The organism is Porphyromonas canoris, assembly GCF_000765975.1.
In the GTDB taxonomy this organism is placed as follows: domain Bacteria; phylum Bacteroidota; class Bacteroidia; order Bacteroidales; family Porphyromonadaceae; genus Porphyromonas_A; species Porphyromonas_A canoris.
This window is the reverse complement of the sequence record NZ_JQZX01000008.1, coordinates 403,700-457,003: the sequence shown is the minus strand read 5'-3', so window position 1 is coordinate 457,003 and position 53,304 is coordinate 403,700. Positions and strand designations below refer to the sequence as shown.

Annotated in this window: 40 protein-coding genes, 1 tRNA gene, 1 rRNA gene and 1 other RNA gene (1 of these 43 running past the window's edge); 18 read left to right on the top strand and 25 right to left on the bottom strand. The window is 45.8% G+C overall.

Going from position 1 to position 53,304, the window contains the following annotated elements; genetic code table 11:
- From HQ29_RS04850 to HQ29_RS04815, 8 genes are all read right to left on the bottom strand, one after another.
- Positions 1-187 (bottom strand): 16S ribosomal RNA (locus HQ29_RS04850); the annotation flags it as partial.
- A 408-nt stretch (positions 188-595) separates the two neighbouring features.
- Entirely contained in the window at positions 596-2,194 is a 1,599-nt protein-coding gene (locus tag HQ29_RS04845; protein ID WP_152566491.1) for a FimB/Mfa2 family fimbrial subunit, read from the bottom strand.
- Between the two features lie 20 nt (positions 2,195-2,214).
- Entirely contained in the window at positions 2,215-4,152 is a 1,938-nt protein-coding gene (fimD, locus tag HQ29_RS04840) for a fimbrial tip adhesin FimD (protein ID WP_152566490.1), read from the bottom strand.
- Positions 4,153-4,165: 13 nt separating this feature from the next.
- Positions 4,166-5,518: a fimbrial protein gene (locus tag HQ29_RS04835; RefSeq protein ID WP_036867840.1), complete on the bottom strand. Its 1,353-nt coding sequence runs from the start codon at positions 5,516-5,518 to the stop codon at positions 4,166-4,168.
- A 13-nt stretch (positions 5,519-5,531) separates the two neighbouring features.
- Entirely contained in the window at positions 5,532-6,434 is a 903-nt protein-coding gene (locus HQ29_RS04830; RefSeq protein WP_036863929.1) for a FimB/Mfa2 family fimbrial subunit, read from the bottom strand.
- Positions 6,435-6,533: 99 nt separating this feature from the next.
- Positions 6,534-7,655: a fimbrial protein gene (locus tag HQ29_RS04825; RefSeq protein WP_036867838.1), complete on the bottom strand. Its 1,122-nt coding sequence runs from the start codon at positions 7,653-7,655 to the stop codon at positions 6,534-6,536.
- 214 nt (positions 7,656-7,869) lie between these two features.
- Positions 7,870-8,457: a DUF3575 domain-containing protein gene (locus HQ29_RS04820; protein WP_036791731.1), complete on the bottom strand. Its 588-nt coding sequence runs from the start codon at positions 8,455-8,457 to the stop codon at positions 7,870-7,872.
- Positions 8,458-8,800: 343 nt separating this feature from the next.
- Positions 8,801-10,288, bottom strand: coding sequence for a bifunctional metallophosphatase/5'-nucleotidase (locus tag HQ29_RS04815; protein WP_161781559.1), 1,488 nt, complete (start codon positions 10,286-10,288; stop codon positions 8,801-8,803).
- Positions 10,289-10,359: 71 nt separating this feature from the next.
- Here HQ29_RS04815 and HQ29_RS10270 point away from each other — a divergent pair, with 71 nt between their 5' ends.
- The gene (locus tag HQ29_RS10270; protein ID WP_152566489.1) at positions 10,360-10,551 is read left to right on the top strand and encodes a hypothetical protein; all 192 of its coding nucleotides are present in this window, start codon (positions 10,360-10,362) and stop codon (positions 10,549-10,551) included.
- Between the two features lie 930 nt (positions 10,552-11,481).
- Positions 11,482-11,555 (top strand) — tRNA-Asn (locus HQ29_RS04810).
- Positions 11,556-11,723: 168 nt separating this feature from the next.
- Here the strand turns inward: HQ29_RS04810 and HQ29_RS04800 are convergent.
- The 7 genes from HQ29_RS04800 to HQ29_RS04770 form a co-directional block, all read right to left on the bottom strand.
- On the bottom strand, positions 11,724-12,659 hold the full coding sequence (locus HQ29_RS04800) for a hypothetical protein (RefSeq protein WP_036867832.1): 936 nt from the start codon (positions 12,657-12,659) through the stop codon (positions 11,724-11,726).
- A 107-nt stretch (positions 12,660-12,766) separates the two neighbouring features.
- A complete protein-coding gene (locus HQ29_RS04795) occupies positions 12,767-13,780 on the bottom strand; it encodes an NAD-dependent epimerase/dehydratase family protein (RefSeq protein ID WP_036867829.1) in 1,014 nt (337 codons plus the stop codon).
- Positions 13,781-13,874: 94 nt separating this feature from the next.
- Entirely contained in the window at positions 13,875-14,708 is an 834-nt protein-coding gene (locus HQ29_RS04790; RefSeq protein ID WP_036791713.1) for an enoyl-ACP reductase FabI, read from the bottom strand.
- 145 nt (positions 14,709-14,853) lie between these two features.
- On the bottom strand, positions 14,854-17,004 hold the full coding sequence (scpA, locus tag HQ29_RS04785) for a methylmalonyl-CoA mutase (protein WP_036791710.1): 2,151 nt from the start codon (positions 17,002-17,004) through the stop codon (positions 14,854-14,856).
- Between the two features lie 33 nt (positions 17,005-17,037).
- Positions 17,038-18,909, bottom strand: a complete 1,872-nt coding sequence (mutA, locus tag HQ29_RS04780; RefSeq protein ID WP_036867822.1) for a methylmalonyl-CoA mutase small subunit — start codon at positions 18,907-18,909, stop codon at positions 17,038-17,040.
- A 40-nt stretch (positions 18,910-18,949) separates the two neighbouring features.
- Positions 18,950-19,192, bottom strand: a complete 243-nt coding sequence (locus tag HQ29_RS04775) for a hypothetical protein (RefSeq protein WP_036867819.1) — start codon at positions 19,190-19,192, stop codon at positions 18,950-18,952.
- A 132-nt stretch (positions 19,193-19,324) separates the two neighbouring features.
- Positions 19,325-19,537, bottom strand: coding sequence for a hypothetical protein (locus HQ29_RS04770; RefSeq protein ID WP_036791705.1), 213 nt, complete (start codon positions 19,535-19,537; stop codon positions 19,325-19,327).
- An 88-nt stretch (positions 19,538-19,625) separates the two neighbouring features.
- Between HQ29_RS04770 and HQ29_RS04765 the strand changes: the two genes are divergently transcribed.
- Positions 19,626-19,946: a hypothetical protein gene (locus HQ29_RS04765; protein ID WP_036867816.1), complete on the top strand. Its 321-nt coding sequence runs from the start codon at positions 19,626-19,628 to the stop codon at positions 19,944-19,946.
- A 321-nt stretch (positions 19,947-20,267) separates the two neighbouring features.
- On the opposite strand, the gene HQ29_RS04760 is transcribed toward HQ29_RS04765, so the two are convergent.
- Together HQ29_RS04760 and ssrA are read right to left on the bottom strand one after the other, a co-directional pair.
- The gene (locus HQ29_RS04760; protein WP_052089826.1) at positions 20,268-21,155 is read right to left on the bottom strand and encodes a DUF1266 domain-containing protein; all 888 of its coding nucleotides are present in this window, start codon (positions 21,153-21,155) and stop codon (positions 20,268-20,270) included.
- Between the two features lie 367 nt (positions 21,156-21,522).
- Positions 21,523-21,924, bottom strand: a transfer-messenger RNA (tmRNA) gene (gene ssrA / locus HQ29_RS10120).
- A 140-nt stretch (positions 21,925-22,064) separates the two neighbouring features.
- Here ssrA and HQ29_RS04755 point away from each other — a divergent pair.
- From HQ29_RS04755 to HQ29_RS04705, 11 genes are all read left to right on the top strand, one after another.
- Positions 22,065-24,890, top strand: a complete 2,826-nt coding sequence (locus HQ29_RS04755) for a DUF5686 and carboxypeptidase-like regulatory domain-containing protein (RefSeq protein ID WP_036867813.1) — start codon at positions 22,065-22,067, stop codon at positions 24,888-24,890.
- Positions 24,891-25,627: 737 nt separating this feature from the next.
- Positions 25,628-27,418, top strand: coding sequence for a translation elongation factor 4 (gene lepA / locus HQ29_RS04750; protein WP_036791694.1), 1,791 nt, complete (start codon positions 25,628-25,630; stop codon positions 27,416-27,418).
- Between the two features lie 120 nt (positions 27,419-27,538).
- Positions 27,539-28,966, top strand: a complete 1,428-nt coding sequence (dnaB, locus tag HQ29_RS04745) for a replicative DNA helicase (RefSeq protein ID WP_161781560.1) — start codon at positions 27,539-27,541, stop codon at positions 28,964-28,966.
- 13 nt (positions 28,967-28,979) lie between these two features.
- Complete coding sequence (locus HQ29_RS04740) at positions 28,980-29,705, top strand: lysophospholipid acyltransferase family protein (RefSeq protein ID WP_036867811.1); 726 nt, start codon at positions 28,980-28,982, stop codon at positions 29,703-29,705.
- 5 nt (positions 29,706-29,710) lie between these two features.
- A complete protein-coding gene (locus HQ29_RS04735; protein WP_052079422.1) occupies positions 29,711-30,766 on the top strand; it encodes a diacylglycerol/lipid kinase family protein in 1,056 nt (351 codons plus the stop codon).
- Entirely contained in the window at positions 30,763-32,370 is a 1,608-nt protein-coding gene (locus HQ29_RS04730) for a RecQ family ATP-dependent DNA helicase (RefSeq protein ID WP_082226837.1), read from the top strand. Before HQ29_RS04735 ends, HQ29_RS04730 begins: the two co-directional genes overlap by 4 nt.
- A complete protein-coding gene (locus tag HQ29_RS04725; RefSeq protein WP_036867808.1) occupies positions 32,367-32,858 on the top strand; it encodes a metallophosphoesterase family protein in 492 nt (163 codons plus the stop codon). The genes HQ29_RS04730 and HQ29_RS04725 overlap by 4 nt, the downstream gene beginning before the upstream one ends.
- The gene (locus HQ29_RS04720; RefSeq protein WP_036867804.1) at positions 32,855-36,019 is read left to right on the top strand and encodes a PD-(D/E)XK nuclease family protein; all 3,165 of its coding nucleotides are present in this window, start codon (positions 32,855-32,857) and stop codon (positions 36,017-36,019) included. Before HQ29_RS04725 ends, HQ29_RS04720 begins: the two co-directional genes overlap by 4 nt.
- Positions 36,020-36,052: 33 nt before the next feature.
- The gene (gene lipB, locus HQ29_RS04715) at positions 36,053-36,769 is read left to right on the top strand and encodes a lipoyl(octanoyl) transferase LipB (protein ID WP_052089822.1); all 717 of its coding nucleotides are present in this window, start codon (positions 36,053-36,055) and stop codon (positions 36,767-36,769) included.
- The gene (locus tag HQ29_RS04710) at positions 36,756-37,244 is read left to right on the top strand and encodes a DUF4268 domain-containing protein (RefSeq protein ID WP_161781558.1); all 489 of its coding nucleotides are present in this window, start codon (positions 36,756-36,758) and stop codon (positions 37,242-37,244) included. Before lipB ends, HQ29_RS04710 begins: the two co-directional genes overlap by 14 nt.
- Positions 37,245-38,003: 759 nt before the next feature.
- Complete coding sequence (locus HQ29_RS04705) at positions 38,004-39,095, top strand: endonuclease/exonuclease/phosphatase family protein (protein WP_036867801.1); 1,092 nt, start codon at positions 38,004-38,006, stop codon at positions 39,093-39,095.
- A 10-nt stretch (positions 39,096-39,105) separates the two neighbouring features.
- Here the strand turns inward: HQ29_RS04705 and HQ29_RS04700 are convergent, their stop codons facing one another.
- The 4 genes from HQ29_RS04700 to rpsA form a co-directional block, all read right to left on the bottom strand.
- On the bottom strand, positions 39,106-40,308 hold the full coding sequence (locus HQ29_RS04700; protein WP_052089820.1) for a hypothetical protein: 1,203 nt from the start codon (positions 40,306-40,308) through the stop codon (positions 39,106-39,108).
- A gap of 40 nt (positions 40,309-40,348) precedes the next feature.
- Positions 40,349-42,193, bottom strand: a complete 1,845-nt coding sequence (cbiD, locus tag HQ29_RS04695) for a cobalt-precorrin-5B (C(1))-methyltransferase CbiD (RefSeq protein WP_036867799.1) — start codon at positions 42,191-42,193, stop codon at positions 40,349-40,351.
- Positions 42,186-42,905, bottom strand: a complete 720-nt coding sequence (gene cobI / locus HQ29_RS04690; protein WP_036867797.1) for a precorrin-2 C(20)-methyltransferase — start codon at positions 42,903-42,905, stop codon at positions 42,186-42,188. Before cobI ends, cbiD begins: the two co-directional genes overlap by 8 nt.
- A 448-nt stretch (positions 42,906-43,353) precedes the next feature.
- Positions 43,354-45,156, bottom strand: a complete 1,803-nt coding sequence (rpsA, locus tag HQ29_RS04685; RefSeq protein WP_036791675.1) for a 30S ribosomal protein S1 — start codon at positions 45,154-45,156, stop codon at positions 43,354-43,356.
- 225 nt (positions 45,157-45,381) lie between these two features.
- On the opposite strand from rpsA, the gene ftsA reads away from it, so the two are divergent.
- From ftsA to HQ29_RS04670, 3 genes are read left to right on the top strand one after another with little or no spacing between them, the layout of a single operon-like run.
- Positions 45,382-46,830: a cell division protein FtsA gene (gene ftsA / locus HQ29_RS04680; RefSeq protein WP_036867796.1), complete on the top strand. Its 1,449-nt coding sequence runs from the start codon at positions 45,382-45,384 to the stop codon at positions 46,828-46,830.
- 21 nt (positions 46,831-46,851) lie between these two features.
- Positions 46,852-48,231 (top strand): cell division protein FtsZ, encoded by a 1,380-nt coding sequence (gene ftsZ / locus HQ29_RS04675; RefSeq protein ID WP_052089819.1) that lies wholly within the window; start codon positions 46,852-46,854, stop codon positions 48,229-48,231.
- Between the two features lie 59 nt (positions 48,232-48,290).
- Positions 48,291-48,740, top strand: coding sequence for a GatB/YqeY domain-containing protein (locus HQ29_RS04670; protein ID WP_036867794.1), 450 nt, complete (start codon positions 48,291-48,293; stop codon positions 48,738-48,740).
- A gap of 751 nt (positions 48,741-49,491) precedes the next feature.
- Here HQ29_RS04670 and HQ29_RS04665 read toward each other — a convergent pair.
- The 4 genes from HQ29_RS04665 to HQ29_RS09885 all read right to left on the bottom strand — a co-directional run bounded on the left by HQ29_RS04665 (position 49,492) and on the right by HQ29_RS09885 (position 52,201).
- A complete protein-coding gene (locus tag HQ29_RS04665; RefSeq protein ID WP_235318021.1) occupies positions 49,492-50,331 on the bottom strand; it encodes a DNA alkylation repair protein in 840 nt (279 codons plus the stop codon).
- A 57-nt stretch (positions 50,332-50,388) separates the two neighbouring features.
- Positions 50,389-50,880: a GNAT family N-acetyltransferase gene (locus HQ29_RS04660; RefSeq protein ID WP_036791668.1), complete on the bottom strand. Its 492-nt coding sequence runs from the start codon at positions 50,878-50,880 to the stop codon at positions 50,389-50,391.
- A 245-nt stretch (positions 50,881-51,125) separates the two neighbouring features.
- The gene (locus HQ29_RS04655; protein WP_036867793.1) at positions 51,126-51,800 is read right to left on the bottom strand and encodes an OmpA family protein; all 675 of its coding nucleotides are present in this window, start codon (positions 51,798-51,800) and stop codon (positions 51,126-51,128) included.
- A gap of 71 nt (positions 51,801-51,871) precedes the next feature.
- Entirely contained in the window at positions 51,872-52,201 is a 330-nt protein-coding gene (locus tag HQ29_RS09885; protein WP_052079426.1) for a hypothetical protein, read from the bottom strand.
- A gap of 344 nt (positions 52,202-52,545) precedes the next feature.
- Between HQ29_RS09885 and purH the strand changes: the two genes are divergently transcribed.
- On the top strand, positions 52,546-53,304 hold the 5' portion of the coding sequence (gene purH / locus HQ29_RS04645) for a bifunctional phosphoribosylaminoimidazolecarboxamide formyltransferase/IMP cyclohydrolase (protein ID WP_036867791.1). Its footprint extends 753 nt past the window's final position; only the first 759 of its 1,512 coding nucleotides appear in the window; the start codon lies at positions 52,546-52,548; the stop codon falls past the right edge of the window.

The following is a 53,304-nucleotide window of genomic DNA, read 5'->3' as shown; positions in this document are numbered from 1 at the left end:
GTGTATGCGGTATTAGTCCGAATTTCTCCGGGTTATCCCCCTCTGACAGGTAAGTTGCATACGCGTTACGCACCCATCCGCCGGTCGCCACCATATTCAGCAAGCTGAATACGTGCTGCCCCTCGACTTGCATGTGTTAAGCCTATCGCTAGCGTTCATCCTGAGCCAGGATCAAACTCTTCTTTGTCATTTTGTTTTTTTTACTTTATTCCTATGCTCAGTATCCTTACTCTATTTCCCAGGTAATAGTTGACGGGTAAACACTAGAAAGTTGTAAGATGCCAAAACATCTATCTACTTCTGTTTCCCTTGTACTACTTTGTTGATTTTTGTCTCAATATGTCTATGACCTCTTTTGTTGTCCAAAGAGCATTACTCTTCTCCTGCAAAAGTGGCACAAAGTTAAGTAGAATATTCTATACCACCAAACTTCTGCAATCTTTTTCTAAACTTATGAGTATTCTCGTCGGAAGTAAAATCACAAAATAGAGATGGCCACTCCTAAAAGCAGCCATCTCGAAAATGGATCTAAATCTTCCATGAAAATCATATATCCAATATGTCTTTCTCTACTTGTATTTTTCTTAGAAAAGACTTAACTCCTGGTATATGAAACACTTCCTTTTGCAAAATACTCTGCAGATACCTCAACAGTCTCCACGTCTGATACAGAGTTGGTCTTGAAATGTACCTCCTTTGTACCCGGAGAAGTTACCCTAAAGATATGATACATATTACTTCCCCTGGTAACAACTTGCACACCTTGTTGTACGGGATAGAGTGTATTGGCTTTTATCTCTACATATAGAGGAAAAAGGTCTGCAGGAAAATCTGATGGGATATTGAAATAGACCTTAGCTACTTTTTCCTGACCAGATGGTACGGTATTGGAAGTATTGATCTTAACAGTTCCAAAACTATACGGCATTCTCAGTACAACCCGAATAACTCTTGCAAGAAAATCCCCTTTGGAAACTATAATACGAGCTTCTCTTGGTGAAGAAGGCAACTGGTTTATGGCAACTCCCCTAATCTCGCCATTATTCGTGTTAAACTGAAGAGAGCCGGCAGCTAAAACTTCCTTACCGGTCTCCTGTTCTATCCGGCATGTTACTCCCTCATTATTGAAAGTAGGGTTGTTAAGATTGGGATAGTACTTCGCCCAAGTGATCAGATCTTCAGATGCTTTGGTCAAGATAATCAAGGTACGCTCAACCTCAAGTTTGCTCACTCCATCACTTATAACAGGATACTTCTCTACTGTCGGGTCGAGAGCCGTATTATTATGAGAGGCAACCTGCAAAGCTGCGGCGAAGGTAGGAGAACCTCCTTTGTGTACATTCTTGATGATAATCTTATAATGATAGTTCCTTTCTATATCATACCTTTTCCTATCAGCATCTATGAGGTCTATCTTATAATATGTAGAAGGACCTCCCTGATACTTACCTTTTATAATAGCAGTGGTAATATCTTTAGCACTTCCGTTTTTGCGCTCAAAGAGGAAACGCTCTCCCATACCCAGATTACTTTCAACTGCAGTATTAAGAACTATATCAAGTGGTTCATTCAAAGATCCCTCTTGGAAGTTAAAAGTTGTCGTATTGTACGGGGCGACTGTTCCCTTCGTAAGCGTATTGTGAAGAGTAAAACCCTCGAAAACAAAATTTGCCGCCTGACTTTCAACAGTTACTTTCGCCTGATTTCGCAATAGAGATACACTTCCTTCAAGGTTGCCGGCATCAATACCATTCGGCAACTCCTTTCTCGACCAAAAGACTCCTCTATCTGTTGTCATAAGAGCTACAACAGAGGCTTCATCATGTCCTAAGATATGAGAGTCGTCCACTGTTGCCCAATCATGATTGGCGATAAAGTGAATAGTCCTAATGTCATCAGATTTAGGCAAGAGAGCTGAGAAGCGATACCCTTCTCCGGACAGACCTTGTAATGAAGCTACTCGACGTGCGATAAGAATACCATACTGATTAAAAACCAACAGATTCAGATTCTCAACGCCACCATTATCTCTTAGCTCCACAGCCTTGAATCCGGGGATAACAGCACCAAACTCAACCAAGACATCGCCCGTATCTCCCTGTTTTTTCTCATCTGCAATGTCTGTTCCCAATCTTGAACAGCCTGCAAGAGACAACATCAAGCATCCAATAAGTGTATAAATTATCTTTTTCATAAGTGTACTCCTTATTAGTGTTATTTAATATCACGGATACAACGCACGTGAGCATTTATTGGAGAAGAACCCGAGGTATTATTGTTCACAAACTCGTAAGCATTATTACCGCTGTATGAATCCCAGTACCACCGTCCCGTCATCAAAAGACCTTGAAGATTTGCAGGCAGATATTGGAGTTGTTCGATATACTTCAACTCTGCTTCAGTCGGCAATCTCCATCCTTTCTTTTTCACTCCTGCTTCACTTTCTTCCCAATATCGAGCACAATGTCTCTTGGCTTGATTATAGCTTTGTGCCACCGTTGCTCCAAATTGGGAAGCCATCTCAAAATTAGGAGAAACCATCTTGGCTACATCTGCGTTGTTAAGAGTATTGCCATCCGAATCCACAGGAGGGAATCCCAGTATCAGCTCTTCATTACTGCTCGGATATTTTGCTCCCGATGCAGATGTCGTTACTCTATAAGTATAGGCATTACGAAGTCCATTCCCCGAATTTACCATATGACTATAAGAATCGAACTGAGAAGATTTCACACTCTTTTCATTGGTAAAATAGACCCCCGGCGTCTGCTTTATATTAACCACTTCCGTAAGTGCCCCATTTGTAACCTTGAACTCAATATCTTTAGGCACCAAGTTCACAGGTATCGGACTTGTGATGGTAATATTTCCGGTTCCCACTCCCGAAGCTACAACTACTGTCGGCATCTGTGCAGGAGTAACAGAAGTAGTAACAGGAGAGCTACCATCAGCAGGCACATAGGTATATGTAGCCTTCAAGGATCCGGGCACAAGCCTGACATCGGGTTGGGAGGAATTGAAGGTTAAAACATAATCGGTGATATTTGGCATATCCACACTATTCTCGGAAACAACGAGATAGTCGGATGCTTTAACCTCAGCAAGAATAGTTCTTGTGCTCCAATCCTTAATGGTATAAACCCCGGTCAATGTTACAGGTTCTTCCTTGAGAGCACCAAGAATATTGACCGTAACCCCTACATCATAAAGCAAATTACGCTTAAAGCAAGAGTTATATACCGCTTCTTCTCCCACAAGATTTTTGGGAACCAAAGGCAAGATATATCTATATGTACGTATAGTTCCGGTCTCTTGTTTCTTTAGAGGAAGCAACAGTTCGGCATACGCTCTGCTTTCAATATTGTTTTTCCAATCTTGTTCATAAGCATAAAATGGAGCCGATGTAGTGTAGACTCCTCCCGTTAGAGCCAAATCACGTGCAGACGTCTCTTCAAACTCGGTAGGAGTATAAGTACCTCCTTCCAAAAGAGCGGACTTAGCGACAAAGTGCTTAAACTGCACCGTTCCTGTATTAGGCGTATATTCATATCCCGGAACGGAAACAGAGTTTATCTTGATCCTGATCTTGGAAGCTGCTCTCTTAAGTTTAACCAAACCCAGATCACAATCCTGATAAGTGAGCACCTTAGAGACAAAACCTTCCATCACGAAATCCGATTGAGCCACATGCCCCCCGTTTGTCTTGAAGTCGGCAGCCTGAATCACCTGATTCCGAAGATCTGCAGGACCATTATTAGGCACCCCGGGTGAAATATTGCTAAGGTCCACAGAGCTATTGGCCACGATATACAGATCGTAAGAGTTTGTATTTTTGAAAAACAGATAACCGTGATTGGACGGTATCGGAATCACTACACTATTCCCCGTGATCTGCATATCCGACGGCTTGATGTGCCACTTAAGCACTCCGGCGTGATAAAGAAAAATATCCAGTCTGTTTATTGTATTTTCATTCAAAGCATCTTCTCCATCCTCTATTGTTCGAGGAGAGATATCACTGGCAGCCAACCGCAACACTAAGGAGTTCTCCCGATCCGGTTCCATCCCCTCATCTCTTTTACAAGAAGAGAGAGATATTGCCCCTGATAGTGCAACAACACAAGCCACCATCGTCAATAAAATCTTTTTCATAAGAGTATCTCCTTTATTTACTGAACGGCATAAGAGCCTTCTTCTGCTTAATAACTATTCTGTTACCAGGTCCTATCGAGGTATTTCCCTTGAGAAGAGGAATCTCAACGTCATCCACTATGATGAACAGTTCGGTAATCCGTTCTTCAGATCCTTGAGGATTACGAGGTCTTATCCTGATAGTGTATTCCTGACCCGCATCTCCCGACGATACAGCACCGCCTTCCTCTACAAATTCAAAATCGATCGGATTGGGTAATATCGCTCTCCAAGTAGCTTCAATAGGATTCTTCAACTCAAATGTAAACTGAAGCACATCGGCAGGAGATTTGACTTCGATAGTCTTCTCATTAAATGTGAGATGAGGAACTATCCTGAATACTCTCTTGAAGACAAGATCCTCTTTAATAACATTCCATGGAAGGACATCTGTACGTAGAGTCAGATTATTTGTTTCTCCAAGATTCTTTAGCTCAGCCGTCAAGTTGTATTGATGATTTCGCTTTATGGAGTAATGATGATCCGTAGCATTGGAACTTTCATCATTGACATACCCCACATATTGAGTTGGGATATTATTATAATGAGCATAAATTGCCAGGTATGTCGCCCTTGAAACAGTATCCGCAACGGAGCCAAGATTCTCAAAGACATAGGCAGCATTCTTGCTACCGCCCCAGACATCTACACCCTCGTTCGTTACGGGTATAAAACTATTATATCCGGAAATAACATCCCAAAACTGTACACTTCCTCCCGGCACACCTTCTATCAAAGGTGTGGAGCCGGTATTCCGATAGAGTTTTACTTGAAGAAGCTCTATCTCCGCTCCGGCACTTGCATTCTTCACCTTAAGGGTTACTTTCGCCACGCACCTCTTCAAGTCCACTGTCATCAGTAGCGGAGTGGATTGAGAAGGAATATTTACTGTTGCCTTGCCTACCATTGTCAAAGGGACAGGTAGGAAGGTCGTTGTTGTCAATCTAATATTATCCAGCTGATCTATCGTTTTGATAGCATCCAACTGAGCAGATATACCTGCCGGTTCATTTGCTACTACTAAGATTGTCTTCTCTCCCGTAGTACTTTTGATTCTAAAAGGATTGGAAAATGTCAGCTCTCCTGCAGAGAAAACATCAATAGACTCAACGTGAGAACCATTAAAAACATAGACTCTGACCTTATTTATGACATCGTCTCCGGAAAACAGGTTTCCGGCTCTCATTTCCGATCCCCCAAGCATGAGAGAAATTACGGCATTCTTCTCAGAGGGAATGTCGGATAACAACGCATCTTTGCAACCCGTAAGAAAGAAAGAACCAATCAGTACGAAAAGCAAACAAACCTTTTCTGTTATAACTTTCATTTCTCTTATGTTTTTAATATTCAACTTCCTGATACACCACTCCCCAAGGAGTTACCACCACCTTAACGGAAAGATCTGCATCCACGTCTATAATAATATTGAGGAGTCTTCCGAGCTGTGGAACCAAAGGAGTGCCATCGGTACCATGAGTAAATGCTTTCTTAAGTTGTCCATCCCAATACATTTCAAGAGTATATGTCTTTCCTCCTGCATTGGGGAATGTATTGAATATTGGTGTAACCCACTGACCTGCGCCATCAAAAGCAAACGTAGGTTTGTATGAGACTACACCTCCTGTAAGTTCTCCATCTGAATTGTATGTATCCGGCGACTCTTTCAATACGAAAGATACCGATGATACTACTTCGGGCGATAGCTTACGTGCCACAATGCGCACAGAAGCCACCTTATGCTTTATCACTACGGTATGAGATTTTCCGGGTTCCAAACCACCGAACTCTACCGGTACATCCAACGATCCGGAAAACAATTCTCCGGGATAACCGGCGATTCCTTGTTTACTTTTCAGTTTCACATAAAGATCCTGTTTTTGCTTCACGGTTGCCATAGCCGGAAACTCCACAGACTCATCCAGATTGCCCCACGCGGTACAAGTAAGTATCTTGGAGCCCGGAAATGGGATCTTTACATGCATAGGCTGCTTCTTTTTGACCTGCTCTTCGGTAAGCTTAAAGGCCTCCATTACCAATCCTTTCTCGTCAAACACAAACATGACGACATCCTTAACAGCACCTGATGCAGTAATATCATTACCATCCGCATCAAGAGCTTGCACCGTTAGCTGGAAGGGTCGAGGACAGTCTGAGAGATCTTCTTTAATACATGCTGAAAACAAGGTCATCATCAGCACAAATAGGAACCAGCGTTCTACTCGATATGTGTTTGCACGATTCATACTCTTGCTTTTTTAGTTTAACAGAGAATGTGGGCAGGCAGATTGCCTGCCCACATTAGTTTTAGGTTTTACGGAAGATCTTTCCGTCTGCTGTTCGGCTTAATATGTAACGTTTTGATTAACTACAGTCCATGGAGTTACTACAACCTTAACATCAAGAGTTGCAGGATCCGATGGTATAACGATAGGATTATCCTTACCTGGACGCTTGATAGTTACGTGAAGCTTATACTCTGTGTTACGTTTAACCTTTCCGTTGCCACCACTGGCATCTCCTTCATAGGAATAACCCTGCTTTGTTACATTTACCAAAATAGAGTAGTAGGTAGTTCCTTCTGCATCTGTATAAGGAGAATTTTTAACAAGCTCACCGTCAGCATCTTTAAGTAGACCCTTGATGGTCAGAACCACAGGATGAGCTGCATCCTCATTTTCATAAGTGTAGAAGTAAGCAGGAAGCTCTGGAAGCTCTTCGAATGAAGAAATCTCATCTTGCAAAGAGTTGTGCTTTTCAGAAGCAGCCGGTCCTAGATCTCCTGAGAAAGAACCCAAATCTACCCCGCTATAGAAAGGAGCATCCGCCATGTAAAGATTATCTCCAAACAGTTTGGATTTACCACGAACGTTGAAAACAAAAACTTGTTGCGGTTCAAGAGTCCAGCCTTCGAAAGTTCCGGAAAACTCGGTCTTTGCTTCTTGCAATACTACGCGAGCAGGTACTCTGACAAGAGCAAGAGGATCTGCGGAGATTTCGTTTTCATCACCGGTCTTAGTGTATCCATAAAGATTCTTTCCTGCCTTTATGGATATCTCTTTCATTTCCGAAGTCATCAGAAGACCTCCTGCATCTTCTATAACACCTTCTTTTACTGCTTCTTTCAGCTCATCAAGCGTAAATGCTTTACCAAGACCTTCTCCTCCGGCATTTGCCACAACAGCCAATGTAGCATTTCCTGCAGAGACTTCAATTTCTTTTGCTTCCATAGCGCCTTCGACTCTCTTGTATCCTTCCAAGACTTGTCCTTTGAAAACATAGACTTCAAAGTTCTTTACAGGATCAGAATCATCGGGAGCACCGAGAGCACGTAACGTACCGGAACTGATTTTAACAGATAGCGTTGCTTGCGCTTCTTCTTGAGGTACATTGATGTCCTCATTCTTGTTACAAGCCATAAAACCTAAAGCAATGGCTGCAACTACGAAAATTTTACTCGTTTTCATAACCAATTAGAATTAAAAATGTGGATAAATATTGTATAACAAGTTGTCAGTTCGAGAGTATATAAATACTATCGTAAATGGATATATTACATCACAAAGTTGTTAGTCCATGCCACTAAACAATGGCAGAGAGAGGGTGGGGATGTAAAAAACATCCCCGTTAAACCATTCTAAAAGTGTAATCTTACTTACTTAATGAGCTTCTTACTATTTACTATAAGAAGAAGACATAGGATAGCGACAAGCCGGTAAGCCCGAAATAGTGGTACACACCCTTTTCCATGAGAGTTCCGCACTTTACACACTTAAACTTCTCATAGTCGAAAAGGACATACCCTAAGTCCAAACCGAGCTCCACTCCACTCCGAGCACCAAATCTCCAGAGATAGTTATACCCGACTCCAAGTCCGTAGCCCATCCCTTCGTAGCGGTGATCTCTAAGATTTTTATAGAGACCGAACGGAGGTTTTACCCCACCGAAGTTGTACTGTGCTACCATTCCTTGAAGGGCAAACGAGTGTCCCGTGAAACTTCCTTGAGGCCAATATCGGACCTCAGGCTTCACCATCCAATGCTTCATTCGTTGGTTCTCTTTGCTCCAAAACCAATTGTAGCTACCTTTTATGCCAACAGAGTAACGAAGAGCAACCGCCTTCTCGACCGTAAGATTAGGAGATGCACCCAAAGCCCAGTTCGCAAGATTGGTCTTGAAAGCCCAAGATTGCGCTAAACCTCTTCCTGAAAAAGTGAGAGAAAGAGCAAGAAGCAGAAAAAACATCAAGCACTTAATTTTCATTTTCATTCAAGTTTAAAAGCGTTCTCTCCTCCCTTAGGAGATATACATTCGTTTTTTATATAAGTTACAAGTTCTATAATCTCATCCGGACGGCACCACTATCCCATGGTACAATATTCCTTATCACAATCCGGAAGTACAACAATCCAATAATAAACCGGGATGAGGTGTTTGTTAAAGGTAACAAGCCAAAAGTCAACGTTCAAAATCTTTACCCCAAGGGTCACTTCCAATAGCAAACCTCCCGTGTCTCAAATGTAAGCATCTTTTTTGAAACAAACAAAGAATTGCACAAAAAAGATGCTTTTTTCACCTAAAACAAAATAAAAATAAGTTTTAGGGGAATATATTAGAGCTTTGCACCGCTGATTCTGCTCTCTTTGCGGTAGCTCGGCACTGTCTTAATTTCACGAAGATAATCTATAAGTCCCTCAGCAGTAGTCCTAAAGAGAGATTTTCCTGCATCCGAGCGTTCGTACTTATAGGTTACGTTCATGTAGCTGCTCATAACCACCTTATAGACTCTATCCATATCGAAATCGGATCCATCAGGATTAAAAATCCGTACATCCTTAACATTTCTTTCGGCATCAAGTGTATATTGCAGTTTAAGTCCGGAAGGAACCATCGGGCGTTTCTCGTCCATTTCAAAGCCCGAAAGCATCATAGCGCGCATCTCATGCCCGGTAAGATTTACCAGCACCATTTCATTTCCGAACGGGTCAAGTGTGTAGACATCCATAAGAGAGATATCCCCCTTGCTCAGATTATCCATTCGGATACTGCCAGGATTGACCAAAGCGATCTCCGCACCCGCACTCTTTCTGAAAGCGTCCGCCATAAGGTAGCCGAGCTGCTCGGATGACGTAAAGTGGTCTCCGGCTTGTGCCACAACCTCTTCCAAAGGAGAAGCAGCCAGATAGCGTGCCACCATTTCCTGAATCTCCGGTCTCACATTGCCACTCTTTCCTACCGGCAAGAGCTTCATACTCTTTTGCACCTTGCCATCGGGATGCAGAGCCATGGTGATAAGCGTAGCATATTTGAGCTTGCTTGCCGCCTGCGTGATAAGGATGTCGTTATGAACCTGCTCGGTATCTATCTTTGTATGAGAGTGCCCTCCTATGATAAGATCCACCTTTCCGGCAGGAAGATTTTTTGCCAACTCTACATCGTTTTCAAACCCATAGTGATTGAGATAGATGAGAATATCGCAGCTATCTTTCAAGAAGGTCATATCTTTCCCGACCTGCAGCGGATCTTTGAACGAAAACTCCCTTACTCTGTCCGGGTGTGTATCCGGAATGTTTCCGCTGTTGATATCCAAAACAGAGGTAAAACCGACCCTCACGCCACTCGGCATACGGAGTATCTTGTAAGCCTTGAAAGGGAAGTCGGCATGAGGCAGTACTACATTGGCGCACAAATAGTCGAAGTTGGCTCTTCGGATGAGTACCTCCAGCGGGTTATCCTTACCGTTTGTGTCGAACTCATGATTACCAACGGCAGAGAGGTCAAACTTCAAAGCATTCATCAGCTCTACCATTGGAAGCCCTTTCGGAACATACTGGTCGTTCAGAGGATTACCGGTCTGATTATCGCCACCTGAGACCAAAAGAAGCCCCGGATAGATTCCTCGCAGGCTGTCTACCATGTATGCAAAACGAGGAAAATTGGGCAGAGTGGCATGTATATCATTAACGGCAAGAATATTTACCACTTGTGATTTGGTCTCCGTCCTTGCTATCTTTTTGGAAGTACCACAACCTACCAACGAAGCTGCAAGAAGCAAAAAGGACATCGGTAGAAATAAATAGTTTCTCTTGATTGTTTTCATAGCTTGTCTCCTATTTTGTGATCCCTGCTCAAACGTTGCCATGCCTTGTGGTCTCTACTTTTCTCAAAGGCATGAAGCAACCGAAGCAAATGTCTCTCCCCAACTCTTTCCCATGCGAAAGACTCTATCGCACAAAACGATACACACCGTTTACAGATGTGAAAGCACTACACCTTTTCACCGGAGAGGTCGCAAAGAGATTTTTCACCGAAGCAGGAGCTTCTGTTATACCTGTATTTTCAAAATATACACCACAAAGGTAAATATTTTTTAAGCACGATTCACATTAAAAAGAACAAATAAAAGTTATCACAAAACCACCTCCGGAAAATTTCATTTTTATATATTCCATACCGGCGGAAGATGAAAAACATCGCCGGCAAGTCTGTTCTCTATTTTGTCTCTTGCTGTTGTTTTTAGAGCGCGGGAAGGTTGTTAAATCAAGCCCATTTTATTAACACTATTTTCGATACCTGTTAAGCAAAAACAGTAAACGAGCATATTCTTCCGGCTTAACGTGTTTAATTTTTCAATGAACACGTTTACCGATTTCATTAAACACGTTTACCGGATTCGGTTAACGTGTTTAGATTTTTTACTCATAATGCTAACCATCAACAACTTAGCCATTTTCGCCCTCAAAAAGCTGTTTTTACAACGATTTTTGTATTAAGATCCATTCACAATCAAACCTCCATATTTTGAAGTTTATTAACGCAAAAAGAGCCTCTGAAAGCGACCAACGGAAGGAGAGAACGCAAATTCGAGATTTTTCATATACCACTAAGAACAAACGATTTACAGATTCATTCATTGCTTTTTTCTCCAATCCGAAGATCTGAAAAACCTATTCGGGAGAAAAATCCGTAACACTCAGGAGGATGATTTTTATATAAAAGCTCCCTTTCTAAAAGCCATTTCCCCACTCTCCAAATAGGGAAAATCAAGGATAAGATTCACAATATTTAAGAAATCGGACAGCTTAATAACAAGAAATTTAATAGCATTTTAAGAACGGATTGAGCCGAAAGAGAAGCAAGAACTTCTGCTTCGGACTGTTTTGTCAAGATTGTAGAAGAAATGAGACACAGAGAAGAGACCGGAAGAAGAAAAGGAGAAGATTTTTTGCTTCGGCTATTGCAGGATAAAAAAAAATGCCTAAATTTGCATCGTCTAAGAGATAAGACAAACACTCTTCCTTAGCTCAGTCGGTTAGAGCATCTGACTGTTAATCAGAGGGTCCTTGGTTCAAGTCCAAGAGGAAGAGCAGAAAGCACACAGCGGAAACCTCTCTATTTGGAAACAAGTAGAGAGGTTTTTCTTTTTCACGAGGCTAAAAGCTCCACGAGAAAAGCGTAAGCCAAAAAAAAGCACGAGGATCTCTCTGCATAGAGACATCCTCGTGCTTTTTCTTTTTCCGTTCGGCTCTTCCGCCCTACTTGGCTGCGTTTTTCCTTGAACACTCTATGTAGCTGAACGGAATGGAGCCGGGATCTCCCGTTTCGGGATCGGGACCATAGAAGTTTATGATAAGCACCTCGCTCTCTTCACCATTGCCAAGATCGCAGGTTATGACAGACCATTTCCGTCTAAGCTCCCAGTAGTAACCCTCACAAATGTCCAAGGGGAACAAATCGAACTCCACTCTCAGCTTGTTCCCTATCACTTTCCCGGAAAAAGAAGCATCCCATCCCTCGCCATCGGCAGGGACAACCTTGAAGAGACCTTTCACTGTACCATCGGAGGCAATATCCATCTCGATATTGGTGATATCCTTGCCTTCATCACTGTTTGTAAAGCAGCGTTTGCCGGGGTGCAGAAGCATTGGTACAGGCTCTGACGGAATCCTCTTACAGCTCATCTCATCTATGACAAAGCCCTCTCCCTGCTCCACAAGACGCACCGTGGATTGTATTGCACCTCTCCACTCATACTCAAGGATTACGTTATAACGAAGCTCTCCAAGTGGTACCACCTTGACGTCTTCCACAATTTCCAGATCATCATATCCGGCTCCGAAAAATCCCATTGCATCCTCTTTGATGGGATAGATGCCTTCCCACTTCTTTTTGTACAGCTCTTTTGCCTCTTCCAACTCTGCATCGCTCATGTCATTGGAGCGTGTGTCGTAGAGCATATAGGACTCTTCAAAAAACTGAAGCAGACGAGGGGTGAAAACAGCCTCATCGTAAGGCAGAAAAAATCCCTCTCTCTCTGAAGATTGGAAGAGTGACATGAGCCAACGACCTCCCTTGTCCAATGTTTCTGAAGCCGAAGATTGGGTAGTGGTATCCTCGGTAGAGGAGTTGCCGGAACTGCTACAAGCCGATAATGCAAGGCAGATCGCGACCAAAAGTAGTAGGTGTTTCATATTATTTGATGTGTTTTATATAGATGACAGATCTGTTTTTTCAATTTCATGCTCCCGTTTTTATCATCCCCAAAAGGGATTGGACGAAGGAGGTAGCATATATTATATTAGTTCAGCAGCCCGTTCTCTCTTGCCCATGCCACGGTTGCGGTGAGCCCTTCTTCGAGATCGTATTCCGGCGAGAAGCCTAAACGGAAGATAGGAGAAGCATCACACCGCCAGTTGCGCTGCGCAAAGATCGTATATTTATCTCTATTGAGAGGTGTGAGAGAGCCGGTCAGACCGCCCCAAAGTTGCCCTATAACGCAACCGACATACACCAACGGCAGGGGAAGTGCGAGCTTTAACAGACGCTTCTTTCCGAGTACTTTCCGGAGAAGTTCCCCAAAATCTTTGTCCGTGTAGCTCTTTCCGTCCGAAACGATGTACTTGTTCCCCTCTGCTTCGGAAGCCTCTGCGGCAATGAATGTAGCACGGGCAAGGTCGGAAGCAAAGATAAACGTGAGATGTTGAAGAGCTAATCCGGAACGGACATAAATCCCTTTGGATACACTTTTTATAGCCATGAGATAGTCTTGGTCATACGGCCCGTAAACGCCGGTAGGCTGTATAATGGTGTAAGGTAACCCGCTCTCCTGCACATACTGCTCGGCAAGCAGCTTGCTCTTTCCATACTCCGTGCCGGGATGGCAAGGGTCAGAGGAACGAAGAGGTTCGGTATCATTCGGAGGCGGACCGTAGCTGCCCATGCTGCTCATAAGGACAAAACGTTCGGGCGGACACTTTGCCTGCCGGAGCTGATCCGCGAAAAGAGCCGTCTGTTCGCTATTGATGCGATAAAACTCTTCTGTTTGCTTCACCTTCGTTACCCCTGCATTGTGGATCACCAAATGCCATGCCGGTTCGCCTTGAGGGGCTAAGCTGTCTGCAAGATGAGCGATCTGCGTTGGGGAGGCATAGTCCAACTCCACAAAGTGAATCTTACGACTGTTCAGGCGAGAGCGGTTACTGCTCTTTCGGACAGCCGCCCACACTTCGTATCCAAGCCGGAGCGCCTCTTCCACCAAATAGCCTCCGATGAATCCGGTTGCGCCTGTTATGAGTACTCTTTTTCCGTTCATATCACAAAAAAGTCCGCAGTACTTTGAGGAAATCTCTGTACTTGCGGACTCGTATCATACCGCTCAAGAGGTAAAAACTACTTGAGCAAACGGGTTAGTCTATATTGTCAAGCTCTCCTTTAACGTACTGTTCCATAGCGGCAACACTCATTCCCATGGAAGAGAATCCGCCATCGTGAAAGAGGTTTTGCATGGTAACCTTCTTGCTCAGATCGGAGAACATCAGCACGCAATAGTCTGCACACTCATCGGCATTGGCGTTACCGAGAGGAGAGAGCTTCTCTGCGAAGTGACGAAGATTGTACATACCGTCCACTCCGCTGCCTGCCGTGGTTACGGTTGGAGACTGCGAAATAGTATTTACACGCACTCCCTTGTCTCTACCATAGATATGACCGAAACTTCTGGTGATGCTCTCCAACAAGCTCTTAGCATCTGCCATGTCGTTGTATCCGCAGAAAGTGCGTTGAGCAGCTACGTAAGTAAGAGCAAGGATACTGCCTCCCTCTGCCACTGCATCCATCTTTTTTGCCACCTGCATCATCTTATGGAAAGAGATAGCCGAGATGTCCAAAGTCTTTTCAAGGAATCCGTAGTCAAGGTCATCGTACTCGCGTTTCTTGCGAACGTTCGGACTCATTCCTATGGAGTGAAGAACGAAATCTATCTTACCGCCCAACGCTTCCATACTTTCTTGAAAAACTTTTTCCAAATCTTCAAGAGAAGTAGCATCGGCAGGGATAACTTTTGCTCCGGTCTCTTCTGCCAAAGCATTCAACTCGCCCAAGCGAAGTGCCATAGGGGTATTAGTAAGTGTGATGGTAGCACCTTCTTGTACAACTCTCTGCGCTACTTTCCAAGCTATAGATTGTTCGTTGAGAGCACCGAATATGATTCCTCTCTTACCTTTTAATAGTCCGTATGCCATGATAATTCTGTTTTTTTTGATGTTAAAGCTGAACAAAGATACTAATATCCCCTTAATATTACACACAATAAGAGGATAAGTGCAATTTTACACCTATCCTCTCACTGCCGTTATCCCCCTAAGGGAACTGTATTATAATGTATGCTTATTCGTTATCGAGCAAGATCTCCAACAACTGAACGGCTGCCTTAGCCACGGAAGTACCGGGACCGAAAATAGCGGCAACGCCTGCCTTGTAAAGGAAATCGTAGTCTTGAGCAGGGATAACACCTCCAGCAATCACGATGATATCTTCACGACCGAGCTTTTTCAACTCTTCGATAACCTGAGGAACAAGAGTCTTATGACCTGCTGCCAAGGAAGAGACACCCATGATATGCACATCGTTCTCCACGGCTTGGCGTGCAGCTTCTGCCGGAGTCTGGAACAATGGTCCCATATCCACGTCAAAACCGCAGTCTGCATACCCTGTCGCCACAACTTTAGCCCCACGGTCATGACCGTCTTGACCCATTTTGGCTATCATGATACGAGGTTGACGTCCCTCTTTCTTCGCAAATTCTTCGGCAAGCTGACAAGCTTTAACGAAATCTGCATCCTTATTTGTTTCTGCTGAGTACACCCCTGAAATAGTTCTAATGATTGCTTTGTATCTTCCCACTTCACACTCACAGGCATCGGAGATTTCCCCTAATGTTGCACGGACAGAAGCTGCTTTCACTGCAAGATCAAGGAGATTACCCTCTTTGGTTTTCACGCAATGAGTGATGGCTGCAAGAGCTTTTTGTACCTCCTCTTCGTTACGTTTCTCTTTGAGTTGAGAGATACGTTCGATCTGTTGAGTACGAACAGCGGTATTGTCCACCTCCAGAATTTCGATAGGATCTTCCTTTTCAAGTCTGTACTTATTCACCCCAACGATAACCTGATTATTGCTATCAATGCGAGCCTGAGTACGTGCCGCAGCTTCTTCGATACGTAGTTTGGGCAAACCGGTCTCTATCGCTTTTGCCATACCACCCATCTGTTCGATCTCCTGGATATGCGCCCACGCTTTATGAACAAGCTCGTTGGTCAAGCTCTCTACATAGTAGGAGCCGGCCCAAGGGTCTATCTCCTTACAGATCATTGTTTCCTCTTGGATGTAGATCTGAGTGTTACGAGCGATACGTGCGGAGAAGTCTGTCGGAAGAGCGATAGCTTCATCGAGCGCATTGGTATGCAGAGATTGGGTATGCCCCAAAGCCGCAGCCATCGCCTCTATACAAGTACGTCCGACATTATTGAACGGATCCTGCTCTGTAAGAGACCACCCTGAAGTTTGAGAGTGAGTACGCAAAGCAAGAGACTTAGGATTTTTAGCTCCGAAGTCGTTCAGGATCTTAGCCCAAAGCATACGACCTGCTCTCATCTTGGCAATCTCCATAAAGTGATTCATACCTATCGCCCAGAAGAAAGATAGACGGGGAGCAAACTTATCCACATCAATACCTGCGTTGATACCGGCACGCAGATACTCCATACCGTCAGAGAGTGTATATGCCAACTCTATATCTGCCGTTGCACCGGCTTCCTGCATATGGTATCCGGAGATAGAGATAGAGTTGAACTTCGGCATATTTTGAGACGTATATTCAAATATGTCCGCAATGATACGCATTGAGAATTCAGGCGGATAGATATAAGTATTACGCACCATGAACTCTTTCAATATATCATTCTGGATAGTACCTGCCATCTCTTCCAATAAAGCTCCCTGCTCAAGACCGGCATTGATATAGAATGCCATTACCGGAAGCACTGCTCCGTTCATTGTCATGGAGACAGACATCTTGTTCAACGGAATACCATCGAAGAGCACCTTCATATCTTCAAGCGAGCAGATGGATACGCCGGCTTTACCAACGTCGCCCACGACACGCTCGTGAGTGGCATCGTAACCACGGTGAGTAGCCAAGTCGAACGCTACGGAAAGACCTTTCTGACCAGATGCAAGGTTACGGCGATAGAAAGCATTGGACTCTTCCGCTGTGGAAAACCCGGCATACTGACGGATGGTCCATGGTCTCATGGCGTACATACCGCTATAAGGTCCGCGAAGATATGGAGGAAGTCCGGAAGCATAAGAGAGATGCTCCATGCCCTCAAGGTCTTCTTTTGTATATACAGACTTTACATGGATATGTTCCGGAGTCTCCCAGTCTGCTGTGATATTATTTCTCTTGACATAGTCGGCAATGGAAGAGGTACCCCATTGACCTTCATTTATATTGATACTTCTATAATTTGGTTTCATATCTAATATTCTAAAAGTGAGTTTTGGGGTCTGTTATTTCTTCTCTTGAATACCGAGCAGCTTATGGAATCCTTGCAGTGTTTCCAACACATTAACCTTAACGTGGATAAAGTGTTCGATGCCTTTTTCCTTCAACTCTTCCATACAAGCCGGAGCTCCTGCCACCACAAAAGGCACTCTGCCTGCGATAGCCTCATACGCCTGAGGAGCATACTCTGCATACTCATCATCGCTGGAGCAGAGCACTATCACGTCTGCCTTGGCTGCCATGGCTGCATCCACGCCCTCTTGAACGGTGTTGAAGCCCAGGTTGTCCTTCACTTCGTATCCTGCCACGGCAAAGAAGTTGCTGGAGAACTGGCTTCGAGCAAGTCTCATGGCAAGGTTACCTATCGTAAGCATGAAGACCAACGGACGCTTCGGAGCCTCTTCCGTAGCCAAACGAAGCAGTTCAAAGTCCGAACCTCCGCGACGATAATCCAGTGCGGTAATGGTTGCATGCTTTTCGCAACCGCAAGCCACGGCATCCGGTTTGGTGATTTTATCTTTTGCCTTCTCGGAGAAGTTGGGGAAGATATTTGTTCCCAACAGACTTTCTCTGCGAGTAGCCACATCTTTATGACGCTTTTGGTTGCTTTCGTTCACGGCTGCCTGTATCGCTCCTTCGTTTGCAGCTTTTGCAAAACCGCCGAGATCTTCTTCGACATGCAGGAACAACTTCCACGCTTGCTCTGCAATAGCAGATGTAAGATGCTCTATATAGTACGATCCCGCACCCGGATCCACCACTCTGTCGAAGTGGCACTCCTCCTTGAGAAGAAGCTGTTGGTTGCGAGCGATACGTTCGCTAAACTCATCGCTTTCCTTATAGACGGCATCGAATGGCAATACGGTAAGAGAGTGCACACCTGCAAGTGTAGCAGACATCGCTTCCGTTTGCGTGCGAAGCATATTCACGTATGCGTCGTAGATGGACATATTCCAAGACGATGTCTCGGCGTGTACCACTGCTTTGGCTGCATCGCCTTTGCAATCTTCGCCATGCGTTCCGACTATCTCAGCCCAAAGCCAACGAAGAGCGCGGAACTTTGCAAGCTCCATGAAGTAGTTTGTTCCCACTCCCATATCGAAGCGGATGCGAGGAGCTATTTCGGCGGCAGACCCACAACCTTCTGCCACAAAAGTATCCAGGATGGTAGTGGCTGCACTGAGAGCGAAGCCGAGTTCCTGATACACGAAAGCACCTGCGTTTGCCAAAGAGATACCGGCAACATCAAGTACGGTAAACTTCTTAAGCTCGTAAGCAGAGCACAAAAGCTCTTTACCGATCATGATCCACTCATCGGTTACGACGCCTTTGCTCAGCTGTTTCTTGAATACATCAAAATGGAAAGAGCCGGGGCACGCTGCAAGATCGACACCTTTCTCACGATAGATCTCTACAATGATCTTAGCCACAGCCACTATCCTGGTACGACAGCTCAGATAGTTAAGCTCCACTTTTTCCACATCTATACCATCCAAAAGAGTAGTCAGATGCTGTTTGCTTGCCATCTCCTTGCTCACCTTGAGTCCGAAAGAGGTGATGCCTTTACCCAAAAGCTCTTTCATCTTGGCATTGGCTTCCTCTGCGTTGGTCACGTTGATATCCTGACGGACATACCAGGAGTTGCACACCTTTGTACCTCTAACGTAAGGGAATTCACCGGGTAGCGCATCCGTTGTTTTGAGATGGGCTATATCTTCTGCCCTGTAAAAGGGATTTACATTGAAGCCCTCGTTGGTTCTCCATACGAGCTTCTTATCAAAAGGAGCCCCTTTAAGATCGGCTTCAATCTTCTGCATCCACTCCTGAGTAGAGATCTCAGGGAATTGTGAAAACAGCTTTTCTTTAGTCTGATTCATAATCGTTACTTATTTGTTCTACTTCTGTTTTTATCCGTTATTATTGAATACATAAAATAATCGCTATTCCGCTTGCAAAGTAAGCAAAATAACTTGAAAAAGAAGCCTTTTCTCCCTTTACTCGACACCGAACAGCGCATATTTTATGACGTGTTTCTCCTTCCATGCTACCCTCTACAAGAAGAATATTGGCGGCAATACACGATGAGTCTTCGGCATTCTGCCCTCCTTTAGACGGAACCACAACATGGTCTACAAATATACGAAAAAGAGATCGTTGCATGATAACATTTTGCTCTCAATATCCTCTTTTATCATCTGCCGCCGGACAGACTTTCCGATGAAGCAAAGAAGAAAAAGAGCTTAACGCTTCTACAAAATCTCCTAAAGCCGTATAAAAACCGCGCTAAAGCCATTAACTTTTCCAAGTCGGGGCTTGAATCTTAAAAATCAGGGCTTGACTTCCAAAAATCGAACCTTGATTTCCAAAAAGCGAGCCTTGACTTCCGGTTCTTAACCCGTTTGGAACAACCTGTAAACCCGATAAAAGAAACCTCCAAACCTGTTCAAGAAAAGACTGCCAAGGCACAAAAAAGAAGAGAGAAAGAGCAATCCGGATCTGCCACATACGATGTCTGCTTTTTTCACTAACTTTGTATACAAGCGGATATTCAGCATCCGAACCGAGCCAAAAACAACCGATACAAAGCACAGCCATGGAAGATAAAAAAGCCAAAATCGCATTCTTTACCCTCTTTGGGGTTATCCTGCCATTGGGAGCAGTATGGGCTCCTTTTCTGGTCAAGACAACGGAGCACAGCGACAGAAAATTTCGCATGAGACTGGTAAGTGTAGAGATTATTGTGGCGATAGTCGCACTTTCTCTCAGCACTGCTGAATGGATCAAGCAGATAGAACGCATCATGAATGGAGCCGGTGAGATCGACACCCAAAAGCTCTCCGTGATGCTCTTATACCCGCTGCTTGTGCTCTGCATCGGTTTGGGCGTAGGCTTTTACCGGCTGTACAAAAAGTAGGCTTCGGACTCATCCTCATCTTTTTGCGTTACAGCAACCGGTCTTCGGGTGATATATGCACTGGAAGTATTGTTCCTCTTTTTTTACAAGAGGAACACCTTTCTTGCCGTTCAGCGAGATATCAAACGAAATACACCTGAAGATCAGTTTCTTCGGACACATTCTGACGCTCCGTACCCGGACAAAAAAGAAAGGGGCGACAGCTTATCGCTATCACCCCAAACGGTTGGGCGGACTGCCCCGACCCTACCGACTTATCATTATGAAAGAGTTACTTTTTTTTCGGATCAATACCTCATTTCGTGGTTTTCGGGATAGAGATCAGAACGCAATCTTGTTCCAAGGACTATCGGGCTTGGTGCAAAGCTCTGTCGCATACAGGCGGATCAAAGAGCTATCGGCATTTATTCCGCCCCATAAGTATCGACCTACGACATAGCTTTCGGCTAAAGCCTTCCAAGAGTCAAGTTTCTCATGAGCAAGTCGGTCTGCATCTTGCAGATATTTCCAAGCTGTCTCTTCATCTATATACCCGGCATCATAACAGGCACGAGCTATAAACGAGAGCCGTCCGACGTCCCAACCGCCTACGCCTATTCGTTCCAAATCTTCGATACCCGTAATGGTTCCCTCTTTTTTCATGGCCTCTACGGATCCGGACAGATTATTCAAGAAATGCACAGCGCGCTCTATCTCTTCCTCTTCCTCGAAATGAGCAAGAATAACATCCCCTTTAGCCTGATCATCGGGTTGCTTCATGGCTTCCAAGACATAAGGGAAGAAGTAACGATGCCCTTTGTCTCGTAAACCGTCAAGTGTTTCCAAAGCATCTTCGGTGCATCGAATATCCCACCATTCGTCGAGGATCATGCTGCGTTGCTTGCTGTCGATATGCAGTTTAAGAGAGTCGAGCCGTGCATTCTGCTGCGAGGAAAAGATAGCTCCAAGCAGTATATGACGTTGCTTTTCGGTGCTTAGAGGATTATTGGAAGTAACATCGAATTTTCCCGAGATGGCACGGAAAATATTGGCAAACATTCGTCGTCTGCTTACAAAGAAATAACCCACGAATACGATTCCGATCAAGATCAGAACATACGTTGTGTAGTTGGGAGATGCCGGGCTTTCCACAGGAAGGGTTTCACCTATTCCGGACGGAATGGTATCGCTCTGAGCGAGCGCTTGAAGAGATAATAATAAAGGTTTCATCTGACAATGCTCTAAAATTAGTTTTATACTGTACGTTGTTAACTATTCATGTCCATAGTTCCGGACAGTGAAACTATCCGACCCAAATTTAAGAAAAAGATTTCTTTTTTGGAATAAGAAAAAGGCGATAACTATTCGCCACCGCCTCTCCGAGGGTTGAGCGGATTGCCCCGAACAACCAAAATCGTCCCCAAAAAGAGTTTTATTTATGGTGTAAATGTAAGGATTTTTTCAAATGGCAGGCATAAGTTCCGAATAAAAACAATCCTCATAAACACAAGAACGCTCCGAAACATCTGTCTCGGAGCGTTCTTGTGTGTTCAACATCGTGTTCAAAACTTTTTTAATACCGACAAGCAGTATCATTCTGTGGAGATGGAGGGATTTGAACCCTCGTCCAAACACGGAACTAATTTGCTTTCTACACGTTTAGCTTCACTTCTATTGTCGGCGTCGGAAGTATGGACGAAGCTACCTCTTCCGTGCTTAGCCTCTAAAATGTCTCCCTTACAGCAAGGCGATGTAAAGGATAACCCCGATATACCGGCACTACCATGATCGGACCACTTCGGGATAAGAGTATCCGGGTAGTGTCTCGTCCCCGCAGCTTGCAGGGATAAAGCGTTAACTTACTGTACTTCGGTTACGCAGCAAGAGCGTAATTATTTGCGCCATTTAAAAGGTCTGAAGTCTGAGATTAAAGTGCCAGGCTACAATGCACTACGTGCTTACAAACCACCTCTACGCGCTGTCAAAACCAGTCATCCCCGTATTGGTCTATCTGTATAGTGGCACAAAGTTAGTCATTTCGCCCCAAATGGCAATTTCTATTGCCCACTCTCTCGCATTGCCAATAGAGATAAAAGAAATACTTTTGCAAAAGCAATACTTACTTATGATAGTAAAACCATGAGCCAATCACTATTCGGGAAAATCTGTGGTACGCTTTTCATCGTTCTTTTTGCCACGATCTTCTCTCATTCAGAAGCACAGACAGAGCCGGCTGCTTCTGCTGTTTCCATCTCCGGAGTCATTAAAGACAAAAGGAGCAACAAGGGTATTCCCCACGCGACACTCTATATCAAAGAGCTTCAAAGCGGTGTCATCGCAAACGAGAGCGGACTCTTCAAACTGCATCTCAAGCCCGGCACATACGCTTTAATCGTCAAGTCATTAAGCTATAAACCGCTTCACACCTCTCTTTCCATCCATGAGGGAGAGAACAAGAGTGCAGAGTTTGCGCTTGAACCGGCAACATACAACATTGCCGACGTGGTCGTAAAGCGCGACAAACGAGCCGAAGACCCTGCCTATGCCATCATGCGCAAAGTAATGAGCCGTACTCCGATATATGAGAAGATAGTCAAAAGCTCTGTCTCACACACCTATACCAAAGGAAGTATGAAGCTTGAAGATCTTCCTTTCTTCCTTAAAAATGTCAAGGATGAAGGCGTGGCGATGAAAGAGTACATCGGCAAAAGATTTGTCGTAGAGGGAGAACTCGAAACCGCTTACACCTCTCCGAACAGCTACAAATACCATACGTTGGCGATGCGATCCTCCATTCCGGAGAAGCTGACCAAGTCCAGCGCAGCTGCCGTACCTACCATAAACTCCATGATGAGCAATATCTATGGTGCGTACATAGGCTTGGGGAACAACGGTTCGATACCAAGTCCGATCCGCCTGAACGGGTTGCGCCTCTACTCTTACAAGCTGAAGAGTGCCACCACAGAGGGTCAAGAAACCATCTATCACATATCTTATGGCAGCAGAGAAGATGGAACCACGAAGGGAGAGCTATCCATATCGGACAAGACATGGGCGCCCACACATCTCACTGCCCACGTATCCCTTGCAGGGACAATGCGACAGACGCTCAACGTAACACTCAATCCCATTCAGGATGGTCTGCTTCTGCCCACCTCTTATGCCTTGAATATGTATCTGAATATGCTGGGCATCAAGATGGATTTCTCCCTTTTCTCCGCCACTTCATACAAGGAAGTGGTGCTGGACGGCTCCATAGACAAGATCAAGGAAGCCAGACTCTCCGAAGAGGAGAAGAGTATGCCGGATGATGCAATCTTCTTACCTCAAAAGCGCGGACAGAAAAGAAAAATAGAGAAAAGCATTGCCGCACTGGAGCATAAGATGGACACACTTGGTCTGAATGTCAAAGACCCATACCTCATCCCCGAAATCAAGAGAACAATAAAGGTATCGTCCGACTCTCTTGCACTCCAAAGAGACTCTCTCTACTGGCAGGAGATCTCCACGCAACCCCTGTCCGCAGAAGAGAAAGAGAGCTATGCAAAACGAGACTCACTGGCCAAAGTCTTTGAGAAAAAGCGTGCATTGGCTCCCAAGAAAGAGGGTGAGCGCACCGGCGCAGACCCTTTGGATATTCTGTTTTGGGGATATGACCATATCTCCAAGAACAAAAAATGGGTAGTGGGAATCAACGGACTTTTAGGAATGACCCTGAACAACTACCGGTACACAGACGGCTTCTGGCTCGGCCCGACACTCTTCTTGCGCTACAACAACCGCAGCAAGGAAAACCCTTTACGGCTCGACATCAAGCCAAGCCTGTACTACACCACTCATCGAAAAGAGTTGTACTGGCGTGTGGAATCTTATCTGGAGTATGCCGGAATGCGTAGAGGACTCCTCACACTAAAGGCTGGACATCACAGTGATGATATTAGCGGACAGCAGCTCGGCCTACTCACCAATCTCAACAACGCCTTCTTCACCCTCTATGATGGCCGTTACACCAACATGCTGTACGATAGAAGCTACATACGTGTACAGAATAAGATAGACCTCTTCAATGGTGTAAAGCTCTCTTTGGGGGCAGAACACCGAAGAAGCCAACAGCTTCCGGACAAGCGGATATGGGGGTTTGTAAAACCGGGGCAAGAGAGTTTCGTCAACTTCATGAATGCGGAAACGCACTACCCTTATCCCAACTATTACAGCATGGAGAAGCACCGCTCCAACACGATAGACGTCGCCCTCTCTTTCAACACATCGCCCTATTACAGAGTGATAAACGGAAGAAAAGAGGTGGTGAACGAGATCAACATGGATAAGATCCTCTCCGACAACTTCTCCATACAGCAAAGTGAAGACAGCACAAAGCGTGTGGTTACACTCTCTACCGGGAGTAGCAGTGCGCCCGTTTCAGCAAGTTGGACTGCAAGAAATCCGCTCTTCTTCTCCTTGAGATACAAGCAGGCAATCCCCTCTCCGGGTAGCAACGACAGCGACTTCAGCTTTGTCTCCGGCTATGTAAAGGGACTCTATCACATCACACGCAGCTATCCCATACTTTATGAGGCAGAGGTGGGCTACTATCCGCATCTGAAGCGTATGTATGCAGATGATAGAAACTATCTCAAGTACGAAAATACCTCTTTCGTATCTCCTCAAGACTTCCTCTTCCATACGATGCCGCCTTACACCTATGCCGGCAAGCTGTACGGCAAAGCCCAAGTATCCGCCCCTCTGCCACGCATACTCGGCAATCTGTTTGGGAAGCGAAAATATCTGACACAGGAGAGGCTGCTGTTGAAGTCTTATTGGGACAAAGCTCTGCCGGAAAAACCATTTTTTGAAGCCGGTTACAACCTTTCTCTGTTAGGCGGATTCAATATCGGCGTGTACTATGGAGGGTACAACTTCCGGGAAAATCCGGGAGTCGCCGTAAGGTTCATTTGGAGCCTCTAAACGAAGGCGGTTTTGAGGGTGCACTTTTATATAAAAATAGATTTGGAGTGCGCCCTCAAAACAGACCTTCTCATCCTGTCGGTTTTTCAGTCTCTGTTTGAATAAAATCCATAACACACTATCAATCAAACGGATATAAATATCTCGAATTTGCGTCCGACTCTCCTCTTGGTCGGTTTTATCGCCCGATTTTGCGTTAATAAATATAAAATCTAAGCCGTTCCATTGTGAATAATTATTAATAGAGAAATAGTACCAAAAAGCACCTTTTTGGCTCAAAAATCCATAAAGCACTCTATACCAACGCAGTAACCAAAAATTCTAAACACGTTAATTGAATTCGGTAAACGTATTAAATGAAATCGGTAAATACGTTTATTGATTTCGTTGAATACTTTAAGCCGACAGAATATACTGCTTTAGCGTTTTGAGTAAACCTGTATCGAAAATGGTGTTAATAAAACAGCCCGGATTTAACAATTCGGTCATGCTCCGGAAACGACCTTTCCGATCAAAATAGAGAGACCGAAAAAAGTGAGCATTTTTCGGGATGGAATATATAAAAATGACGCTCTGAAAATCGCCTCAAAAACCGAAAAACGGATACGACAAACAGGGTCAAAGGGGAGCTTCTCTGTTCAGAGGTCTCAATATAATTTGTATCTTTGTATGCTACGAGATACAGCTCTCTTGTCGCGAAGAAAGATTGAACAAATAAAAGATATATAGATCAGAGGATGAAGCATATCCGCAACTTTTGCATCATAGCCCATATTGACCACGGGAAAAGTACACTGGCAGACCGTCTGTTGGAGTTTACCAATACACTCGACAAGAGTAGTATCACTTCGCAGGTGTTGGATAACATGGACTTGGAAAAAGAGCGTGGGATAACCATTAAAAGCCATGCCATACAGATGAACTACGTTCACAACGGCACGGAATACACCCTCAACCTGATAGATACTCCGGGACACGTGGACTTCTCATACGAGGTCTCCCGTTCCATTGCTGCCTGTGAAGGTGCTCTGCTTATCGTGGATGCCGCTCAAGGTATTCAGGCTCAAACCATATCCAATCTGTATATGGCACTGGAGCACGATCTGGTCATCATCCCGGTTTTGAACAAGATAGACTTGCCAAGTGCGCTTCCGGAAGAGGTGTCGGACGATATTGTGGCTCTTCTCGGCTGCGATCGTTCCGAAATCCTGAGAGCAAGCGGAAAAACCGGAGAAGGCATCGAAGATCTCCTCAATGCCATTGTGGAGCGTGTGCCTGCACCTACGGGCAGTCCGGATGGTCCGCTTCAGTGTCTCATCTTCGACAGTGTGTTCAATCCGTTCAGAGGCATCATCGCCTACTTTAAGGTCTGCAACGGTGTCATCCGAAAAGGCGACCTCGTGAAGTTTGTCGCCACCGGGAAGGAGTACGATGCCGATGAGGTGGGTATCTTGAAGCTGGATATGGTGCCACGTCAGGAGATTCGCACCGGCGATGTAGGCTATATCATCTCCGGGATCAAAAGCTCCAAAGAGGTCAAGGTGGGAGATACCATCACTCACGTGAAAGGCGGCGCACAGGAAGCTATTGCCGGTTTCGAGGAAGTGAAACCAATGGTCTTTGCCGGAGTTTACCCGATAGAGGCGGAGGATTTTGAGAATTTGCGCGCCTCTTTGGAGAAGCTTCAGCTCAACGACGCATCACTCACATTCCAACCGGAAAGCTCGGCTGCGCTGGGCTTTGGATTCCGTTGCGGATTTTTGGGACTGCTTCACATGGAGATCATACAAGAGCGTCTCGACAGGGAGTATAACATGAGCGTCATCACCACAGTGCCTAACGTGTCGTACATTGTACACGATAAGAAAGGAAAGGTAACGGAGGTACACAACCCTTCGGGGCTGCCCGACCCGGCATTTATAGACTATATCGAAGAGCCTTATATCAGAGCATCCGTCATCACGGATGTGGCTTACATCGGACCTATAATGACTCTCTGCCTTGGCAAAAGAGGTATATTGGTACGGCAAGACTATATCTGGGGCAATCGGATAGAGATCATCTTCGACATGCCTCTGGGTGAGATCGTGATAGACTTCTATGACAAGCTCAAGAGTGTGTCTAAAGGATACGCTTCCTTCGACTATCATATCCACGATTACCGGGAATCGAAGCTGGTAAAACTGGATATACGACTCAACGGAGAGCCGGTGGATGCCCTCTCTACACTGACTCACGCAAGCAACAGTGAGGCATTCGGTCGTCGTATGTGCGAGAAGCTGAAAGAGCTTATCCCAAGACATCAATTCGACATTGCCGTTCAGGCAGCAATCGGAGCAAAGATCATTGCTCGCGAAACCATCAAAGCCGTCCGCAAAGACGTAACGGCGAAGTGTTACGGAGGGGATATCTCGCGTAAGAGAAAGCTACTGGAAAAACAGAAGGAAGGTAAGAAGCGCATGAAGCAGATAGGTTCGGTGGAAGTGCCACAAAAGGCATTCCTTGCCGTTTTGAAGCTGGACAGCTAACCTCCCATCCTTTCAAACAACAGAACCATCAACAGATAAGATATGGACTCTTCCACAACACAAACACAAGCATCCGGGCATAGAGGCAGAAAGTCTCCTAATGTCCTCTTGCCGGCAACGATGAAACCGCCACAAAATCTACAAGCGGAGCAGGTCGTATTAGGGGCTCTTCTTCTGGAGAAAGATGCTTACACAGAGGTGGGAGAGCTGCTTCGTCCCGAAAGTTTCTACGATCCGCAGCATCGGGTCATCTTTGAAGCGATAAGGGATCTCATACTTGAGCAGAAGCCTGCCGATGTTATCACCGTCATCCGAAAGCTGAGAGAGAAAAAACAGCTGGAGGCTGCCGGTGGAGACCACTATGTAACGCTTCTGAGTACACAGGTAACGAGTACGGCGCACTTGGAGACTCACGCCCGGATCATGCACGAACATGCAATCCAGCGAGAACTGATCGGATTTTCCAACGAAGTGATCAAGTATGCCTATGATGACAGTATAGACGTCAAGGATACCATGCAGATGGCGGAGAGCCGACTGTTTGAGATCACCCAGCAAAACGATAAAAACGAAGTGGTACCCGTAAGCTCCGTCTTGCAGGATGCCATGAGACAGATAGAGGCTGCATATATCAGGAAAGACGGTATAAGCGGTCTCAACTCCGGATTTACCGATATAGACGCCCTAACATCAGGTTGGCAAAACTCCGACCTTGTGATCATCGCAGCCCGTCCGGCTATGGGTAAGACAGCCTTTGTGCTTTCCATGGCTAAGTCTATGGCTATGGACTTCAATCTTCCGGTAGCCATATTCTCCCTCGAAATGAGTAAAGTGCAGCTGCTGAACCGTCTTATCGTGAATCATTGTGAGATAGAAAACGAAAAGATCAAGCGTGGAGACCTTTCGGCTGACGAGTGGCGCATATTGACGGAGCGCGTCAGCGACCTCTATCAGGCACCTCTCTATCTGGACGACACCGCAGGTCTTTCTGTCTTCGACCTCCGTTCCAAAGCAAGAAGACTTGTGCGGGAGCATGATGTGAAGATGATCATCATAGACTATCTTCAGCTCATGACCGCAAGCGGAATGAAGAGCAACGCAAACCGGGAACAGGAAGTGAGTATGATCTCTCGCTCTTTGAAGCACCTTGCAAAGGAGTTGAATATCCCCATTATTGCTCTTTCTCAGCTCAACCGGGGGGTAGAAAGCAGAACGGGAGAGGCTAAAAGACCTCAACTTTCAGACCTTCGGGAGTCGGGAGCAATAGAACAGGATGCGGATATGGTCTGCTTCATCCATCGTCCGGAGTACTACAAGATCTTCGAAAGTGAGGATGGAAAGATAGATTACAGAGGCATGGCGGAGTTCATCATAGCAAAACACCGTAACGGTCCTACGGATATTGTGCTGCTACGTTTCAGAGGCGAACTTCTGAAATTCTGTAACGGGCACGACCTCGATATTCACCGCAACAGTTCGATGAGAACGGTACAAAGCGGTATGAACAATCACAACAGAAGGGAAGAAGAAGATCTTCCTCCACATTAAAAGATGTCCGGCAATGAAGAGATTCTTTTACCTTGTTTATCTTATCATAATAGCCCTTCCTCTATTTGCTGTTACAACGATCTTATGTGCCATCTTTGCAGGAGTAGGATCTGCATTCATCAATGAGCGGATATTCAGCTACTATCCGGGGCGTATCTGGTCGCGTATAGCTTTGGCTCTATTCCTCTGTCCTATAGAGGTGCATGGAAAAGAAAATATCCCAAAGGACAGAGCAACAATAGTGATATCGAACCATCAGAGTTCTTTGGATATCTATATGCTCTATGGTTACATGGGAATCCCTTTCAAGTGGGTACTGAAAGGTGCTCTAAGGAAAGTGCCGTTTGTGGGATGGGCTTGCGAAAAAAGCGGATTCATCTTTGTGGATAACAGTAGTGCAAGAGCCGCAGCTCTTACAATAAAACAGGCAGAGGAGGCAATAGAGAAAGGCTATTCGATATTTATTTTCCCGGAAGGCTCCCGTACCAATAATGGAGAGCTGCAACGCTTCAAAAGAGGTGCTTTCAAGATAGCTCTCGACACGCAGGCTACGATTCTGCCGGTGGCAATAAAGGGTGCTTATGAGGCTCTTCCCAAGAATGCGCTGTTTGTAAAACCTCGTCGACTTGTCTTGGAGATAGGTCGCCCGTTTGAATCCTCTGCTTTTGAGCAGTCGCCGAGAGGACTGATAGAGCTGACCCAAAAGGGAGAGAATGAAGTACGAACACTCATAGGGTAAAAGGTATGAGATCCAAAAAGAGATTCTATTATATCATTTGTAATCCGGCTTCCGGCAAAAAGAGGGACAAGGATGATGTACTCGCTTCTCTTGAAAAAGCGATTAAAGAGAAGAAGGGCAGATACGAATCTCATAAAACAAACCATAGAGGACATGGTGCCGAACTATCTAAAGATGCCGTAGAAAAGAGAGCAGACATCGTGGTGGTTATTGGTGGAGACGGGACTGTAAACGAAGTGGCAAAGTCGCTTGTAGGAACAAACACTATTTTAGGTATCATTCCGATGGGTAGCGGAAACGGTCTGGCAAGAGAGTTGGGCATTTCACAAAATCCGGAAGAAGCAATCGCCACCCTTTTGGAACACAAATGCCTCCGCATGGATGCGTGTACGGTGAATGACGAATACTTTTTCTGTACATGCGGTGTTGGCTTTGACGCCGAAGTCTCTGCCCGCTTCAGTGAACGCACTCAACGAGGTCCGGCAGGATATGTACAAGAGGTAATAGATACGTTCTTCAAGCATGAACCTCTTCGATGCGAGATAGATGTAGACGGGAAAAAGAGTACAAACTCTCTTTTCCTACTAACCTGCGCCAATGCTTCCCAATACGGCAACAATGCGTATATCGCTCCTCAGGCAGACATAACGGATGGAATTATTGATGTAACCATGATCGAGGAGTTTTCCTTAGTACACTCGGGACAGATTGCATACCAGCTTTTCTCCAAAGGCTTGGACAAAAATCCATACACCAAACAACTTCGTGGCAAACGTATAGAAATAAAACTCAAAGATCCGGTTCATTTCCATGTGGATGGAGACCCTAAACCCAAAACCGATCATCTCCTCATAGAAATGAAGCCACAGGCTCTGAATGTCATACATGGGCAGTATGACAAAAGAGAACAGACGATATTGGATATATTCTTTACCCATACGAATAACTATTTGGAGTGGAAAGATGGAATACTTGAAGAGGTTGTCTCCACACTGAAAGGGATAGGAAAGAAAAAAGACGAGAACAAAGACGAGGACAAACCGAAAGAGATAAAAGGATGAGCGTGACGCCCCATTTACAGGAACAGACTCCGGAAACAGTTCTTAGAGAACAGTTTGGACTCTCTGAATTTAGACCGCTTCAGAGAGAAGCGATAGAGGCTGTTCTTAACGGGCAAGATACTTTCGTACTTCTACCGACAGGCGGAGGGAAGAGTCTTTGCTTTCAAATACCTGCCCTTATTCTTCCCAAGTGTACAATAGTGGTATCTCCTCTGATCTCCCTGATGAGCGACCAGGTCAAAGCTATTTCTCATAAATCTTCAGACCTTACAGCTGCCACTCTCAACAGCAGCATGAAAGAGTCCGAACGGAGAAACGTCTTGGAGCAACTCTATTTCGGAAAACTCAAACTCCTTTACCTTGCTCCGGAAACACTTCTCAGCCCACTCGGCCTACAGCTTCTCCAAGAGAAATATATATCTCTTATTGCCATAGATGAAGCACACTGCATATCCCAATGGGGGCATGACTTCCGTCCGGAATACGGCAAGCTCTCCATCGTAAGGCAATATCTGCCGAATACTCCCATCATAGCACTTACCGCAACAGCGGATGAGACAACCAGGAAAGATATTATAGAGAGATTGGATCTCCGTAATCCGACAGAGCTGATTGGAGATTTTGATCGCCCCAATCTTACTCTGACCGTCAGGAGAGGATACAAAAAGGAAGAGAAGATACGTGCCATACAACAACATATAGAAGCCCACGAGAGGGGATCAACCGGAATCATCTACTGCACTAAGCGAGACGATACGGAAGCACTTGCGAGCAGACTCAACAAGATGGGTTTTCGGGCGATGCCTTACCATGCCGGACTCCCGGCACGATCTCGTGATCTGGTTCATCAGATGTTTGTCGGAGATCAGATAGACGTCATCTGCGCCACTGTCGCATTCGGTATGGGCATAGACAAGTCCAATGTCAGATGGGTCATTCATTACAATATGCCCCGTAATATAGAGAGTTATTACCAAGAGATAGGCAGGGCAGGGAGAGACGGGAAACCGGCTTCCACGATCCTCTTTTACTCTTATGGGGATATTTTTATACTCGACAAGCTGTTAGAAGAAGGGGGACGCACAGAGCTGAATCAGCAGAAGATGGAATACATGAAAAGATTCTGCGAAAGCTCTATCTGTCGAAGGAGAATATTGCTAAGCTACTTTGGGCAAGAAGCTCATCACAACTGTGGCAACTGCGATGTATGTCTCTCTCCCCAAACAGATCTGTTCGATGCTACGATTATTCTTCAAAAAGCACTCAGCACAATCATTCGTGCTGGAGAGAAAATCAGTATAGACACAACCGTGGAAATCCTTCGAGGATCAAGAAGATACGAGATCCTAAACAGAGGTTATCACCATCTATCCACTTACGGCATAGGGTTAGACCTTTCTTATAGAGAGTGGAAAGACTATATTTTTCAAATGGTACAGCTTGGGCTCTTACGTATAGACTACTCCCAAGGATACAGTTTACAGGTAACTCCATCCGGTCGTATTGCTTTGAAAGGAGAAGAACCTACCATGCTGCATCGCGTAGAAGTTCAGCCTTTCACAAAGGTTAAAAAGAGTTCCAATCAAAGTAAGACAAGGAAATGAAACGCATAGGGTTACTATCCGATACCCATTCCACTTGGGACGAAAGGTATAGAGAGCACTTCTCCGGCTGTGATGAAATATGGCACGCAGGAGATATAGGAGATATAGAGATCTCTGATAAACTCTCGGAGATAGCACCTTTACGCGCTGTATTGGGTAATATTGATGGTGGAAAGTTGAAAGGAGAATTTCCTCTCGCACAAGAGTTCACCATGGAAGGTATACCGGTTCTCATCACTCATATTGGAGGTTATCCCGGAAAGTATGCCCCAACCATTGCGACCACAATACGCAGAAAAGGGATAAAGCTATTCGTTTGCGGACACTCTCATATCCTGCGTATCATGTACGATCACTCCTTAGATTGCCTGGTGGTGAACCCCGGAGCTGCCGGCACGTATGGGCAACAGACAGTTAGGACATTGGTTCGCTTTACAATGGATAACGGAATAATATCCGATATGGAAATAATAGAACTTGGCTCGTGAAACTTTTACAACAAATAGCCGATCACTTTGTCTCGGCACATCGTTCGGATTTATACCGCTACACATTCATCTTTCCCAACAGACGTAGCGGAGTGTTTTTTCGGCACTACATACGCCAACACGCCACGGCGGATCTGCCTATACTCTCTCCTGAAATAGTTACTCTCGAAGAGTTTTTAGGTAAGATGAGCAAGAGTACCAATGCCGACCCTGTCCTCCTTGCATACCGACTCTACATCTGTTATCTGCAACTCTGCCAGGAGCTACCGGGAGAAAATGAAGAAGATGAGAGCCTTTCCACTCGAAACTTCGATGCTTTCTACTCTCTCTCCTCTCTTATTCTCAGCGATTTTAACGATATAGACAAACACTTGATAGATGCCGGGGCTCTGTTCCGAAACCTGAGAGATCTCAAAGAATTAGAGGGCGACACTTCCTATCTATCCGAAGAGCAGAGAGAAGCATTGAAGCCATTTCTCCACAGTTTGCCGGAATCCGGACAGAGTGATGTCTATCATCGTCGTTTTCTACTCTTTTGGGAGAGAGTCTGCAAGCTCTATTTCAAGTTCAGAGAAGAGCTGCAAGACGAAAATCTTGCCTATGAAGGCATGGCGTTACGGGCATTATTGGAACAGCTCCAAGCCGATCCCACTCCCCTCTCTTCCTCTAAAACGACCTTCGTATTCGTGGGGCTGAATGCTCTTACACCAGTCGAACAGCGGCTCTTATCTCTCTTCAAAGAGCACGCATCCACCATCTTCTATTGGGATTACCGTTTCGAAGCACTTCTTCCCAACGGCAAAGCGCTCTACTTCAAAGAGCAAAATCTGAAACTCTTCCCCTCTCCGTCACCGGGAGATACGGACTATATAGAGTATAAGATCAAGCAGACCGTTCCGGAAGTGTCTGTTTACAGCGTTCCTTCAAGTGTAGCCCAAAGCAGAGTGATAGGACAGTTTTTGGAGCAAAACCCATCGCTCTCATCCGGAGATCAGCTTCACACCGCCATCATTCTGCCCAACGAGTCGCTCCTGCTACCTTTACTCAACAACATTCCATCCTCTGTTCCGGAGTTGAATATAACGATGGGGTACCCTGTCAAAGGCTCATCGTACATCGGTTATATAGAGACTCTTATCCGGATGCACCTGAGAGCAAAACGAAACGAAGCCGGAACAGTGGAATATCACCATACGGATGTCGAACGTGTGCTATCCAACTACATCGTCTCCGATATCATAGGAGAAGCCTCCGCAGCCATACTCAAGACTATGGAGAGAGAGCGCATATTTTACATTCCATCCGATCAGCTTCTCAATCCTGCCGGTTTTCTTTCCAAATCGAAACACTCTCACTCTTTCACAGCAACGGAAACACAGTTTTTCAAACGGATCTTTCTACCACTCTCTGCGGATGACGGCTCTGCTCTTCTACCCTATCTGAAGAGCATCTTGCGGCTCATTGCAGACGTCAGATACAAAAAGCCTGAAGAGAGTGAAGAGTGGAGATCCGAAGAGTATAAGCTCAAAGCCGAGAAAGAAGCAGTCGAGCGCACCAATGCGGAGTTTTATGTCGTTCCACATCTGCTTAAGATCGTGAAAACGCAAGAGCAGCTCTTTGAGGACCTGCTCCGTCTGCACCGCTCGCAGACCCTCTCCACTCTGCCTCCCTTTACGCTCAAGACTGTGGCTTCGATGATGTTGACCATATTCAAATCACAGTCCATTCCTTTCGAGGGAGAGCCTCTTCACGGACTTCAAATCATGGGAGTGCTCGAAACAAGAGGACTCGACTTCGATACCCTCTATATTCCCGATGCGCAAGAAGGACTTCTACCGCCCAGGAGAAGCATATCCGGTATTATCCCCATGACGCTTCGAATCGGGTTCCAATTGCCTACTTACGAGTGGCACGAGCAGGTCAGAGCCTACCACTTCTATCGTCTTATCTCATCGGCAGAGAGGATCGTCTTCACCTACGATACCCGAAAGGGGAAAGGTTCATTGGGAGAAGTCTCCCGTTTTATCCGCCAGCTCGACTTCATCTATGACATCAGAGTCTCCTACAAAAGTGCCCACTATCCTCTCATCATGGATAAGAATCCGGATCTGAATGAGGAGATAGACAGAGAGCTGGTACGGAAGTTCATTGCCGAAATCACGGATCCTGCAAGTGGTAAATATCTCTCTGCATCCTCCATAAAAAGGTATCTCTCTTGTCCCAGACAGTTTTATTACACCTATATATATGGGATAAAAGAGGAGACCGGTTTCAAAGAGCTTCTCGACCCTGCCCTTATAGGAAGCATCATACACAGAAGTATGAACAACCTCTATCGAAAGTTCCTTTCTCCTTCGGGTGCTCCCGGACTCATCTCTAAAGCGCAGCTCAAGTCGTGGCTGGAAGAAGAAGAGCGTCATGTGATAAGCGAGCTTCGCAGCTCCTACAACTATTATATGTCCGGCTCAAGCGGTGTTCCCAATGATCCGAAAGGGTTCAACACCGCACTCTTCGCCAATGCTTGTGATCAGGTCTTTAAGATTATCCGCACCGATCTGGAGCAAGAGGAGACTCCATACTACTTCATCGCAGGAGAGAAGGAGTATAAGCTCCCTCTTCCGGTAGGTAACGGAGAGGAGGTCAACTTTACGATGACCATAGACCGGCTCGATACGGATACCCGGATACTGCGGATAGTGGACTATAAGAGCGGTAGAGACGAAACCACTCTTCCCCAAGAGTTATCCATGGAAAAGCTCCCCTCTTTCAAGAAGCTCGCCATTGTCCAGCTTCTTCTGTACTGTGAGGCACTTCTCTCTGCTCCGTCCGATAGCGAAGCCGGTATGTTGAACTCCCGATATGAAGGTGTCTGTCCGATGATTCTCAAGACCTACGATGCCACTCCGATCAACTACTTCCAATTCTCCAAAAAGAAAGGAGCAAAGAAAGAGACGGATGCAGACGAGATAAGAGACTACGCAAAAGACTACCGGGATACTTTTCTCCCCTTCATGCAAGAGCTTTTGACCGAAATCATCAACCCGGACAATCCCTATACTCCCAACACCAAATCCTGTACCAAATGCCACATGAGTGAAAGCTGTTGGGCAAATAAGTTCGGCATACAAGAGGAAGAAGATGACACGGAAGAGGAGATATAGGAAAAGTAACACTTACTAACACCATAAACAACCATGACAACAGAACAGCAACAGACAGATAAAATACTCTACTATACCACACTGAGGAAGATCCCTTATGCCACGGGGCTTGCCTTACAAGAGCAGTTGTTCAACGAAGCACTCCTCAGAAAAAGAGAGTTGGAACCGGCTCGCCATGCTCTCATAAGCCTGACACACACTCCCGTCATCACGATGGGAAAGCACGCAGACCCTCACAATATCCTCTTCTCAAAGGATGTACTCACCGAAAGAGGCGTAGAACTCCACCACACGTCCAGAGGCGGAGATGTTACTTACCATGGTCCGGGACAGCTTACGGTCTATCCCATCATAGACCTTGAAGATCTCGGCATCGGGGTAAAGAAGTATGTCTGGAGTCTGGAAGAGGCTGTCATGAAACTCCTTGCCGAATATGGTTTCAGGAATACCACTCGGATCGAAGGCGCATCCGGTGTATGGGTTCCCGGAGAACGCAGCTACGACAAAGTGTGTGCCGTGGGCATCTACTGCTCGAAGTACATCACCATGCACGGCTTGGCGCTCAATGTCGATCTCGATACCTCTATCTATAACCTGATCAACCCCTGCGGATTTACCGATAAGGGTGTTACCACCATGGAGCGTCTGCTCTCCTCTCCTCTTCCTCCCATGGAAGATATAGAGAAAAGACTCATAGAACTGCTTGCGCAAGAGTGGGGCATATCTCGCATAGAGCTTGCAACGTTCTAATCTCATCCCGATGTACACAAAAGCCGAATTAGCTGCTCTCAAAACCGAATTCTGGAACGCTTTTGCCCGATATGCGTCGGTACAACCCTCGCTGCGTGGCAGAAAAAAGCTCTGGATACTGCACCACACCAAAGTGAAAGGCGTTGCACTGAAGTTTATAGTGGAACGTCAGCACGTGGCAGTGGTCATAGAGCTGAGCCACAATGCACATCACGAGAGAGCTGAAATGCTTGAGCGCATCATACCGTATATGGAGACTCTCCAACGGGACATAGATCTGCCCCTTGAGATCCGGACGGAGACCACCACCGAAGTGGGTAAGTGTGTAACGCAGATCGGCATCTACAAGGAGGGTGCATTCGACTATCATGTACCGCAACAGTGGGGAGACTACTTCTCTTTCATGGCAAAGTACATGTATCTTCTCGAACGCAACTTTTTGGAGATAAAGCCATACATCTCCTTTGAGGTATAAATATAAAACAGAAAGACTCTTTTCTAACAAAAGCGACAGCCTTAGGGCTGTCGCTTTTATATAAAAACGGATGTGGCTCTCCCCTGTTTTTCATCGCTCCTTTTCCTCTCTTTTTGAGAGCATTTTCATCTGTCTGCTTTCAAATATCCCTATAATCTTCTCATAAACAACAGGATACAAAACCAGCCCATCCTTGAAAAATTTTTCCTCCCGATCGAATCCATGAGCCTTTTTCGAGTTAATAACCCTGAAATTTAACACCCACAACTGTAAACAATTCTAAATAGAGAAATGCTCCTGAAAATGCACTTTTTATGGAGAAATCCGATAAAACACTAATATTCAGACTATTAACAGAAATTTCTAAACACGTTAATTGAATCCGGTAAACGTATTAAATGAAATCGGTAAACGTGTTCATTGAAAAATTAAACACGTTAAGCCGAAACAATATGCTCGTTTACCGTTTTGGATGAACAGGTATCGGAATTTGTGTTAATAAACCGGGGTTGATTTAACAATTCGGTCGTGCTCTGAAAACACCACCTCCGAGCAAAATAGAGAGCAGGAAAAAAGGGTGCATTTTTCGGGATGGAATATATAAAAATCCGGACTCACCGGAAGCGATTTTTACCGCTCTCAAAACAGAGTTTTTGTCTATTCTTTTGCTTATTCCTTTCAAATTTTCTTACTTTGTGCCACCGAAAAGCGATATTCTCACGAAGAGTAGCTTTCGGCACCATATAAACAGAGAAAAACATGAAAGGAAAGTATATCGGCTTGATAGCATGCGTGTGCATACTATCGGCATTTGCAGCCCTGTCTTCGAGTGCACAACCCGGACAAAAGAGGTCGGAAAAGTATTTCAGTGTAGCGTTCTACAATCTGGAAAATCTCTTTGACACCATCAATCAGCCCAAGGTGAACGATGAAGAGTTCACTCCAAAAGGCAAGAACAAGTGGGACACCAAAAAGTATCAACACAAGTTGCACAACATGTCAAAAGCCATATCTCTCATAGGAGGTATGGGCGGTCCGGATATTCTCGGTTTAGCCGAAATAGAAAACAGGTATGTACTGGAAGATCTTGTCAAAATGCCGGCGATAGCGGATAAGGGCTACGACATCATACATTACGAATCGCCCGATCCCAGAGGCATAGACTGCGCTCTGCTCTACCGTAAAGAGATGTTTGAAGTGGTAAGCTCAGGCATCAAGCCGGTAGTGATCCCAGACGAAGAACATATTAAGACAAGAGACCTCCTACACGTCGAGATGCGCCACGAAGGCGAGATATTTCACTTTATCGTAGGACACTGGCCATCCCGTTTCGGGGGTGAACAGATCTCCCTAAAGCGAAGAATGGCTGCCGCCGTTACGATGAGACAGATGAGCGACTCCATTGTGGCTTGCTCTCCGGAGGCTAAGGTGGTTCTGATGGGCGACTTCAACGATGATCCCGTAAGCCCAAGTATCGTAAACGGACTACGGGCACTGCCGTCCGCAGACCTGCTCAAAGAGCCGTCCGACCTGCTCTCTCCCATGCACGCTCTATACGCAGACGGTTACGGGACTCTGGCTCATCAGGATGCCTGGAACCTGTTCGACATGTTGATGATCAATAAAAATGCGGTCTTCGGAACAGCTTCAAACCCCGACGGATTTACCGTTTATGCAGATCCGGATAAGGGATACAGGGCATTTATTGTCAATTCTTCTCTTCTCACAGAGCCTGACGGTCAGTACAAGGGTTATCCTTCTCGTACATTTGTGGCAGGGGAATACAGAGGAGGATATGCGGATCACTTCCCGGTCTATCTCTACTTCGTAAAAGGGAGAAAGGATAGATAGGAAGTTCTTATCAGAAACGTTTCAGCAGAAAAGAGGGCGAAACGCTGATGTAAACGCCCAAATGATGACTCGTGAGCGAGGAGGCTTGCGGATGTATCCATAGCGAGGCTTCCGCCCCAAAGGTGTAGAGGTTGCGCTCCACTATCTTGTACGAAGCTCCTATCTGCCCGAAAGCAAAGCTCCTATCGGCATTATAAAATGCGCCGTGCCTGTCTATGCTCTGCACAAAAGGCGATCCCAACACACCCAAAAAGCCTTTCCCATACCAGAGAGAGCCGAAGAGCTGAACGCTTTCAGACTCCAACGTCATCTTCCCATAAGCTCCCCAACCTTTGTCGGAAGCGAAGTGTCCGCCTCGTTGAGAGTATCCGAGCAGATACGCTTCGGATTTAAGCGTGTACCTGTTACGGATGAGTCCGGGTATCGTATGCACTGCTCCCACTGAGGCATTGACCCAAGTGTGAACGGTATCGGGATGTATGTCATTGAGTTTTCCGCCCCGATGATGAGCGATAAACTGTAAGGAGAGATCCAGAGTATGCTTGCTCTCCGTGTGAGCCGTGAAGAGTCGCTGTCTCAGATTGGCTCCTGCGACAAACGCTTCGGGGTGAGTGGCGTGTTTGAATATGAAGCTCTGCCAGTCTATCCAGAGATCGAAATGTCTTCGAGGCGTATCGTAGCGGAGCTGGAAGCCGTTTTCGGAGTCGGATGTGAGGTTCAGCTCCGAATGGAAAAGGGGTTCGATGAGCTTGTGTCTGCCTAAACCCTCCAGTCTGCCCAGTATGATCAGCCACTCTTTGCTCGGTGCCATTGCGGCTCTAAAGCGTGGTTTTATCCGAAAACGCGTGTACGGGTTTTCATCTTTCCAGTATGGGAGGTCGCTGTAAGCGATAGCAGCCGGGTATCTGGACGCTCCAAAAAAGTAGAGATTTTCCGCTCCCAGAGAGAGGCGGACAGGGATAACGCTCTTGAGGTCGTAGGTCAGATCGAATGCCGCACGGTATCCGGGAAGCGTGTAGTCTGCTATAATGCTGTTGGCATACTCGTTGTTTCTGAAAAATGCTTCTGCTTCGACATCGAGAGAAAGCTCTCCAGGCTTCATCTCCATAGCCGATAAGACCGGACGCTCGGCCCTGTAAAAGTTTTGAGCATACATCTTGGCAGAAAAAAGGAGCAGTGCCAAAGCGAAAAGAGTAGTCTGTATCGGTTTCATGCGATATACGAAAAATCGGTTTAAGGAGAGAGAAAAGAGTTCAGACAGAAGAGCGATGAACATTGCCCTCATCGTCCATCAGCAATATATGAAAAGCTCCATGCGTAAACAGAGACGAGCAGTGCAGACGGCACAAAGAGATCAGTCTGTCGAAGAATAGACGCTCCGCTGCCGGGACGATCTCCCAAAGCTGGCGCGCCAAAGTGATCTCTCCGATCTGCCGGATGGTCTCCGAAGAACATCCCGACTCCTTTGCCACTTCCTGCAAAAAGGTTTTGTTCATCACGCCTTTCTTACTGTGCGTATCCAGAGCACCTTCAGCCAGTTTGACAGCCTTACCTATCATCACGCAGAGCGTAACCTGCTCGAATGCCAAATCCTCTGCAATCTTCAGCGTTTCACCTATAAAGTTGCCATACTGTACGAATGCTTGAGGGAGAAAATCGGGATAGAGCGCTTTCAGATACCTTTCGCTCTTTGCGCCGGAGTTGATCACAAGATGCGTTACACCTACTGCTTTGGAGACCTGAGCCTCTCTCTTGATAGAGGCTATAAACGCTTCCGTGGAGAAAGGTTTCACTATACCGGATGAGCCGAGTATGGATATTCCGCCCTCTATACCGAGACGAGGGTTGAAGGTCTTGCCTGCCGTCTCTCGCCCTTTAGGTACCGAGACTCTGATGTTGATGCCCATATCCGGGTGGTAGCCGTAATGGTCGAGCGTGCGCAACACCTCTGCCGTCATCATCTTTCGAGGAGTGGCATTCACGGCAGGCCCTCCGATCTCAAGCCCCAAACCCGGAAGCGTAACCACGCCGACACCTTCGCCATTTAGAAATCTCACTTCTCCCTTCGGCACATCCCTGCTCCACGAAACAGACGAACAGATCTCCAGACCATCGGTAATATCGGGGTCGTCTCCTGCCTGCTTTATCACACAACAGATGATACCGCCATCGCTCTCCACACCGGTAGATGCAATGGGGAGAGTTACCGGCTCTCCGTTGGGCAGTAAAATCTCACTTGTCTCCTGCTCTTCGCCTGTAAGAAGCGTTGTGATGGCTGCTTTCGTGGCAGCCGTAGCGCATGAGCCTGTGGTGAATCCGGTTTTTTGAGGGAAAAATGAAGGTAGAAGAGCTTCGATCTTCTTTCTCAGTCCGTGAGGTCCATAGACTGTCTCCGTAGGATTATAGGGCAGAGGCGGACGGCGTATCACCAACACCGGTATTCCCATGCGAAGTGCCACACTCACCTTATCGGCAAAACCTCCGCTCTCACCGCTCTCTTTGGTGATGATTGCCTGCGGCTGCACTTTCTTGAAAAGAGCTTCATCGTCCTGCTCATCGTCATAGAAGACAATCTGTTCGAGTGGAAAGTCGTTTGCCTTGACACTCTCCAGCGACTCCTCTCTCCGCATTATCCGGAAAACGCAAGTGTGTTTCGTCCAATAATCTTTCAGCTTTGCTATCGTATTGACGCCCGTAAGAGCAAGCAGCGAAGTGATGTCCTGCTCGAAAAGATAGGCAATGGCATCCTGATAACTATCGAACGGAATGATGCGTGAATCCACTTGCGGAAACGAACGTTCCATACGAATGGTCGAAATATCCGGCAACAACTCTGCCGTCCTGCCGATATTGGCATGGACATTCAAGGCAAAAGGATGAGCCGCATCTATGATAAGAGCCACACCGTTATCCCTGCAAAAACGAGGCATACTCTCTTCATCCAATCCGCCCGTAAGGCGTATGCCGTGAGCGCATTCCACTTCGCCCGAACGGTTTTTCGTGGAGTAGAAGTAAGGTTTCGCGGCTTCGTCGCACACCTTGGCGGCTATCTTGCCTTCCGTTGTCCCTCCTATTACAAGTATTGCAGGTTCACTCATTGCGAAGGATCAGGATAGAAAAGTAAGGCACTTCCCTTTCGGCTATGATGCTCTTATCTGTCGTGTAGTACTCTTTGCCCGATACTCCGACATTCTCAAAGTAGTGCCACGAGAGATCGGGGCGGTTTTGCAGCAGAGCCTGAAGCGTCTGTTGCTGTTGAGACACCTTCATCAGCACCACGGTTTTATGCTCCGAGAGATCTTTCTCTATCTGTTCCGGTGTAACATTGGAAGGATAAACGGAGAGTGGTTCATCCTGCTTCACGATATGAATACCTGCCAAAGAGCCGCAAGCAATAAAGGCAGGGACACCGGCGGTATGCGTTGCGGACAAGCCGTGATGCTCCAATAGAATATCGGATATATAGTGTACGGAGGAGTAGAAACAGGAGTCCCCCTCCGCCACGAATGCGGTTTGGAGACCTTTCTGAACGGCTTGGAATATCTCCCCGGCAACCTCTGCGTAAGCAACCATAGCCTTCGAGCGGTCTTTGCTCATGGGTACATGAAACAGTCTCAGCTTGCTCTCCTCTATGCCGACAGCAAGCATGATGTCTCTTGCACGTGATGTGACGGAACTCTCTCTAATGGTAGCCGGACAGAAGATAACGTCTGCCTCCTGAAGTATCCTCAAAGCTCCGAGCGTGAGAAGGTTAGGATCTCCCGGACCTAACGAGACGCACTGAGGAGCGTATGCCGTTGTTTTTGTCATGGATAAGTGATAGTCTGTTTTCCGTGTAAAGGTACGGAAATATTTCAATGGGGCTGTTCTGCCCTCTGCACACGGCAAAGCCTCCCTCTTGGTCGTTCTTTTTTTGCCTTTAACCTGTTCACAAAAAGAGTTTAACCCGTTCAAAAGTGGAAGTAAACCCGTAAAGATTTAAGATTCAAGGCTCGATTAGTGGCAACCAAGACTTGAAAAGTGGAAGTCAAGCCTTGCCATGCAGTTTTCAAGCCTTGATTTCCTCTTCCGAACAGGTTTAGAAAAAGAAATTAAAGTGAATAACCCGATTTTCAAATGGCTTTATCAAAACTCTTGATCCCGAAACGGGAAAGAGGGAAGGAGATTCCTCTGCAAAAGATGCGGGGATATAGAAGGTAAAACAAAAGCCCGATGAAATTGATTTCACCGGGCTTTTAGTATTATGTATAATCTAAGATTATTCTTCGTTACCGCCTAACATCTTTTCGCGAAGAGCTGCGAGCTCTTCAAGATCACCAAGAGTGGATTTTTCTACTGTGGTAGCTGTAGCTGTGAATGCAGGTGCTTGTTCTGCCTTCTTAGCTTCACGGCGTTCCTTGGATGCTTCTTGACGAGCCTTCTTTTGCTCATCTTCAAAGATACGGCTGTGAGAAAGGAAGATACGACGAGCATCCTTGTTGAACTCGATAACCTTGAATGGAAGTTTCTCGTCCACTTGAGCTTGTGTACCATCTTCTTTTACAAGATGCTTTGGAGTAGCAAAACCTTCTACACCATATTGTAGAGCCACTACCGCACCCTTCTCTATCATTTCTGTGATAACACCTTCGTGGATAGAACCGACAGTGAATACTGTATCGAATACATCCCATGGGTTCTCTTCCAATTGCTTGTGACCAAGGCTGAGACGGCGGTTTTCCTTGTCGATTTCAAGCACTTTCACTTCGATAGGAGCACCGATCTGAGTAAATTCGCTTGGGTGTTTGATCTTCTTTGTCCAAGATAGATCGGAGATGTGGATAAGACCATCTACACCGTTTTCAAACTCAACAAATACGCCGAAGTTGGTAAAGTTGCGAACCTTGGCTGTATGTTGTGAGCCCACAGGGAATTTCTCTTCGATGTCTGCCCATGGATCCGGCTTGAGTTGCTTGATACCAAGAGACATCTTACGCTCTTCACGATCGAGAGTAAGGACTACGGCTTCGATTTCATCGCCTACCTTCAAGAACTCTTGTGCGCTGCGCAAGTGTTGTGTCCAAGACATTTCAGATACGTGAACAAGACCTTCCACGCCCGGAGCTATTTCTACAAATGCACCGTAATCTGCCATCACAACCACTTTACCCTTAACCTTGTCGCCCACTTGCAAGTTTGCATCAAGGTTATCCCATGGATGTGGAGTAAGTTGCTTAAGACCAAGTGCGATACGTTTCTTTTCATCGTCGAAGTCGAGGATAACCACGTTGATCTTTTGATCAAGTTGTACCACTTCTTCAGGATGGTTTACACGACCCCAAGAAAGGTCTGTGATATGTACTAAACCATCTACACCGCCAAGGTCGATAAATGCACCGTATGTGGTGATATTCTTAACCACACCTTCGAGAATCTGACCTTTTTCAAGCGTAGATATGATTGCTTTCTTCTGTTGTTCGAGTTCTGCTTCGATAAGAGCCTTGTGAGAAACCACAACGTTCTTGAACTCTTGATTGATCTTCACGATCTTGAACTCCATTGTTTTGCCTACGTAAACATCGAAATCGCGGATCGGCTTCACGTCTATTTGAGATCCCGGCAAGAAAGATTCGATACCGAAGATTTCTACGATCATACCACCACGAGTACGAGACATTACATAACCCTTCACAATTTCGTCGTTCTCCAAAGCTTTGTTCACACGCTCCCAAGAACGTACTGCGCAAGCTTTCTTGTGTGAAAGTACAAGCTGCCCTTTCTTGTCTTCTTGGCTTTCGATAAGGACTTCTACTTCGTCGCCCTCTTTTAGGTCCGGATTGTAACGGAACTCTGCATAAGGCACCACGCCTTCGCTCTTGTAGCCGATATTCACGACTACTTCTCTTTTGTTGATAGAGCTTACACGACCTACCACAATCTCTTGCTCCTTAACGGCGCTAAGGGTGTTGTCGTAAGCTTTTTCAACTTCTTCTTTTGGTTGTTCGGAAATAATTGAGCCTTCCTCGAATTGTTCCCAGTTGAAGTCCTCTAAGGGCTTCACGTCTTTGTAAGATTTGTTCATTAACTAAAAATTAAAATTAAGCTTTAGTGAGTTGGACATTATGTTGATTATCCGTGCCACTCAGCACGGCTGCAAAGGTATAGATTTTTTCTGATATAACAATCTATTTCCTGTTTATTCTTAGGGAGTTATGTGTGAATGTAAAAAAAGGGTCGGGAGAGGCTGTTTTTCTTTCCATTTAAGCGAAAAAAATGTATTTTTGTATCACATCAAAACAGACCTCTCATGGAGAATAAAAACATAACCGTAGCGGTAATAGACTTCGGCTCCTCCTCTATAAAAGGGGCTATCGCAACCAAGCGTTTTGAAGGAGGAGCATACACCATAAATATCTTAGCCAATGCAGAAGAACCCACCGATGGCTGCATTCTTCGCGGAACAATATTCAACCTCGAAACCACAGCGCTGAAAGTCCAGTCTCTTCTCAATACGCTCGAACGCCTTACAGGAAAAAAGGTCTCGCGAGTGTACGCCGGGATAGGAGGACAAAGCCTTAGGACGGCACAACATTTGGAGTCGCTCACATTCGATTCGCCTCACGAAATCACGGATGAAGATGTCGAACAGCTTCGCCAACAAGCCTCCTCTTTCGAGCTTGCCGGATACGAACTTCTCATGATAGAGTCTCCGGAGTATTATGTCAACAGCCAATACACTTCCGATCCGGTAGGAGTGCAGGCGATGAAGCTGGATGCCCGCTTCCGTCTTCTGCTTGCCAAGCCGCAAAAGAAGCACAACCTCATATCGGTGCTCACCAATAAACTCCCTTATGAGATCTGTAACATCGAAATCTCACCGCTTATACTCTCCGACATCTTCCTGACAAACGACAATAAGAAGCTGGGGTGCGTGCTCATCGATCTCGGTGGAGGCAGCACCACAATCTGTGTTTACAAGAACGGATTGCTGCAAGGCGTCAGAGTGATACCGCTTGGAGGTCAAAACATAACACAAGACATCACTTCGCTACACATCACTCCGTCAGAGGCAGAGAGGGTCAAATGCTCCGTGGGAACGTGCCAACCGGTTTATGGAGATAAGACTTTTGTAGAGGTCAATACACGAGACAAGCTCTCCACCAAGCAGATCAGCAAGTATGAGATAGACAAATACATCGAAGCGCGTACACAGGAGATCGTGGACAACATCCGGCATCACCTTTGGGAGATGATCAATAAAGGTGAGATCGGAGGCGATATAATCATCACGGGAGGAGCTTCCCAGCTTACCGGGATCACTAAGATGCTATCCGATGCACTGGGTGCAAACGTCCACGAAGCCTCTACCTTGAGCCAACATCTCCAGGTAAGCCCTGCCAACAGAGCCTATATCGCAAAGCCTCATCTGCATCTGCTCTATGCTCTTATCAGTAAAGCGTACGAAGAGTGTATAGAGCCACGCCCCGTGGCAAAGCCGACAGAGATAAAAGAGGTAGCGGTAGAGCCGCAGGGAACACAGGGAAAAGAAGAGCCGGAAGAGAGCTACGCCACAGAGACGACACCGCAAGCTCAGAAGATAGAGTTCGACGAACCGATAGAAGAGATAGAACCGGAGCCGGAACCCACCAGAGACAATACCTCCTCCACACAGAAGCAGAAGAAGAAAGGAGGCTTTATGGGTTGGGCAAAGAGCTTTATGGACATCATAACACCTCCGGACGAAACCGAAAATTAATGTATTAGAAGATTATAGCTTATGACAACTACAGATAATCTACTCGATATAAACGGAGACACCATTTCCAATACCTCCCCCATCATAAAGGTGATAGGTGTGGGAGGAGGCGGTGGAAATGCCGTCAATCACATGTATAAAGAGGGCATAGAGCATATCACCTATCTTCTATGTAATACAGACCGGCAACACCTCCAACGCTGTAGCATCCCACACAAACTCTGTATAGGAGAAAATCGGACGCGCGGACTTGGAGCCGGAGATAAGCCAGAAGTGGCAAAAGAAGCCGCAGAAGAGAGCGAAGAAGAGATTCGCAGAGCTCTCAATGACGGCACTCGCATGGCATTTATTACTGCCGGGATGGGTGGCGGAACAGGTACAGGAGCTGCTCCCGTCGTGGCTCGCATCGCCAAAGAGATGGGTATCCTCACCGTGGGGATCGTTACCATTCCGTTCCTTTTTGAGGGACAAGAGAAAATCCTGAAAGCGTTGGACGGACTTGACGAGATGAGTAAAAACATAGACGCGATGCTGGTCATCAACAACGAGCTACTCCGTTTCGTCTACTCCGATCTCAACATCATGAACGCCTTGGATAAGGCTGATGATACGCTCACAATAGCCACACGCTCCATTTCGGACGTCATCACTCGCGACGACATCGTCAATCTCGACTTTGCGGATATTCATACAACGCTCAGCAATGGCGGCGTTGCTATCGTGAGTCATGGGTATGGTTCCGGCAAAAATGCGGTGATAGAGGCGATAGATGCCGCTTTGAACTCTCCCCTTCTCAACTCTGCGAATGTTGCCGAAGCAGGTCGAATCCTTCTGCATGTCTCTTTCTCCAAAGAGAGCGCACCGCAGATGGATGCCATCCAAGAGCAGATAGGAGAGTTTACGGGAAGGCTCAAAGGACGCTACGGATGGATATGGGGCTACGGCTTGGACGAGTCTCTCGGAGACAAGGTCAAGGTTATCATCCTTGCCTCAGGCTTTAGCCTCAAAGATGCGAAGCCGAACATCACGAACGAAAAAGACCTCAACCGCATCCGCGAGTACTACAAGCAGGCGATGGGAGACAGCATTGTTCTGGCGAGCAAGCCGAAGTCTGTCATCTTTGAAGAGGAAGAGCTGGACAACGATATCTTCATCTCCTTTATCCAAGACACTCCGACTCTGCGCCGTGTAGACTCTATGATCGAGCGTTTTCGTACTCCGAAAGAGGGAACAACGGCAGGTCAGCCGTCCGATGGCAGCATAAAAGAGGGAGAGACAGCAGCTTCCGGCTCTGCATCATCCGCATCCGGCACTTCGGACAAAGGACAAACGGAAGAGAACAAAGAGCACGATAACGATCGTGAGTGGGATTCGGACGTCATCACATTCGGAAAGAAGTAAACCCCGACCCCGACACAACGAAACAATTAACACATACATATAATATATATAAGAGATATATGAGCCTATTCGACACCATAAGCGATGGCATCAAATCCGCCATGCTTGCTAAAGATAAAGTGCGTCTCGAAGCACTCAGAGCCGTCAAGAAAGAGTTTTTGGAAGCAAAAACCGCCAAAGGTTCGGACGGTGAACTGACAGACGAAGTCGCCACCAAAATCGTGGCAAAGCTTGCCAAACAACGCACCGAAAGTGCAGAGATCTACCGTACACAAGGCAGAGAAGATCTCGCACAAGAGGAAGAAGCACAGCTTGCTGTACTGCAAGAGTTTCTCCCCAAGCAGCTCTCCATAGAGGAGATAGAGGCACACGTGAAAGCCCTCATAGCCGAGCTCGGAGTGGCAGACATGAAAGGCATGGGACGTGTCATGGGTGAAGCGTCCAAACGACTCGCCGGACAAGTGGATGGAAAGGTTCTCTCCGAAGTGGTAAAGAAGCTCCTCTCCTAAACAACGCACTCTTGCCGTTTCGGGAGAAAAGGCTCCCCATATACGGTGCGATGCTTCACACAATCGAAGCAAAACAGACGTTCCAAATGCCGAAAGGCAACATCCTATAACGGGCTATCCGATCACACTTTCGGATAGCCCGTTTTTTATCTGAAATCAACCACAAAAAAGCGAGCTTCCCGAAGCGCGTTTTTATATATTCCATACCGAAAAATGCCTACTTTTTTCGGTCTCTCTATTTTGATCGGAGGTGGTGTTTCCGGAGGGGTGCCGAATTTGTTAAATCACCCCGTTTTATTAACACAAATTCCGAGACCTGTTTACCCAAAACGGTAAACGAGCATATTCTTTCGGCTTAACGTGTTTAATTTTTCAATGAACACGTTTAGCGATTTCATTTAATACGTTTACCGGATTCAATTAAAGTGTTCAGCCAAAACAGACAAAGCACTAAATATCAAACCATTAAGTATTTTTGGCCTAAAATGACCACGAAAAGGCAAATTTCTTTATTAGGAAAAATTCACAAATATAGGCGTTAAAATTCACACCTATTAACGCGAAAAAGCCCCATCAAACGGACTGAGAAAAAAATTTTTCCAAATTCGCGATTTCGTCATATCAATTTGCAGACAAAAGAGTTACCTCAAAACGACTTCCTCAAAAATGGAAAATTCATCCCAAAATCTCACATGAGGAGCACCCAAGACGGCTCTCCATTTTTATATAAAAAGTACCGGAGATTTTGCCCTCAAATATTGCTCTTTTTGCTCAATGTCCTCAATGCCTTTTTAACGATGTATCGCGTCTCTTTTGTATCGCTTTCGGCACACCAACGGGTACAAATCTCTTGCACAAATATCGGGTTGCTCTTACTCGCATCATTCAACCAATTTCCGACACTATCCCGAACATATTTTGAGCTGTCCGACTTCAATGGTTCAAGAATCGGCAAAGCCACCTCCGGCGACTCCTTCAAGAGAGGAATATGCTTGCACCAAACACCACGCGGTCTCGTTGATTCCGTAGCAAATCGACGGATATTTTCATCCAAACTTGAAGTCCAAGAGGACAATATCTCTATACTCGGAAGAAGCTCTTGAGCTATTCGAGGTCTGACGGAGAGCCAGGCAATCTCACGCACACCGAAGTGCGGATCTGCGGCAAATGGCTTTATCTTCTCCAACACCTCTGCAATGCCCAACGTTTTATCCCTACTGATAAAATATGCCGCCCAGCAACGCACCATATCGGAGAGATGATTACGAAGAAGAGAAAACAGCTGCTCGTCTCCATGCTTTCCGGCTTGCAGCAAAAGCTCTTCACCAATGATTTCACTCATTGTATTATACGAAATTTTAGCGGCGGTATCCACACTTTTCAGTATCGGTTCCAAGTAGTCCGTTCGTCCACTCTGACGAAGGAAGTTCTCCAGCAGTTTCTTTTGGTCTATTGCCAGACTTTCGGTCAGATTAACTGCTTCTATCTCTCCGGCATTCAGCTTTCTGAGAATAGCCGAAGGGATCTCTTTCATAGAACGTGCGCCCTTTCTATTCTTTATATCTTTATTCTCTCCATTCATCTTACTCATCAGGAAACCGGTTTCAAAGTCCTAATACCATTCTGCCAAAACTTTCTCTCGAAAATCTCACTTTTCTATTCTGTACAACATGATATACTCATCCCCTTTCTCTTCAAGAATCTCAAACCCCACTTTTAAGTAGAGCTTCGTAGCATAGTTTGCTTTCTGAACAGAAAGAGACGCTTTCTTGTAGCCTTTTTGAGCGAGCCATTCAAGCATTTGTTTCATCATCTCGGTACCTATTCCACGATTTCGGTACTCTTTGTAAAGTGAGATTGAAAAAGAGGGAGTATCATCGTCTATATGTCCGAAGTCATCGATGATGCGAACCCATACCGCACCCACCACTTTTCCACCCGCTTCAGCCACAAAACATTTATCGTCCGGCTTGCTTCCAAAATCTTCTATGTAGATCTGTAACAGAGGATGTTCTACAATAGACTTGGGTGGAGGAGCTATACCTTCCGGAATAAAAATAGCTTCGTACAAAAACTCTTTCAGCAGAAAATACTCTGCCTCCTTCATCTCTCTTATCTTATATTTTTCTCTATCGGGCATGATTCTTATCGGAATAAAGTGGTACGCCGGCGTTGAATAAAAAATTTCGGATCGAATGCCCCCTTGGGGCAGACTTCAATGCGCAGAATTTGTCCTGCTTCATTATCACAAAACAAATCCCCATAACGATGACTAAAAGTAACGATTTTGCAGGACTCTCGTAAAAGCGACTAAAAAAAAGGCTGTAATGAAGGTTCGCCCTTTCATCACAGCCTTTTATCTATTCTAATGGTCGGAACGGGAGATTATAGTTTTCCGCTCTTCGCTTCTTCGATCATCTTTGCATTAGGGAGGATAAACACCTCTACACGGCGGTTTTGAGCGCGACCTTCCACTGTGCTGTTATCGGCAATCGGTTGAGTGAGTCCTACTCCGTAAGAGTTGATACGACCGGAAGCGATACCCTGAGACACCAAAAAGTTGAACACACTTAGTGCACGCTTTTCGGAAAGTTTCTGATTATACTCCGCTCTACCTGTATTATCGGTATGTCCCACAATACGTATATCGGTATCGGGGTGCTCTTTCATGTTGGCAGCAAAACGGGTAAGGGCAGTCTTGGATGCAGCGTTAAGAGTGCTGGAGTTGGTAGGAAACAGAATGCCGCTGTCGAATGTAACACGGATCGCTTCCCCGTTGTTCACAGTCTCTACCTTTGCTTCGGGTATCACCTGTTCCAACTCTTTCTTTTGCTTATCCATCTGCTTGCCGATAAGTCCACCCGCAACACCTCCGACGACAGCACCGATAATGGCACCTACACCCGTGTTACCGGCAACTTTACCAATGCCTGCTCCAACAGCTGCACCTGCTCCAGTTCCAATTCCTGTACCTTTTACCATATTATTTGCGCCACAACCGCTAAACATCAGAGCCGTAGCAAGGCAGGATACGCCTACAATAGATTTCAGATTTTTCATGCTTTATATTCTCTTTTAGGATTATCAAATACCGAAGAGATGGCTCTTCGGGGCTTTTTTTCTTCTATCTGTTACTCCTCGTCTTCGAGTGTATCCCGATAATCATCGTCCAAAGCCAAAAACTCTTTAAATGATTCGGGAGAGAGGGAGAAGTCTTCAAAGTCGTCCCTCTTTATGTTTTTAACAACAAAATCGTACAACTCCGTATTCTTCAAAGAGAGAATATCCTCCAGCGCTTCAAGATCCGGATCCTCCTCGTCAAAGTAACCGCGAGACTCCAAAAACTCATCCACCAAATCGGTAAGATAGATGATCTTGTCATCATCCAACTGTCGCAACTCCTCGGAAGTGGCATGGGTCAAGATGTAATTGACCATTTCGTCGTCATCGTATGTCTTCATATTTTACTCGTATTGGGATGGTTGTCTCTCGTTATTTACGATATTTTGTACAAGACAAAGGTAAAAATATTTTTCCGACTACTGCACTTTATACCATTCAGAGTAAAGATTTTGACCTGCTTTAGGGGTATCGTGATACGATTACAGGGATCTCTTTTCATCAAAAAACAGATCTTCTCAAGCCATTATTGGGCATCGTTAAGATCTCTTAGGATAATAAGCGTTTTCACCCCTCGCTTTTGAATGGTATTTAGTGTTTATTCGGTGTTGAACTCTGCTGATAAATAGCTATATTTGTGGTTCAGATAAAAGAAAAGTTTATCCCGATACCGTACACAGAACAGATGGAAGTAAAGAACGCAAGAAAAATCAAGAAGGCACTGATATCGGTGTATCACAAGGATCACTTGGATGTCATTCTCGCCAAGCTGAACGCTCTTGATATAGAGATCGTCTCCACAGGGGGAACGGAGGAGTATATCAAACGCTTGGGCTATTCCTGCACTCCGGTGGAAGAGTTGACCAATTACCCCTCGATCTTTGGCGGACGAGTGAAGACTCTTCACCCAAGCATTATGGGTGGGATATTGGCAAGACGTTCCAATGCCGATGATGACAAGCAGTGTGCAATGTACCAGATTCCGCACATAGATCTGGTGATTGTGGATCTCTATCCGTTTGTCGATACGGTAAAGAGCGGTGCGGAGCATCAAGCCATCATAGAGAAGATAGACATAGGCGGTATCTCTTTGATACGGGCTGCTGCAAAAAACTATGCGGATGTCGTACTCTGCCCTTCGATAGCACACTACAAGACGATAGAAGGCATCCTTGAACGTGGCGGCATAACCTCGGAAGAGGAGAGACGTGCCCTGGCAACAGAAGGGTTTAAGCTCTCTGCCATGTATGATGGAGCCATTGCGTCTTACCTCGCAGGGGAAAGCGTTGAGGAGTCCATGCCTTTGAGATACGGAGAGAACCCTCATCAAAAGGCGAGTTTTAGAGGAGACATTGATGCGTTTTTCACCAAACACAACGGAAAAGAACTGTCCTACAACAATCTTCTCGATATAGATGCTGCTGTCGGGATCATAGAAGAGTTT

What these genes read in the sequence shown, in the direction of transcription:
- HQ29_RS04845 (WP_152566491.1), bottom strand. Translation starts at nt 2,194, where the DNA reads ATGAAAAAGATAATTTATACACTTATTGGATGCTTGATGTTGTCTCTT.
- fimD (WP_152566490.1), bottom strand. Translation starts at nt 4,152, where the DNA reads ATGAAAAAGATTTTATTGACGATGGTGGCTTGTGTTGTTGCACTATCA.
- HQ29_RS04835 (WP_036867840.1), bottom strand. Translation starts at nt 5,518, where the DNA reads ATGAAAGTTATAACAGAAAAGGTTTGTTTGCTTTTCGTACTGATTGGT.
- HQ29_RS04830 (WP_036863929.1), bottom strand. Translation starts at nt 6,434, where the DNA reads ATGAATCGTGCAAACACATATCGAGTAGAACGCTGGTTCCTATTTGTG.
- HQ29_RS04825 (WP_036867838.1), bottom strand. Translation starts at nt 7,655, where the DNA reads ATGAAAACGAGTAAAATTTTCGTAGTTGCAGCCATTGCTTTAGGTTTT.
- HQ29_RS04820 (WP_036791731.1), bottom strand. Translation starts at nt 8,457, where the DNA reads ATGAAAATGAAAATTAAGTGCTTGATGTTTTTTCTGCTTCTTGCTCTT.
- HQ29_RS04815 (WP_161781559.1), bottom strand. Translation starts at nt 10,288, where the DNA reads ATGAAAACAATCAAGAGAAACTATTTATTTCTACCGATGTCCTTTTTG.
- HQ29_RS10270 (WP_152566489.1), top strand. Translation starts at nt 10,360, where the DNA reads ATGAAGCAACCGAAGCAAATGTCTCTCCCCAACTCTTTCCCATGCGAA.
- HQ29_RS04800 (WP_036867832.1), bottom strand. Translation starts at nt 12,659, where the DNA reads ATGAAACACCTACTACTTTTGGTCGCGATCTGCCTTGCATTATCGGCT.
- HQ29_RS04795 (WP_036867829.1), bottom strand. Translation starts at nt 13,780, where the DNA reads ATGAACGGAAAAAGAGTACTCATAACAGGCGCAACCGGATTCATCGGA.
- HQ29_RS04790 (WP_036791713.1), bottom strand. Translation starts at nt 14,708, where the DNA reads ATGGCATACGGACTATTAAAAGGTAAGAGAGGAATCATATTCGGTGCT.
- scpA (WP_036791710.1), bottom strand. Translation starts at nt 17,004, where the DNA reads ATGAAACCAAATTATAGAAGTATCAATATAAATGAAGGTCAATGGGGT.
- mutA (WP_036867822.1), bottom strand. Translation starts at nt 18,909, where the DNA reads ATGAATCAGACTAAAGAAAAGCTGTTTTCACAATTCCCTGAGATCTCT.
- HQ29_RS04775 (WP_036867819.1), bottom strand. Translation starts at nt 19,192, where the DNA reads ATGCAACGATCTCTTTTTCGTATATTTGTAGACCATGTTGTGGTTCCG.
- HQ29_RS04770 (WP_036791705.1), bottom strand. Translation starts at nt 19,537, where the DNA reads ATGTGGCAGATCCGGATTGCTCTTTCTCTCTTCTTTTTTGTGCCTTGG.
- HQ29_RS04765 (WP_036867816.1), top strand. Translation starts at nt 19,626, where the DNA reads ATGGAAGATAAAAAAGCCAAAATCGCATTCTTTACCCTCTTTGGGGTT.
- HQ29_RS04760 (WP_052089826.1), bottom strand. Translation starts at nt 21,155, where the DNA reads ATGAAACCTTTATTATTATCTCTTCAAGCGCTCGCTCAGAGCGATACC.
- HQ29_RS04755 (WP_036867813.1), top strand. Translation starts at nt 22,065, where the DNA reads ATGAGCCAATCACTATTCGGGAAAATCTGTGGTACGCTTTTCATCGTT.
- lepA (WP_036791694.1), top strand. Translation starts at nt 25,628, where the DNA reads ATGAAGCATATCCGCAACTTTTGCATCATAGCCCATATTGACCACGGG.
- dnaB (WP_161781560.1), top strand. Translation starts at nt 27,539, where the DNA reads ATGAAACCGCCACAAAATCTACAAGCGGAGCAGGTCGTATTAGGGGCT.
- HQ29_RS04740 (WP_036867811.1), top strand. Translation starts at nt 28,980, where the DNA reads ATGAAGAGATTCTTTTACCTTGTTTATCTTATCATAATAGCCCTTCCT.
- HQ29_RS04735 (WP_052079422.1), top strand. Translation starts at nt 29,711, where the DNA reads ATGAGATCCAAAAAGAGATTCTATTATATCATTTGTAATCCGGCTTCC.
- HQ29_RS04730 (WP_082226837.1), top strand. Translation starts at nt 30,763, where the DNA reads ATGAGCGTGACGCCCCATTTACAGGAACAGACTCCGGAAACAGTTCTT.
- HQ29_RS04725 (WP_036867808.1), top strand. Translation starts at nt 32,367, where the DNA reads ATGAAACGCATAGGGTTACTATCCGATACCCATTCCACTTGGGACGAA.
- lipB (WP_052089822.1), top strand. Translation starts at nt 36,053, where the DNA reads ATGACAACAGAACAGCAACAGACAGATAAAATACTCTACTATACCACA.
- HQ29_RS04705 (WP_036867801.1), top strand. Translation starts at nt 38,004, where the DNA reads ATGAAAGGAAAGTATATCGGCTTGATAGCATGCGTGTGCATACTATCG.
- HQ29_RS04700 (WP_052089820.1), bottom strand. Translation starts at nt 40,308, where the DNA reads ATGAAACCGATACAGACTACTCTTTTCGCTTTGGCACTGCTCCTTTTT.
- cbiD (WP_036867799.1), bottom strand. Translation starts at nt 42,193, where the DNA reads ATGAGTGAACCTGCAATACTTGTAATAGGAGGGACAACGGAAGGCAAG.
- cobI (WP_036867797.1), bottom strand. Translation starts at nt 42,905, where the DNA reads ATGACAAAAACAACGGCATACGCTCCTCAGTGCGTCTCGTTAGGTCCG.
- rpsA (WP_036791675.1), bottom strand. Translation starts at nt 45,156, where the DNA reads ATGAACAAATCTTACAAAGACGTGAAGCCCTTAGAGGACTTCAACTGG.
- ftsA (WP_036867796.1), top strand. Translation starts at nt 45,382, where the DNA reads ATGGAGAATAAAAACATAACCGTAGCGGTAATAGACTTCGGCTCCTCC.
- ftsZ (WP_052089819.1), top strand. Translation starts at nt 46,852, where the DNA reads ATGACAACTACAGATAATCTACTCGATATAAACGGAGACACCATTTCC.
- HQ29_RS04670 (WP_036867794.1), top strand. Translation starts at nt 48,291, where the DNA reads ATGAGCCTATTCGACACCATAAGCGATGGCATCAAATCCGCCATGCTT.
- HQ29_RS04665 (WP_235318021.1), bottom strand. Translation starts at nt 50,331, where the DNA reads ATGAGTAAGATGAATGGAGAGAATAAAGATATAAAGAATAGAAAGGGC.
- HQ29_RS04660 (WP_036791668.1), bottom strand. Translation starts at nt 50,880, where the DNA reads ATGCCCGATAGAGAAAAATATAAGATAAGAGAGATGAAGGAGGCAGAG.
- HQ29_RS04655 (WP_036867793.1), bottom strand. Translation starts at nt 51,800, where the DNA reads ATGAAAAATCTGAAATCTATTGTAGGCGTATCCTGCCTTGCTACGGCT.
- HQ29_RS09885 (WP_052079426.1), bottom strand. Translation starts at nt 52,201, where the DNA reads ATGAAGACATACGATGACGACGAAATGGTCAATTACATCTTGACCCAT.